Raw genomic sequence first — 57,671 nt, forward strand, 5'->3', positions numbered from 1 at the left:
TATTGAATATTAGTCACCATTTTCACCTGACGATTTCTCAATGAGTTTCTATGCACCCATCCAGTGGTTTTGCCAAGCTTCGCTCCCATTTTACCTTCTGAACGCTGAAGCATGATTATCTCTCTTGGAGCATCAATTTTAATAGGTTTACCTTCTACTCCTCCCCTTTTTTCAAAATCCATATCAACTCCCCATTCCTTGAAAAAGGCTTGTAAGTCATCATGATCTTCTTCCTCAGGATGAGTGAGATATTCCGCCACATCAAAACCAATTCCTCCAGCACCTATTATGGCTACTTTTTTACCCACTGGTTTATGAGCTTTTAATACGTCAATATAGGAAAGCACCTTATCATTATCTTGCCCAGAGATTTTCGGATCACGTGGATTAACTCCTGTCGCTACTACAACCTCATCAAAATCTTTTAATTCTTCAGCAGATACTTTTTTATCTAACTGTAATTTTACTCCAGTTAATTCAATTTGCTTTTTAAAATACCTCAAAGTTTCATAAAATTCTTCCTTTCCCGGTATTTGTTTAGCCATATTAAACTGACCGCCAATTTCATTAGATGCGTCAAATAAAGTCACTTGATGACCTCTTCTGGCCGCTTCTGTGCTAAATGCGAGTCCAGCTGGACCAGCTCCTACCACAGCAATATTTTTGGCTTGTTTCAATGGTTGTGCAACTAGTTCCGTTTCATGACATGCTCTTGGATTTACAAGGCAACTGCTTGTGATGTTCTTGAACACATGATCGAGACAAGCTTGATTACAAGCAATGCAAGTATTGATTTCATCTTCCCTGCCCTGCTCCGATTTATTGATGATTTCAGGATCTGCCAAGAAAGGTCGCGCCATAGAAACCATATCTGCCTGACCTGATGATAATATCTCCTCAGCAGTTTCAGGCATATTGATTCTATTGGTTGTAATTAAAGGAATGTTAACTTCCTTTTTCATTCTTTCCGTCACCCAAGTGAAAGCTGCTCTTGGCACGCTCGTTACAATTGTTGGGACTCTAGCTTCATGCCATCCAATTCCAGTATTGATAATTGTAACTCCAGCCTTTTCTAATTCCTTAGCTAATTGAACCACTTCTTCCCAAGTGCTTCCATTAGGAATTAAATCAAGCATAGATAAACGGAAAATAATGATAAATTCTTTCCCAACTGCTTCTCTAATTGCTTTGGCTATCTCAATCGGGAATTTTATTCTGTTTTCATAGCTCCCGCCCCATTCGTCTGTTCTTTTATTGGTATGCTTAACGATAAATTGATTAATCAAATAGCCTTCAGACCCCATAATTTCCACTCCATCATAACCTGCTTCTTTAGCTAGCTGAGCCGATTTTGCATAATCTTTAATTGTTAATTTAATTCTCCGACCAGACATCTTCCAAGGTTTAAAGGGATTGATAGGAGCTTTTATCGCTGAAGGTGCTAAACTAAATGGGTGATAGCCATATCTGCCTGCATGTAAAATCTGCATACATATTTTGCCGCCCGCTTCGTGTACTGCATCTGTGATGATCCTATGCTTTTTTGCATGGCTTCTTTTGGTCATTTGAATTGAAAAAGGTTTTAACCAACCTTGCCAGTTGGGAGAAACTCCACCTGTCACAATTAATCCAGCTCCACCTTTAGCTCTTTCAGCATAAAAAGCAGCCATTTTCTCAAAGCCATTTTTAGCTTCTTCTAAGCCAGTATGCATAGAGCCCATTAAAACTCTGTTTTTCAATTGGGTAAAACCTAAGTCTAAAGGTTCAAATAAGTGTGGATAAGATGAATGTGCCATAATTAAATTTAGTATGCATGCAGAACAAATAGCAATTTATATAATCTTTTTTAAAAGCCTTAAAATATCGTGATTTTATCTGTAATTTCACCACCAAATTAAAAGAATATGCAAGTAATCACCAATCATAAGGTTATCAGAAATAATTTTGAAAAGGCAGTAGAAAAAGTCAAAGAAGCTGATTTAGTTATGATTCCTGCTGGTTTCAATAATCATATTATTTGGAATATAGGTCATGCGGTTGTCACACAGAATGTATTGCTATATGGAATGTCAGGTTTGGATTTTACACTTCCTACTGATTTTATAAAACGATATAAAAAAGGGAGCTTTCCATCTGAGATAGAAAATCCTAAAACTGAATTGGATAATATATTTGAATTAGGCAAAATTGCTAATGAGCAATTGGGTTATGATATAAGAGAAATGAGATTTGGTGATTATCAAAAATATGAGACCAGTTTTGGCATAACTTTAAATAGCTTTAATGATGCTTTACAGTTTAACAATATACATGAAGCAGTGCATTTAGGGTATGTGATGGCTATTAAGAGGGCTCTGGGCTACTGAGTTTAACCACAAAGGTCACGGTGGTTTCACAAAGTTGCACCAAGAAAATTTTTAATCATAATTCCTCCCATTTCTTTACAACATCATAAAAAGTCTCGCCATTGGCAATGCTGATGGGTGAGGCAATATTGTTATGATATAACTGACCAGTGCCCAAGCCTTGTGGCATTTTTACTTTTAAATAAGATGCTAATTGACAAATAGCATTTAAGCCGATATTAGATTCTAGCATACTAGTCATCCACCAGCCAATCTTCAATGATTCAGCAACCTTTATCCATTCCAAAGTAGATTGGATGCCCCCTATTAAACTAGGTTTTAGAATAATATATTGCGGTTGAGTTTGCTTTAATAGCTTTATTTTATCCTCATAAGCATTTACTCCTATCAGCTCTTCATCTAAGGCAATGGGCAATGGGGTTGCAGCGCATAGTTTTGCCATTTCTTTTACCTGACCTGCTTTTATAGGCTGTTCTATGGAATGTAAATCCATTTCTGCCAATTGAGTTAGTTTACTTATAGCCTCATCAGGTAAAAAAGCCCCGTTTGCATCCACTCTTAAGGTGATTTCATTTTTGCTGTATTTAGCACGAATGGATTTTAAAAGTTTTAATTCGGTTTCAAAATCAATAGCACCTATTTTCATTTTAATGCAGTCAAAACCTGCTTCCAATTTTTCCCGAATCTGCTTTTTCATAAAATCCTCACTTCCCATCCATATTAATCCATTGATCGGAATTCTTTCTTTTCCTTGGTAAAAAGGGGTATCAAAAATTAGTTTCTTACCGCCATGCAAAGCATCCAATAAAGCAGTCTCTACTGCAAATCGAATCGATGGAAAGCCTTCAGTTGAAACATCTTGAGCCATTTCAAATACTTCATCCATTGATTTTGGAATTTGCATGCCAATCAATTGCTCGCAAACCTTTTCTAATTCAGTTTCCATTTGATCTAAAGGCTCTATGCTCAGACCTTTTAATGGTCCTGCCTCTCCTATTCCTATTAATTTATTTTCTGAAAATAGCTTCAAGTACCAGCTGTCTTTTTCCTTTAAAGTACCGCGAGAAGTACCTGCCTCAAATTTGAATTGGAGCGTATGGCGTTGAATGGAAGCAGATGTTATTTGCATATTGAATGAATATTTATGCTAATTTATAAAGCTTTTCTCTGTCATTTTAACTGAATTTGAAAAATATGCCCACTATCTTTGTGCTGAAATCTAATGGTTAAAATGAATTTATTAGAAAAAGCGTCTCAAATCGACTTAAATAAATATCAATACGAACTTCCTGAAGAAAGAATTGCAAAATTCCCTCTAGAAAAAAGAGATCATTCTCAATTATTGGTTTATCAGAAGGGAAATATTCAGCATCAGCATTTTTATGATATAAAGTCACATTTGCCTGAAAATAGCAGCCTTATATTCAACAATACTAAAGTTATCCCTGCCCGAATTCATTTTCAAAAGCAAAGTGGGGCCAAAATTGAAATCTTTTTGCTTTCCCCACTTGAACCAACTCCAGAAGTGGCTCAAGCCATGTTGGCAAAGAAAAAATGCATTTGGCATTGCATGGTAGGCAATCGTAAAAGATGGAAAATCCAAGACCAGCTAGAAAGATTTTTTGAAACGGAATACGGGAAAATTCAAGTAACGGCTACTTATGCCGATTACGAACAAAACCATATTCAATTTGAATGGGATAATGACGCAGTTCCTTTTGTGGAGATAGTGGAACTGATGGGAACTACTCCTCTTCCTCCCTACTTAAATCGCACAGCAACGGACGAAGATAAGCCTCGATATCAAACCGTTTACTCTAAAAATGAAGGTGCTGTGGCTGCTCCTACTGCTGGCTTGCATTTTACGGATACGATATTAAAAGACATTCAGAAATCACATTCTATTCACGAACTAACTTTGCATGTTGGGGCAGGAACTTTTCAGCCCATAAAAGCGGAAAATGTATTGGAGCATGATATGCATTGCGAACAAATCCAAATAGATAAATCTACAATAGAATTTTTAGCTCAAAGTGAAAATCCAATTACTGCTGTGGGTACAACATCTATCAGAAGTCTGGAAAGTGCTTATTGGTTTGGGGTACAATTGATTAATAAGGAAGCCAGAACATTTCATATCACAAAGCTTTACCCTTATGAGAAGGGCTTTGATGAGCTACCGAGGAGGAAAGAAAGTTTTCAGGCTATATTGAATTACATGAAAGCAGAAAATGTGGAAAGCCTACATGGCGATACTGAGATTTTTATTTTCCCAGGCTACGAATTCCAGGTCGTGAATGGATTAATCACGAATTTTCATCAGCCAGAATCAACTTTGATATTACTGATTGCGGCATTTATTGGTGAAAAATGGCAAAAAGTTTACGATGAAGCCTTAAAAAACGACTATAGATTTCTCTCTTATGGAGATTCTTCCTTATTATTACCTTAAATCATTATATTCGATTTATGGAATCATTTGAAACAGGAATAAAAGACTTTTGGGCAAAATTAAACGAATTGCTCAATGTGGTAATCTTTGATATTAAAGGCAGCGATTTTACATTGCTTACCCTTTTATTCATCATCATATCCAGCATTTTACTGGTCTTTTTATCTAAAAGGCTTAGTAAACTGTTAGTAAAACGAGTATTAAACAGATATATAAAGGACACAGGGGTTTCAGATTCAATCGGTACTATTTTCCGCTATTCTATAATTGTAATAGGTTTTATCACCATCTTCCAATCTGCTGGATTTGATTTAAGCACTTTAGGACTATTAGCTGGAGCATTGGGTGTGGGTATTGGATTTGGTTTGCAGAACGTCACTAATAACTTTATTTCAGGAATAATCATTCTTTTTGAACGCCCAATTAAAGTTGGAGATAGAATTGAAGTTGGGGATATTAATGGTGATGTTTATTCAATTTCAATGAGGTCAACTACTGTCATCACCAATGATAACATTTCAGTGATTGTTCCTAATTCAGAATTTATCAATAGTCAAGTGATTAATTGGAGCCATAATGATCGAAGAGTTCGATTCAAGTTTCCATTAGGCGTTTCTTATAATGAAGATCCTGAAAGAGTACGGAATTTAGTATTGGAAGTACTACATGAGCACCCAGGTGTTTTGGATGAGCCTAAGCCGGATTTATGGTTTGAAGGTTATGGAGATTCATCATTAGATTTCAATTTGGCAGTATGGACTTCCGATTATATACAGAGACCAGGTGTATTTAAAAGTGAATTGTACTATGCTATTTTCAAAAAATTTGGGGAACACAATATCGAAATCCCTTTCCCACAACGAGATTTGCATTTGAAATCTGGCTGGAAAGAAAAAATGGAAAGTTAAAATATGAAATTAAAAACTATAGTTTTTCGAGTTTCATATTTTAACTTTCATATTTCAGATAATATAGTATCAGTATGGGTTAATTTAAGCATATTAATACCTTGATAAAGTCCTCATTATTGATAACTGAAATTTGAGTAACATAAATAAGAATATAATACCAATAGCTCACCATGGATAAATATTTCATCATAGATTTTGACAGTACGCTTACCAGAGTAGAAGCAATGGATTTATTGGCGTCCATTTCCCTTCAAGGCTTACCCCAAAAAGCTGCTGCAGAAGCACGAATAAAAGAATTAACCGATTTGGGAATGAATGGTGAGATTTCGTTCCGTGATTCCCTAAAGGAAAGGTTATTGTTATTGGAGGCAAATGAGTCTCACATCCCTCCTTTGATTGAATTATTGACAAAGCAAGTTTCTACCTCCTTTCAACGAAATAAAGAGTTTTTCCAAAAGTATGCAGATTCAATTTTTGTGATTTCTAACGGCTTTAAGGAATACATTACACCTATAGTGACCGAATTGGGAGTTAAAGAAGAGCACATCTATGCAAATGAATTGCTTTTTGATGATAATGGCAAAGTGGTTGGATTTAGTGAGGACAATCCCCTTTCCAAAGATGGTGGTAAAGCCGAAGTCATCCGTAAATTGGATTTAGATGGAGATATTTATGTGATTGGTGATGGTCATAATGATTATGAAATAAAAGCGGCTGGTTTAGCTAATAAATTTTATGCCTTTACAGAAAATGTAAGTCGAGAAAAAGTAATGGAGAAAGCCGACCATATTGCTCCATCATTAGAAGAAGTACTATTTGAAAATAAAATTATGTCAGCATTTTCTTATCCAAAAAATAGAATTAAAGTTTTGCTATTGGAAAACGTACATCCAATAGGTGTAGATCTTCTTGAGAAAGAAGGTTTTACAGTAGAAGAGTATCCAGCGGGATTAGATGAAGCTGAACTGGCTGAGAAAATCAAAGGTGTTTCTATTTTAGGAATCAGATCTAAAACTCAAGTCACGGCTAAAGTGCTAGAAAATGCCGATCGCTTAATGGCTATTGGCGCTTTTTGTATTGGTACCAATCAAATCGATTTGGATGCTGCTCAAGAAAAAGGAGTTGCTGTGTTCAATGCGCCTTTTAGCAATACACGATCCGTAGTAGAACTAGCTATTGGTGAAATTATCATGTTGACACGTAATATCTTCGATAAGGCAGTACTAATGCATAAAGGCAAATGGGATAAATCAGCATCAGGAAGTAAAGAAATCAGAGGTAAAAAGCTTGGCATCATTGGTTATGGAAATATTGGTGCTCAGCTTTCTGTAGTAGCAGAAAGCATTGGCTTAGATGTATATTATTACGATTTAGAAGAAAAGCTAGCCTTAGGAAATGCTACTAAACTAGACAGCCTGAAAGAACTTTTGCAAACCGCAGATATCATCAGCTTACATGTAGACGGCAGACCCGAAAATAAAAATGTAATTGGTGAGGCTGAATTTAAATTGATGAAAGAAGGCGTAATCTTTATCAATTTAAGTCGTGGTCATGTGGTGGATATCCCGGCACTAAAATCAAATATTGAATCAGGTAAAATTAAAGGCTGCGCAGTTGATGTTTTTCCTCAAGAACCGAAAAGCAACAAAGATCCATTTGAATCTGAATTAAAAGGATTGCCTAATACTATTCTATCTCCTCATATTGGAGGTAGCACTGAAGAAGCCCAGGAAAATATTGGTAATTTCGTACCGAACCGAATTATGGAATATATCAATACTGGTACTACTACAAACAGTGTAAATTTTCCAAATTTAACCTTACCTAGGTTACAAAATGCTCATAGATTAATCCATATCCATAAAAATGTTCCAGGTATAATTGCTAAAATAAATCAGTTGTTTGCCAAACATGAAATTAATATTGCTGGTCAATACTTAAAAACGAATGAAAAAATCGGCTATGTGATTACGGATATTGATAAAGCCTATTCAAAGGATTTAATCAAAGAATTAAGGGCAATTGAGCATACTATTAAGTTTAGGGTATTGTATTAATTCCTATAATGCTACAAAATATAGAGGAGCGTCAAGCAGCATCAAAAGTGAGGGTAATTACAGTACCTTGATCCTCTTTTGATTCAATGGTTAAAACTCCATTATTTAATGTTATAAATTCCTGGCATAGCATCAAGCCTAGCCCGGTGCCCTTCTCACCATCAGTGCCCTTCATACTATGTTTGCTCTCTAATTTAAAAACATTTTCTTTGATTTCATCAGGCATACCTATACCGTTATCCGCAACAGTTATTATAACCTTATTATTTTCTTGTTGCCCTGAAATCTTAATCATCCCATGAGCTCGGGTAAATTTCACAGCATTGTTAAGTAAATTCCTGATTATAAATTCCAGTTGATTGGGATCCACTATAATTTTAAGATCCGATTCAAATGAGGAAAGCATTTCAATCTGCTTTTTAGCCGCAATATCCTTAAAAAGTGTGACAATATCTGCTAAATTATTTCCAACATCAACTAGCGATTGATCAACTGCCACATCACCCATTTGTAGTCTGGCCCAACTAATCAAATTATCCGCCATTTTGATGGTGCTTTTTAATGAATTACTTGTCATTTGCGCCATTTCCCTTATTTCCTTCTTTTCTAGGCGGTCTATATGACTTAGCATTAAATCAGAGAGCGCCTTCATATTGTTGAGAGGAGCTTTAATATCATGCGCAACTATTCCAAAAAATTTATCTTTTGTAAAATTAAGGCTCTCCAGCCTTAATTTTTGACTTTCTATTGTCTTTTGTTGTTTTGCAAGTATTTTATTCTTTCGAATATTAAGTAATAGCGTCCAAATCAGAATCAGAATTATAACAGAAATCAAAATAATACTAATGTAAGCTAGTTGCAACTTACTCTCCTTCAATAAATTAGACTCTTCTAATTGATCCCTCTCCTTCTGGAGATTATGTGCTGCCTCCACAGAGCTAATCAGTTTATATCTATCCTCTGCCTGCTTTGCTCTCTTCTTTTGAAGCAATTCCTGATATTTTTTCCCGTATGATTTGGCTGAGTCTAGCTGCCCTGTATCCACATAGTAGCTTGTTAATTTTAGCAAGATATCCGCTAACTCTTCAGAAAGTAAGCTAACACCGCTAAATTCAATAGCCTTAAGCAAATAATTCAGCATGGCTTCATAATTTTGATTGCTCTCCTCAACATTAGCCAAGTTAATCAAAGCCCCTACAGTAGCCAACTTTTGAGAATTTTCTCCTAACTGCTCAGAAATAGTTAAAACTTTATAAAAATACTCTTTAGCCAACTGTTCATTGCCTAATTCTACCTGTAATCTACCCAACACATTATAGCATGAGGACAGTACAGATCTATTCTTGACTCTCTTATTGATTTCTACTGATTCAAATGCCAGTTTTTCACATTCCTCATATTTCCCAAAAACTAAATAAGTTTCACTTAGATTATGAGTGGCAATTCCTATTCTAGCTTGATTACCTAAATTTCGGAAAATTTCCAGAGACTTCTTATGATAAAATATCTGCTGCTCAATAAGTCCTAATCTACTATAGTAATGTCCCATTGAAGTATAAACATTGCCTATTCCTAAAGAGTCTCCATTATCTTCAAAAATATCAAGTGCAGATAAAAAAAACTCCATGCCTTGATAGTAATTGTCGTTTTGAGCATAGACGCTGCCTAATATCCTGTAAGCATTAGCTACCCCTGTTAAGTCATTCATTTTATTTGATAGCTCAAGTGCCATCTCAGCGTTTTCAATAGACTTAATGGGGTTTACAAATGAATATTCTCGTGCTAAAATATTATGTATTTTAATTCTGTTTGAATTACTAAGTTGATTATTAAGGAGAGAATCCTCCATTTTCGAAATATTTTGCGACAGCAAATTTGTGCTTGCTGTAAGGAGAAGCAGACATATAAAGTTTATAAAAACATATTTCGATTTCACTTTAGACATCAAAATTATTTATATATTAAAGTCTAAGATCAGAATCAATTCACTCTACTTAAAGATACTAAATTAGGATTATATGATCTTAAATGAAGTAATATTAACAAAATCAGATTGTTTTAAAAATAAAACATACAAAAGAAACCATGAAAAAGCTTATCGGAATCATTAATTTACTATCTGTATTCGCAATCATTTACTGGAATTATTATGTAAGCACATCAGCTATAAATGGTAACAAGATGGGGCAATTAAGTAATGAAATCAATAGCCTGTTTACTCCTTCCGGATATGCCTTCTCTATTTGGAGTATCATTTACCTGGGACTATTCATCAATGCCATCTGGTATTTAATCCAGGCCTTCAAAGGCAAATATCAGGAAACTTTAGAACAGCAAGGCATTTGGTTAGCAGTAGCCAATATCGCTTCAGGCTTTTGGTTGTGGGCTTGGCTAAACGAAAGTTTTTTAGTTTCAGTTATTTTTATGTTAATCATTTTAAGAGCTCTAATGGCAGCGGTGATCAGGCTGAAAATGGAAAAATGGGATGCACCTAAGGAAATCATAGGCTTCGTGTGGTGGCCCATAAGTCTATATAGTGGATGGATCACAGTTGCAACTGTCACAAATATTGCTGCATTCTTAAAAACAGAAAATTTTAACTTATTCTTTTCTGAAGAAGTTTGGACGATTATCATGATCTTAATTACTACAGCGCTGTTTCTATATTTTCTTTATACTCGTTATATGAGAGAATTCAACGCAGTAGCGGTTTGGGCTCTGATTGCTATTGCGGTTCGGCACTGGGATAGTTTTCAATCGATAACTTATACAGCTATATTTTGCGCAGTTTTGATCGTGGTTTTATCGCTTATTCAAGGTTTTAATTACAGGAAGACTAATCCGTTTGTGCCTAGTTTCTTGAAGTGAAAGATCTTATTATTTTTATCGGGTTTATAGTAATTCAATCTTATCAATGATCAAGCGGAAGCTTTCTTTCTTCTTATTGCCAATCAAAAAAGTGACTTGTCCAATTGATTTTCCGGAGAAATTTGGCATGTCCAGTTTTCTACCTCTAAAGGAAGGGTAAAAATCATGCAGTGGGATTTCAATTTGCTCCCATTCCCCAGAGGTAGAAAACTGTTGGATGTACGAATAATAATCACGCTGGCTAGCTTTTATCCTAAATTGGTAATCTTTACCATCACCTTTCAACTTAATTACTACTTTTGTATAGCCTTCAACACTCAGCTTTGCAAAGTCATGGCGCACGGATGAAAAGCCTCCATTGTTTTCTGTCGTTACATATCCTTCAAACACTCCATGACCATCTTCGGACAATTGAAAGCTTCCGTCTGATCTCCCTCCCATGACTGTGTCATCTACTACCTGCCAACTTTCTAGGTTCTTGTCCTTTTCAAAATCAAATATCGTTTTGCTGTTCATAAAAAGTAGGATTAGACTTAAAGTTACTATTCTGATCATATTAAAAAAGGCTTTACAATTGGAATTGAACGGACCTAAGAATATCGATCAAGTTCATTCTCTTCCAGTAAAACCCATACCCCTTCATTTTGTTTGATGTTGCTATAATTGCTGGAAAAAGACAACTCCTCTTTTGGCAAAAGCCCAAATCAACCATTAATCTATTTGGGAATCCTTAGTCTTCTGATCCCTCAGACCGTTAATCGGGTAAAATAAAAAGACTCTCCACCACCATGCAGACCTTAGGACATACAGGGTTTTTAAAATTGGTCATCACACTAAAAACCTTCAGAAAAAATTTTATTAAAGTCTCATTACTTCCTCTCTGCATTTGTACCCAGAGATGCTTTCTCGTTTACCTGGGAATTTTATTTCTTGATTTAGATCAATGAATAAAAAAGAAATACTTGCTTTCTTTGTTGTGGTATTCTTAACTATATATCAGGATGAAAGATTTAATGAAAAGTGCTTAAATAGCTGCTCAATTCAGAAAAAGCTTTACAAGAGATAAGCAAGTAGTTATTTGCAAAGTATTTTGCTCAAATGCTTGATTAGAATAAAAGCTACATCCTGAGCAAAACAAACTTGCATTACAAATAGATCAGAATGGTCATGATTATATATAAGATTACAATGATTAATTTAATACAAAAAAATAAATTAAAATGAAAAGTACACAATTGATTTTAGGCCTAATAACCTTACTCTTTTTGCTTGGATGCCAACCACAAGAAAAAAACAAATTATTTCAGATACTTCAAATGAAACCTCAGTAATGCTTCTTGGAGTATACCACTTTAACAATCCAGGACAAGATACCTACAATACGAAAATTGACGATTATTATTCTGACAGGCGACAAGAAGAAATAAAAGAAGTAGTTGGTCTTCTGAGGGAATATAATCCAACAAAAATTTTTGTAGAACTAACTCCAAAAAGTCAATCAAAAATTGATAGCTTGTACCAGCTTCATCTTAACGACAGAATTAATTTACATGAAATTAAGGGTGGAGTAAATGAAGTCTATCAAATTGGCTTTAGGCTTGGCAAACAATCAGGAGGGATCCCAATAACAGCCGTAGACCACGCTGGTCCTTGGTTAGGAGATTATGTAGATTTTATTGCAGACACATTAGCGCTTGACTATTATCAAGAAAAAAAATCGGAAGAGCTAAAATTTAACAAAGAAAAGCAAAAAAGGTTGGTCTCAAATACTGTTAAGGAAAATCTAATCTATATTAACGAAGATCGACAAATCATTGGTAATCATGACTATTACAATAATATAGCTATTCGAGTTAAGGATAGCGCAAACATTATGTTTTCTTATCAAGAATCTGAACAAGAAATTGAGGGTCTTCCTTACCTAATGCGATCTTATGATTTTAATAATATTGGAGTAGAGTTAGTTGCAGAATGGTACAAAAGAAATCTATTTATTTACAGAAACATTATTGAAAATAGTCAGCAGAATGACAGGATTGTTGTAATCATTGGTAGCGGTCATGTTTTCTACTTGAATCAACTACTAGCTAATAACCCTAAATTTGATCTTACAAATCCTAATGAATTATTGATTAATGCCAAAAACGAAGATTAGTTTCTGATGAATTATAAAGAATAAACCCTAAATTAGAGCTTATATGGCCAATTTAATATTATTCTTACATACATGAAAAGTAAACTAAATACACAGCAATTATTTTTAGAATTTATATCCGTAGTTTTTGCCGTAATTCTCGCTCTTGTTTTAAATGGCTGGCGTGAATCTTCTGCATTGAATGACAACCTTTTGAGTGTTGAAAAATCTATTCTTAAAGAGGTTGAAAGAAATGATGCACTATTAAAAAAGTCATATTCATACCGCAAGGATCTTCTACAAAAACTATATTCAAATCAAAATTTACTCCTGGCTGTTTCCATTTCCGACTTTGATTTCGACATAAATGACAATTCTAAACTTGAACACTTCTTTACTACTGCTTTAATCTTTGGCCAAAAAGAATATCGCGATGTTAAAGTAATGCAAGAGGGATCTGCTCGTGTTATTATTCTAGATAATAGTGTTTTTGACCTCATTCTAGAGGATGATACCCTAAAAGTTTTAGGTGTAGGAAACATAGACCTAAAAATACCTGATTTAAATAATCGGTCTTGGGATCTTGCTCAAGCTACTGGAACTATAGTGAAAATGGAGATTTCTTTGGTGGAAAAATTAGGTATAGTTAACGCACTTATTGAGACCTACGTAAAAACAAGTGAAAGTGCAGTAGAAATGGTATATGATGGAAAGCAAAAAGGACTATTATCTGTTTTGGAGGATTTGAACAATCTCGAAGCAAAAATTATTAAAGCAAACTCGTCATTAATTGAGGAATTGAAATAGCATAGGCTCAAATAAGCTTTCATAATACCATTAGCTCTGAAAAAGCACAATAAAGTAGTTTACTGTTGTAAAGAATTTTTGGGTTTTGGCTAGGATATGGGATTAAAATCTGCCACACTAAATACTGTGTACTACAGCTGATACGCCTACAACCCTTCCACTGGATACCTACTTTATATAATGAAGAAACAAACTATTCCTAGGGAATTGGCTAGGCCATTTCTACACTGATGAGAATAGCAATTTTCTCACTACTATACACCTGAAGGTCCAAGCTTAATGTCAGAATCCATCCAGGATGCCCAGACTGTTTTATGTTTTCAAAATCTCCATTTTCTTGGCTCCTATTCACCAGATTCGGTAAAAACGTATAAAAATAGTCCAAGGCTGTTTCAACTAATAACTCAATGCTTTTACTGAAATGTATATCCGCATAGTATCCTAATTGAATATAGTTACCTTTCTTGGAAAGGTAAATTTAGTAAATACCGTAGTTAATAAAGTATTGTTCCATTTAGCTTTCTTTGTACCATAGATTTAAAAGAACATAAAGCATTTATCCTAAAATTAGGTAAAATATTGAAAGGGTTTTCTAAAACTATTTGTTGTTTTTGAAAACCCTATCCTATTAGAATTCTGGCTGCAGGAGAATATTGCTTTTAAAATGAATAATAGAACAAGCATGCTTGAATTTTCCCCATAATGGCAGCAAAGTCATTTTAACAAGTTTTATTTTACATTGAAGTAAATCAATAAAGGCATTTTGTTCTTAAGCGAGAAAGCATCTCTGGTGACATATTAAGATAAGAAGCAATGATGTAATGTGGAATCCGATTGAATAGTTCTCCGTTTTTTTCGCTAAATTCTTTATATCTTCCTTCAGCTGTTTTAGTTAGTAAACTTAATTCTCTTTGGTGTTTAAGAATAATAAAATTTTGTTGTTGAAGGTTTATGAATTGCCCTAAACTTTCAGAGACTTTGCAAAGCTCTTTTAAAACCTTTTTATCCCAACAATATAACTTAGTATTGGTTAAGGCTTGACAATATATATAAGATATTTCATTGGTAAAGTGGCTTACCACAGAACCATAAAAAAAGTCACTTTCCTTAGAAATCTGAATCACTTGGTCTGTCCCCTTCTCATCCTTTACAAAGTGTTTCACTACACCATCCTTAACATAAAAAGCACAATTACAGATCTCGCCTTCTTGCAAAATGAATTCATTTCTTTTAAGCAGTACTATTCTGGCATGTCCAAAAATCGACTCCAACATATCGTGTTTCCTTGGAATAGCAATTGTTGATCTTTCCATAACAACCTATCTCAGTAGTTTAAAAGCCTGTTTTTATAGCGAATTAACCAAATGTAGATAGAATACTATTAGCAGTAAATTTCAAAGTGAGGATGTAGTAAAAAGTAATTATTTGTTACCTATATTTCCAAATTCTGTATTGATACTGAAATGTAACATAATTCAGAGATCAGGAGATAACACATGAGGATATCAAGAACCGAGTCTATAGTGGCTTCAATACTTATCTTATATTCATCTGCCCCAATCTCTAAAGAAATTAAAGATTATGATACCTAATTAATCCAACCTGTTGATTTCTGGGTTTTCAGTATTATTAACATTAGTATTAAGATCACTTGCTTGACCATATGTAAGGTTATTTGAAAACGAAATTATTAAGATAAAAATGGATAGGCTTCTCGTAATAATGTCAAATTTTGAAGACAGTTTATGTGAAATTACCGGTCTTACAAATTATATTCTGATAAGTATTAATAATAGTTTCTTTCAATTACATCTGGTAAACATCTCAAGTCCTACTCATCAAGTGTGTTTGGGTGTCAAAAGTCATACTTAAGGTTTATATTTGGCAACAGGCCTAAATACGTTTGCTCCTCAATGATCTGCTTTTCCCTATTATATACTTCTCTGTAAAAATTCAGTCTATTCGTTAAGTTTTGAATATCCAAGGAAATGGTCATGGTAGATTGCGAGAAATTCTTTTGATAATAAAGAGATGCATCCATCCTAAAATAATCTGGTGTTTTACTGGCATAGGCTAATTGATAATTGTAAACCGTTTCCCCAGCTATTTTCGAAGCCTCTAAATCAATGGGGATTTCTCTAAATCCTCCCCTGTATACCCACCTAAAACTCGTTCCAATTGTTTTAGAATTTGAGAGCATAAACTCCTTACCAAAAGTAAATGTGTTAATGAAATTAGCATTAAATCTTGTGTTTCGCCATTGATCATCAATACCTCGATAGGTGCTTTGGAATAATGAACCCGTTAGTTTCAAGTAAAACCCATCAGTAAAATTCCTATTCAAATCTAAGTCTACACCGTAATTCTTGCCTTTACCATCACTCGCAAGATTTAATGGTTGATAGCCAAGATTATTGTTTAATAATGCAATGCCGGGTTGAGAGGTATCAACAGCTAAATCATATAAATATTGATAATATAGTTCAGCATTGAGGCTCCAACCTTCCATAAAAAAGTATTGGTACGCACCAATAATATGAAGTGCTTTACTAAGCTGAAGCGCACTCTTATTGACTTGTTTTTGGTAATAGGGATCAAGCAAGCTGCTATGTAAGCCTATTCCTAAATTAATATATTGCCGAGCATTTAGGCTGTATCTAAAAGAAAGCCTTGGCTCAATTAATATTTCATTTTGTAAAAAATTATTAGAAAGATGAACTCCCGCATTTTGAATCAGTTTGCTACTCCAATTATGCCTAATTTGAACATAGGATTGGAGAAATTGATTTTTAGACTGTGCACTCATCAAAGTATTCAAATCCCCCACCCCATCATCATATTTCGTGTGATTAATATCTGACTGATTAAAACTATAAATATTACCGATTGTAAGCCGATTTTTAGAGTTGAGTTTAAGGTTCAAAGCAATCTTATGCCTTAATTCAGTTTTATCTACGTCTAAATTCTCAACAGAGAAACTTTCCAATTGTGTATTGACCGTATCTTCTAAAAAGTTGGAATTAGATTGATTTACAACAATAGAGTTTGCAATGTAAAAGTTACTGTTAACACTTTTCTCGTGCTTTAAGCCTACAATTCTTGTAATGTACCGTTCCTTTTCTTGTAAATAATCTGATCTATCTTCCCAGAGTGTAGTATCACTAACAGCTTTATCACCAGCCTCACTTGCACCAATAATTCCAAAAACACTTACGTTACCTTTGTTCTTGGTAGGAAAATATAGTTTGAAATTAAGATCTTGAAATTCGGGTGCAATGGAGTTTTCCCCTCCAATTTTGAAGCCTGCATTATGCAGCAGCGTAACGGTAGAATATCGATAATTTACCAAATATGAGGCCTTGCTTGATTTTAGAATAGGACCTTCTGTACTGAATTGCAAGCCCAAAATACCTACCTGGATGGAGTGTTCATAATCATCTGAATTACCTTTCCTAAAATATAAATCAAAAACTCCAGAAGTAGCATTACCAATATCTGCAGAAAATGCACCTGCATAAAAATCGGACTGGTTCAAAACTGCATTACTTATCATACTTACTCCTCCACCAGCTGCACCGGGTCCATTTGGAAAATGATTTGGACTCATAATCTCAATTCCCTCCAGCCTCCATAGAATGCCAGAAGGAGTATTTCCTCTGACACTTATTTCATTTCCTTCATCGTCACTACTCACTACACCAGCATAAGATTGGGCTACCCTAGCCGGATCATTGAAACTCCCAGGGGTTCTTTGCGCTTCTTCTATTCCTATACTTTGAACACTGACGAGAACAGTCTCTTTCGGAGATTCCCCAGCATTTCCCCCAGCTTTCACTACTACTTCATCCATTTGCAGCTGAGCTTCTTCCATGGCTACTTCAATAAAAAGGTCTTTTCCACTGGTTAGTTCATAAGGAACAAGTGTAGGTTTAAACCCAATACTACTAACTTCTATAAACCCTTTTCCAACTGGAAGATTATCAAAGATGAAAAATCCATTTACATCAGAAATTGCTCCTACATCAGCAGCTGCATCTTTAATATGTAGATGTGCGCCCACTACTGGCACCTTGGTAAACTCGTCCATTACAACCCCTTTTAATGTGCCAGCCGTTTGAGCAGCTAGATTTTTTGATAGGAAGAAAAAGATAAGAATAACAAAAGATTTCAATACATATTTCATAAAATACAATCCTCCAAATTTATTGCACTATAAAAGTAAGAAGGGGTTCATAATCGAACCCCTATCAAAGTAAAAACAGGTAAAAATTAATTATAAATTACTTATTACTGATACAATTGAAATCTTACCGCAATATTCTGTAAATAATTTCCTGCCTAAAACCACCTATTAATCCCAAAATAATTTGGATATTATCCACTTCATTCTGCCTTTGTATTTCCAGTTACATTTTCACTATTAGCTGCTAAACGGACACACCCAAAATTAGAATATGAAAAACACCTCCTTGATTAAACTAGTAAATCACCAGATGATTTTGATTTAGCACCTCAAGCAGACTAATTTTTGTAGTCTTAGATGATAATATTTCCAGTCCTTGCCAGTTTGTTATAGACTTGCAATTCAACATGTATGATCTAGTAATTGGTGGATGACAACCTTTTTCCATTGGATATTTTTAAACTTTGCTACTGTATATTCATAGCCTAACTTAGTTAAATTTCTCCTCGATGTACTTATTGGAAAATGGCAGCTTCTGTAAATTGCTTGATCAATGAACCGATATCAAATATCGTATTTTCACTTACACTAATGGATTGATCACTTTTCCTCCCCCTCTGGGAAAAATTACAATCTCTTTAGAACGAATAGATACAACTCTCATAAAGTCTTTAAAACCATGCTACAATTTAAAGATTGCACAGAAGTCATGTGCAATTTTGGTATTGAGGATGAATCATATAAGAATCCACTTAAAAATAGTTTTAAAGATTTGTTTTGGTCAAATTTCCAGCTTTGCAATAAATTATAAAAAGGCGATTTATAAGCTAGTAGAAAAAAGGTGTAAATGATATATAATTCGTTGAGAACTTATTTCGGCCATTTTAAATTCAGAGATCAATAAAGCATAAAGTAATCGTAAAATATAATTATGGTTTTCCACTAAGTACTATTTCATTGTTCAGCAATTGGACCTAATGAACAAATTTGTAGTATGATAAAAATAAGATTAACCTCCCTGATAGCACTGGTTTCCATAGCACTAATCCATGTTAATCCACGAATTGGCCAAGCATATGAAATATTACAACCGACAAAAGGTAATATGGACGATAGTAACTTGATAAAGGCTATTAAATCCAATAACCAAATAGCAGCACTGAGATTAATTGAAAAAGGAATTAACATTGATCAACCTTCAACATCAGGCTTGCGTGGAACACCTCTCATGTATGCTGTGTCAGTAAACAACCCAACTATAGTAAAAGCATTGCTTGCTAAAGGTGCTGAGGTCAACGCTGTAGATATAACTGGAGATCCTGCCATCAGCTGGGCTGCCTTTTCAGGCAATTCAAAACTTATATCCATTTTACTTCATGCTGGTGCTAATCCCTATATAAGGAGTAAGCATGGAACTTCCCTAGATGTTGTGTATAGGTTATGGCATTCCGACTCAGTGGCAAAGGTGTTCAGGAATTATTTACTCGCTAAGGAACAAGAGAAGGAATCAGAGCTAATTCAATGTGTTCGAAATAATGAATTGAATAAAATAGAAAATGAAACTATATTAAATACTGATTTAGAAGATATTTTAGGAATGCCTGTTCTGCATATTGCAGTTGAAAATCATCATAACGAAATAGTTAAAATTTTACTTGAGAAAGGTGCTAATGTTAACAGCACGAATAGAGCAGGACAAACTTCATTAGCCTGGGCAGCGAGATTTGGAAACAAGGAAGCAGTGAAACTGCTACTTGAAAATGGCGCTAATCCAAATTTAGCCGATACTACCTATCAACTACATCCTCTCATTGGAGCAGCAATTCAAGAGGATAGCGAAATTGTTGATCTTTTGGTTGAATCTGGTGCTAAAGTAAACCATGCAGATGTAATAAACGAATGTGCTCCAATTCATTGGGCGATTATGTACGGGGAATTTGATAATGTTAGATTTTTTTTAAAACATGGTGCAGACCTTCAAATGACGGTATTAGATGATCAATATACAGCATTAACCTTAGCTCAGGCAACGCAAAATAGTAGCATCATTAAGCTTATAAATGAATTTAGTATCAAAAAACAATTAATGGGGGCTTGGGATATTTCAAGAATCGACTATGTTTATTCTGATACTACCGTTTCTATACCCTATGAATATTCTGGTGGTTTTATTTTTACAGAAAATAGGTATGTAACTATGTATAATCCTTTTGGAACCAAAAGAAAAGCAGCTGATAATATTGGGCAATTATCGGAAAAAGAAATGATTTATGGCTTTAAAACTATTGCATTTAATAGCGGCACCTATCAACTCACAAACGATACACTTATCACTCACTCTTTAATAGCGAAGGTTCAGGGGTTTGAAGGCGGAAAACAACATTTTAAATTTAACAATACAGAGAAAGAGACTAGTCTTGTCATGTATGATGAGACCTACCCTAATGAAACAAAACCACCTTGGAGTGGAAAATTGAAAATAATTTATTTCCTCAAGCCAACTCAATAAATTATCTTTAAGAGATATATGACAGCATTAAGGTTCTTATTATTGGCCTACGGTTTTTTATCTCTTTTTATTTCAGGAGGTTTGTTTTTCCAAAATGGAAAAGTAGGACATAAATCATTGTCTTTTTTTGTGCTTCTTATTTCGTTAGATATTTTTGTTTTTATTTACGGTACTAGCAGTATATTAGAAACTTACCCATATTTTGCAGGGCTATTTTATTTTCATATTGGTTTTTTATTTGGACCTGTTCTATACTTTCATTTAATTATTTTCATTAATAAAGGTTACCTATTTAAATGGAAACATATTTGGCATTTAGTACCTAGCATTATCCTTTTGGTGCATATGTTTGACATCTATTTAATGGCTCCTACGGAAAGACTTGAGTACCACGCTACGCATTTCCTAGGTAGAATTATGAATTTAAATTATGCTCGAACACTTGTTCAACTATTTTATGGTATTCTAATTTCAACATATTTGTATAGTAAAAAAGATAAATTAGAAGGGATAGAGAAAGTATATGGGATCGGGATAGGTATTATTTATTTTTTAGGAGTTCTCGTCATCTCTTGGTTTGTATTATTTGCTGAGGACTGGCGACAATTTATATATTACCACCTATTTTCTTATTCGCTAATATTTCTCATCGGCTACTTTTTAGTATTCAGGCAAGATTTTCTACAAGAGATTAGCAAAAAATACCTTAGCTCTTCATTAGTTGAAGAAGATATGATGGTTATTCTAACAAAGATTAATGGAGCACTTAAACAACGAAAAATATATTTAAGAAATGATCTAAATCTTAAAATTTTCGCTGATACCATAGATGAAAAAACACATAATATTTCTCAAACATTATCTGAATTAGTGGGCAAAAGTTTTAATGAAGTTCTCAATGAATACAGAATAGCTCACGCAAAAAAGCTATTGAAAAGCTCTGACTTTGCACATTTCAAAATAGAAGCAATTGCATTGGAATCTGGCTTTAACAATAAAGTAACCTTCAATAAAGCTTTTAAAAAATTTGAAGGGCAAACACCTTCTGAATTCAAGAAAAAAATTGTTGCGTAAATAAGGAAGAAAAAAGCTACCAAATCAATGGTAGCCACCCATTCCCGCCATAATTTACATGGTGGTTTGACTGGTAGAGTTGAAAAGAAACTGCCTTCTTAACTTGGCTGCCTCAATTTTCTAGCATACGCCAATTAAGATAAATAAAGCTGGGGCACTTCATTTTATAATGCGCTGCTTCTCATTCCCAAATTATCGATAACTTATGCCATGCAAATCATACAAATCCTTTTGTTTGCTAACAAGTTCATCATTTACAACCATTCGGTACATGCTGCCCATCGATTGAATGCGGTCTACTGTTTGCATAGCACCCGTTATATTCCCCTGCAGCAGTTGACAAGTAAGAATATTGAGCACAGGGTAGGCTTTCACTCTCTTATTGTCCTTATGTTCTTCATAAACCTCCTCAAAAATCCCAATAGCCTCATCCAACTTAGCACTTGCGGCTTCATTGGCATAAACGTCTTCATTGCTCATCATGGAAATAGCTTCACCGGCAATCTCGCAACCTTCCTCTAATCGACTAAAATCAGTTTTTCTGTGTTTCATGGAGTTTAGCACTATGGTTTCCTCGCTTGTGTAAGGGAAATAAACATCTGATTTTGATTTCAGATGATCGCCTACACCAGTAAAGAACAGATTATTGGCATAACTAACTATGGTATCTTTACTTGCATAGTGCACATTTTCTGATTGCATATCAGATTCAAATACAAAAAAGCCATTATCATCCAGGCCATTCTTAAAATCATAGGTTTCATTTCGATCAGGAAACCTTCTATAATGCCATTCAATAGTTACCGGCATTTTAAATTTTACCATCCAGCCATATTTTGTGTAATCACTATTCTTTTTTTCATCCAGCTGTCTATCGGAATACTTACCAAATTTCACAGTCACCAGTATTTCATTTTGCTGCTTAGCAAAGGTTTCATCCCAATTATGGTTCATTTCCTTTCGCTTCATATCGGGTATAGTCAAAGATTCCAAAAGCATACTACGCACGCTTTCTTTCACCTCATCGGACCAGTCGTCCTCAAAATTGACACGAACTGAATAAGATAGTCCTTCAAATGATTCATCAAGTTTTACTGCAGGTAGATTAAATTTTTCATAGGTGTAAATTTTCTCCACAAGGATCTGTGCTTGAATATGACCTATGAATAATGTTGAAAGAATTGCTAGAAAAAGGTATTTTATCTTCATGGTTACAAATTTTTATGTCGAATTGGAAGATACTATAAATATCATCCACTGAGTAAAAATGTTTACGAACGACCGATCTAATTCACGAACGACAGTTCTAAGCTGAAAGCACTCCAAAAATCACTCCCGACAAAGCCAATACTGATCTCAAACAATCTGTGGCCGAGCTAAATTGGTGTACCACTATTTGTTTTCGAAAAATGAGGTAAGAAATAAAGGGTCTAAAAACAACTCTAGAAGATTGTTGTGATTTAATCAGCTATTGTAACCTATAAATTTGAACTTTCCGAAGCAAGGCGGAGAAATGAAAGTCCGGCAGGAAGCATCCTGATGCATCCAAGAAGCGTAGAAATTCACGCAGGACGGCCCAATAATCACTTAGGAAAGGGGTGAAATTCTTTGGAAAGCCCAATATTGCAAAAGGGAAAGGCGCAATAAGCCACAAAAAAACCTCTCAAAAATCAATTTGAGAGGCTTTTCAAGATAAATTAGTACACCCGAAGGGAGTCGAACCCCCAACCCTCGGAGCCGAAATCCGATACTCTATCCAGTTGAGCTACGGGTGCATTTCTAATTAAAAATTAAATGAATTACGAATTACGAATTGCTATGATCTAATTCGTAATTCGTAATTGTCCAATTGGTAATTAATTAAGCCAGTGCTTCTTTCACTCTTAATGCTGCATCTTTCAATACGATAGCAGAAGTAACTTTCAAGCCTGAATCTTCTATGATTTTTGCACCTTCTTCAGCATTTGTTCCTTGTAAACGAACGATGATTGGCACTTTTATATCTCCTATGTTTTTGTAAGCTTCAACCACACCTTTAGCCACTCTATCGCAACGAACGATACCACCAAAGATATTGATTAAGATGGCTTCAACTTTTGGGTCTTTTAAGATAATTCTGAAACCAGCTTCTACTGTTTCCGCATTAGCACTACCCCCAACATCCAAGAAGTTGGCTGGGTCACCACCTGATAATTTGATAATATCCATAGTAGCCATTGCTAATCCAGCACCATTTACCATACAGCCCACATTACCATCCAATTTCACATAGTTTAAGCCTGATTCAGCTGCTTCCACTTCGGCAGGATCTTCCTCAGATTTATCTCGCATATCGGCTAAATCCTTGTGACGATATAAAGCAGAATCATCTAAATTCACTTTAGCATCCACTGCTAAAATTTTATTGTCAGATGTTTTCAACACTGGGTTGATTTCAAACATTGAAGAATCCGTAGCATCATAAGCGGTGTATAATGAATGGATAAATTTCACCATGTTTTTGAAAGCATCGCCTTCTAAACCTAATTTGAAAGCTACTTTTCTGGCTTGAAATCCTTGTAGGCCTACACGAGGGTCAATCCACTCTTTAATAATTTTATCTGGAGTATTTTCTGCAACATCTTCAATATCAACACCCCCTTCAGTAGAAGCCATGATTACATTGCATCCTTTGGCTCTATCCAATAAGATTCCAACATAATATTCTTTTGGCTCATGTTCGCCTGGATAATATACATCCTGAGCTACTAATAATTTGCTAACCAATTTACCTTCTTCACCAGTTTGATGCGTCACTAAAGTACCTCCTAAAATAGCTTTAGATTTTGGCGCTACATCTTCTAAGCTTTTCGCTAAAACTACTCCATTTGAGTCTGTTTCCTTCACTTTCCCTTTTCCTCTTCCTCCTGCATGGATTTGCGCTTTAAGCACATACCACTCAGTTCCAGTCTCTTTATTGAGCTTTTTAGCAGCTTCTGTAGCTTCTTCTGGTGTATCGGCAACGATTCCTTTTTGAATGGTTACTCCGTACTTTTCAAGTATTCCTTTGGCTTGATATTCGTGTATGTTCATTCTTGGATAATTTTTGTGCGAATGTACGGCATTTAATATTATTATTCAACCTGTAAGGCTAATTACGAATTACAAATTTGAAAATTAGAAATTATAAGCATTCTAATAATGTTCATTTAAGTAATAAGGACAAAATTCTAGTTTCTAGTTTCTAGTATCTAGTTTCTCTTTATCTTTGAGCCATGAGTATATTGAGAGCACAGAATATTCAAAAGCATTATGGTGATCTAAAGGTTTTAGATGGCATTGATTTTCAGTTAGATGAAGCTAAAATCAGTGCAATTGTAGGGCCTAGTGGGGCTGGAAAAAGCACCCTATTACATATATTAGGTACATTAGATCAAGCCGATAGCGGTGAACTCTATTTCAAGGATAAAGATATCAGCCAATTAAAAGGAAGTCGACTTTCCAATTTTAGAAACAGTGCGATTGGTTTTATCTTCCAGTTTCATAACTTATTACCTGAATTCACTGCCGAGGAAAACATTTTAATTCCTGCTTATATATCCAAAAAAGACGAAAAACCATCTTTGGAAAGAGTGAAAGAATTAATGAAGATTTTGGGAATAGAGCAAAGGTCTCACCACAAACCAGGCCAGCTCAGCGGTGGGGAACAACAAAGAGTAGCCGTAGCCAGAGCCTTAATGAATAATCCTTCTATCGTTTTTGCAGATGAGCCAAGCGGTAATTTAGATTCCAAAAATGCCGAAGAACTCCATTCATTATTCCTGAAATTAAGAGATGAATTAGGTCAAGCTTTCGTGATAGTAACCCATAATAAAGAACTAGCTGCCATTTCTGATGAAAGACATGAGATGAAGGATGGGAAATTGGGTAGATTGGATTAAGTTGGCAAGTTTACAGGTTTACATGTTGGCAAGTTAAATTGATTCTCAAGTCATAAATCTCAATTCGTAATGTGTCTAGGTATTTCCCCTAGTTGAAATTTCCGTTTTCTGCTGATTTATAGGATGATGATGAAGCTCATCTTTGTTGTATCATTCATCAAAGTGAAATCATCATGAAACAATTATTCATCATTCCAGCTGTTTTAGCAATTCTGTTAAGCTTTAATATTGAATCAAAAGGACAAGACGTCTATTTTTCACAATTCTATGCTAATCCTATTTATTTAAACAGCGCATTAGCAGGTTCTGAAGGAAATCCAAGATTAACATTGGCACATAGGCAACAATGGAGCAATCTCCAAGCTTACAATGCTTCCTACTTTTCATTTGACACTCCGCTTGGTAAACAATCGGGTTTAGCCATTCATGCTCTAAATGATCAGCAAATGGATGGAGTCATCAATAATAATGCTATTGGTACTACTTTATCTCACCGAATTGAATTAAATAATAGAGCAGTAATTGGCGGAGGAATTTCTTTAAACTATTTTCAGAAATCATTTGACTGGAGCAAATTAACGTTTGAAGATCAAATGAGAGCAGGAAGTAGTAACCGCTACCCTACTTCGGAAAGATTTGGTCAATCTAGAACCAATATGGTAGATGTTGGGGTTGGTTTTGTTTATGCAGCTGAAAACTTGGTTGCTGGATTAAATATTTCACACATCAATACGCCTAAGGAAAGGTTCAATCCAGATTCAGATGCCATATTACCTAGAAGATATACTGCGCATATTGCTTACCAATTTCAAAAATATACTTATAGCAAACAAGCCTATTCAATTACACCATCCATTGTATATGAAAATCAAGCCGGCAATGATTATTTAAATATTGGAGGATATTGGAATAATAACTTTCTGACTTTAGGTACTTGGTACAGAGTAAAGCAGGCCATGGTTTTTACAATTGGACTTTCCTACCAACAATTCAATTTAGGCTATAGCTACGATCACAGTTTACAAAGCACACAAATTAATTATGGTGCCACAAATGAATTTACTTTATCCTATAGATTTCAATGGAAAGGAAAAGACCCAAGTAAAAACTACAAGGGAAAATGTCCTGATTTATATAAAAACTTAAGATAAAGCAATATGTACTAGAATTAGCATAAGGATCATTTATGAAATCCTTCTATACGTATCGATAAAATCCTAATAGGCACTATTTAAAAATATTTGGGGAGTGATGACCCCAAATGATGGATGATGATGAATTGGGCGGATTGCAAATGCAATCTGCCCTTTCTCTTTAAAGTTTAATAAAAACAAAAAGCTACCAACCCGCTTAACATTTTGCCCAGCCATTTTCAGCTTGAATTTAAAAAGCTTAATTTCGCTTTCGGAAAATTTATGGAAATGATTAAAACAGCATACGTAGTAGATATAGCCAGAACTCCAGTTGGAAAATTTGCAGGAACATTAAGTAGCGTAAGACCTGATGATTTGGCTGCACATATTATTAAAAGTTTATTAGAAAGACAGCCTAATTTTGATAAATCACTTTTAGAAGATGTGATTTTTGGTGCTGCCAACCAAGCTGGTGAAGACAACAGAAATGTCGCCAGAATGGCTGGATTAATGGCAGGATTACCGATTAAGGTTGGTGGAATTACCGTTAATAGATTATGTGCCTCAGGTTTGCAATCCATTATGGATGCGAGCCGATCCACTATGCTAGGTGATGGAGAAGCCTTCATAGCTGGTGGAGTAGAAAGCATGACTAGAGCTCCTTTTGTGATGGCAAAAGCAGAAACTGCATACTCCAGAAAGCCAGAAGTTTACGATACCACTATTGGTTGGAGATTTATAAACCCCAAATTATCAGAAATACACTACCCATTCGCAATGGGAGAAACTGCTGAGAATGTAGCTGAAAAATGGAAAATAAGCAGAGAAGCACAAGATGAATTTGCTCATAACTCTCAACTGAAATATGATGCCGCACATAAAGCAGGCAAATTCAGTAGTGAATTGGTTTCTGTTTCAATCCCTCAAAGAAAAGCAGATGATATCATTTTTGATAAAGATGAGCATCCAAGACTTTCTTCAATTGAAAAATTAGGTTCTCTTAAACCTGCCTTTAGAAAAGACGGATCTGTAACAGCTGGAAATGCCAGTGGAGTAAATGACGGATCAGCAGCAAGCTTAATAGTAGATGAAGAAACCTTAAAGAAATTTAATTTGAAGCCGATGGCTCGCGTTGTCAGCATGGCTATAGCTGGAGTAAGTCCTGATACTATGGGAATTGGGCCTGTACCAGCAAGTTTAAAAGCATTGAAAAGAGCTGGTTTGAAAGTATCGGATTTAGATTTAATTGAGTTGAATGAAGCCTTTGCTTCTCAATCGATTGCCTGTGTTCAGGATCTTGATTTAAATCCTGAAATCATCAATGTAAATGGTGGTTCTATCGCAATTGGTCATCCATTGGGAGCAAGTGGGACAAGAATATCCGCCACTCTTTTACATGAAATGCAAAAAAGAGAAAATGTGAAATATGGTTTGGCTACCATGTGTGTTGGAGTTGGGCAAGGTGCTGCAATCATTTATGAGAAAATATAATTAATATGGATTTAGAGAAGGCAAAACGATTTGCAGCATTTATATACTACTTACCAGCAATAATAATTATTATGGGCAGATTGCCCATACCAGAGATTGCATTTATTGCATTACCTATACCCTATTACGCTGTTTTCTATTATCTATATACTAAAACTGAAAAATCAGAGCGAAATAGAATAGAATTTGCAAGATTAGTTTTAGTAACAATTGCTCACATAGTATTATATTATTTGATGTTTCATGGTTAGTATTTTTCCAATTATTAACTTTAAATTTAATTTCCCTTAAGACAATAAAATCAAAGCAAGATGAAGCAGTATCATGAATTAATGAAGCATATTTTAGATAAAGGTGTACAAAAAGGCGACAGAACAGGAACAGGAACAATTAGTGTATTCGGTTATCAAATGCGATTTGACCTATCCGAAGGATTTCCAGTTGTGACCACTAAAAAACTGCATTTACGATCTATCATTCATGAATTGCTTTGGTTTTTGAAAGGGGAAACCAATATCAAGTATTTAAAAGAGAACGGTGTTTCCATTTGGGATGAATGGGCAGATGAAAATGGTGAATTAGGTCCAGTATATGGCTCCCAATGGAGAAACTGGCCAACTCCTGATGGACAACATATTGATCAAATTAGCCAAATAATTGATCAAATAAAAAACACACCAAATTCTAGAAGAATAATGGTAAGTGCTTGGAATGTAGCAGATGTCCCTAATATGGCTTTACCACCTTGTCACGCCCTTTTTCAATTCTATGTTGCAGATGGGAAATTAAGTTGCCAACTTTATCAGCGTTCCGCAGATGTGTTTTTAGGAGTTCCCTTTAATATTGCATCTTATGCTTTACTAACCATGATGGTGGCGCAAGTTTGTGACTTAGAGCCAGGTGATTTTATCCATACTTTAGGAGATGCTCATCTTTATTCTAATCATTTAGAACAAACTGAATTACAGCTATCACGAGAGCCCTACCCACTACCAAAAATGAAAATCAATCCAAATGTTAAAAACATTTTTGATTTCAAATTTGAAGATTTTGAATTGGTTGATTATCAATATCACCCTCACATAAAGGCACCCGTTGCTGTTTAAATTTTATAGAATTGAAAAAGATTAGTCTTGCAATTTTCTTGTTGTTCTTATTCCAATCAGGTTATACTCAACACTATGATTGGTTTTTAAATGGTCAAGTCATTAAAGGTTTTATCTTAAAACACAATGAGCATGTTGGTCACTTAGCAAATTCGCATCCTACAGGTATTGAATTAAGTTGGCAGCAAAAACTTAACGGGAAAAGAGAATGGGAAAGCCTATACAATAAGCCATTAATAAGTTATGGTCTATCCTATTATGATTTAAAGAATCCTAAATTAGGACATTTGATTATAGGTTCTGCAGCAATGGACTTACCACTGAAAAGAAGTGAGACTACAGCTTTGTATTTTAGAATTGGAACTGGATTAGTTTACAGTACAAATCCTTACGATAGGGAAACCAATAATCAGAACAATATGGTTACCAGTACCATTTCCTATCTATTACAAACTCGTCTGACTTATGAAATTAACCTAAGTGAAAAAATAAGGCTAACGCCAAATCTAAATATCACACATGCTAGTAATGGCGCACAGAGGGCACCCAATAGAGGAGTTAATATAATTACGGCTAATATGGGAGTGTCTTATAAAATCAAAAACCAAGAAGAAAAGGAATTTCGAGATATTACGCCTTTAGATAAAACTCCTTATCAAGTATATTTGCTCGTGAGTGGCGGTAGAAATACTAAAACTTTACAAATAAGAGAACCTCTACCCTTCTTTAACTTGCTTTTATTTGGTCAGAAATATGTTAATCCAAAAAGCGATTGGGGAGTTGGAATAGAATATTTCCATAGTACTTCCATAAAAAAGCAGATAAAAACCGACTGGTTTAGAATAGTTGATGAAGAAGAAATTACAGATTTCAAAAGATTAGGATTATTAATTGGACACGAACTGAAATTTGGCAAACTAGGATTTATTACTCACTTGGGCGTATATATTTACAATCCGAGTAAATCAAATATGCCCGTATATCAGCGCTTTGGATTACGCTATCAATTTCATAAGAATATAATGGCACAAGTTGCTTTAAAAACACATGCTGCTACAGCAGAACAAGCAGAATTAGGAATTGGATGGAGATTTTAAAAAGTAAAATAAGATATATCTTATTGATACTGGTATTACCAGTTTTGCAGGCTTGTGATTCTGAAGAAGCCTTCGATTGCTTTAAAAAATCTGGAGAACTAACCACTATTAAAATTGCTGATTTTCCGCATTTCGCTGAGTTATTAATCCATGATGATATAGAACTGGAAATAGTCGAAACTGATGAGGAATATTTTGAACTGACTTATGGGGAAAACCTAATCCCAAAAATTGTTATGGAGCATGAGAATGATTCCTTAAGTTTCTTTAACCAAAATTTTTGTGATTGGACGAGAGATTTTGAAAAACCCAAATTAAAATGGTTTACTAATAAAAGCTCAATTAATATTCTTTGCCTTAGCAATGGAAAAATCACTTCTGCAGACACCATAAAAAATGATATTGTTATCCGAAATGAAAGTTCCACTAACGAAGTGGATTTAAAAATAAACAATAATAAAACTGCCTTACTAAGTAATTCCTCAACCTATTTTATTATTTCAGGTAAAACCAAAGGATTACGAATTGCAGCCTATTTTAATGATGGGAAATATGATTGTGGAGATTTATTAGCCAACAGAGCAAATGTATTACATAGAGGGTACAATGACATCATTGTAAATGTGAAAGATAGCCTGGTTGGTAGTATTGAAAATGCTGGAAGAATACTTTATAAAGGTAACCCTGGGGTTAAAGTAGAAGTTAGTAATGGAGGAGAGTTAATTCATTTAGACCAAGAGTAATTATGGATATTACAAAACCTACCCTATTACTAGATGAAAAGAAATGTAAGAAAAACATTGAAAAAATGATTAGTCGAGCTAATCAGTTCAACTGCAGTTTACGCCCACATTTCAAAACCCATCAGTCCATAGTAGTTGCGAACTGGTTTCGAGAATTAGGAATAACTCAATGTGCAGTTTCTTCATTAGAAATGGCTAAATACTTCTTTAATGCAGGTTGGACAGATATTACGGTTGCATTTCCTTTGAATATTTTAGAACACACCTCTGTCAACGACCTAGCCGGAAAGATAAAATTAAATTTATGCGTTGAATCTCTAGAGACAGTTAAAGTTCTAAATGATTTTTTGGAGCACCCTGTTGGTGTATTCTTAAAAATAGATGCAGGTTATCATAGAACTGGCCTTGATGCTGAAAACTTTGCAGAAATTGAAGCAATCCTTAAAGCTTTAGAAAGTAATCACCTTATCACTATAAAGGGGTTTTTACAGCACGCAGGACATACCTACCAGGCAAAAGGCAAACAAGAGATCGATGAAATTCATGCTTACACATCGAAGCAGATGATAAATTTGAAAGAGCATTTCAATCAGCAATATCCTGATCTCATGATTTCAAATGGAGATACTCCCACTTGCAGTGTATCCGATGATTTTGAACACTTAGACGAAATGCGTCCGGGTAATTTTGTGTTTTACGATATAATGCAAGCAGAAATTGGCTCTTGTCAGTATGAAGATGTAGCGGTAGCCATGACTTGTCCTGTAGTTGCAAAACATGCTGATAGGAATGAAGTGATTGTCTATGGAGGCGCAGTTCATTTCTCCAAAGACAGAATTGAAAAAGACGGCAAAAACATTTATGGATTAATAGCCGATAAAAAAGAAAATGGATGGGGGAATCCCATCGCAGGATGGTTTGTTAAAAAATTATCTCAGGAACACGGTACTATCCATGTTCCTGATGAAGCCTTTGATCAAATTAAGATTGGTGATTTGTTATACATTCTTCCAATTCATTCCTGCCTCACTGCCAATTTAATGAGTAAGTATTATACATTAGACGGCCATGAAATTGAGATGTTTAGGTATCCAAGTTGACTGGTTTAAAAGTTGGCATGTTGACAAGTTGGGTTTCTTGATTGACTTTAATTGTTAATTATCAAAGAAATGATACTTAAAACTTACTACTTAATACTAAAATCTCACTACCCAATACTCAGTACCCACTACCGTTCATTCATATAATCTAGAGTCAAATTAATAAAAGCTTTTACTCCAGTGAGCATTCCACTTTCATCTATGTAAAAATCAGGTGTATGATGTCCTCCTAAAGCTTGTCCTTCCACTTCTGTTTCAGGTTTTCCACCTATGAAGAAATACAAGCCAGGGATTTCGTTCTGGAAATAAGAAAAATCTTCCGCTCCAGTAATAGCTTTCATCACATGCAGCTTATCTTCTCCTACTGTTTTTTGTAAAGATGAAACCATTTTATTGGTCAAATCAATATCATTATAGGTAAGAGGAGCATTTTCAACTATTTCTACATCTGCAGTGGCTCCTGCTATTTCCGCAATATTGGTTGCCGTTAGTTTAATTTTTTCATGGATCAGTTCCCTCATTCCTTCATCCAAAGTTCTAATAGTTCCTTCCAACATTGCTGATTCCGGAATGATATTAAAGCGGTTACCTGCTTCCATAATTCCAACTGTAACAACTGCGGCTTCTTTAGTAAGTTCTGAATTTCTAGAAACAATGTATTGCAAACTGTTAATGATTTGAGCTGAGACGGCTATAGGATCAACACTAGCCCAAGGAGTAGAGCCATGTGCTTGTTTACCCTTGATGTTGATGGTAAACCTATCTGATGCCGCCATAATGCCTTCTGTCTTGTATTTGATATGTCCGACTGTGGTTCCAGCATTAATATGTAAACCAAAAATGGCTTCTACATCAGGATTTTTAAGTACTCCCTCTTCAACCATCATTTTAGCTCCTCCTCGTTCACCAGCTGGAACTCCTTCTTCAGCAGGCTGGAAAATAAACTTGATGGTTCCCGGAATATCTGCTTTCATTTCACTGAAAACTTCGGCAACTCCCATCATAATAGCTATGTGCGTATCATGACCACAAGCATGCATCACTCCTGTCTCCTGGCCATTATATTCAGTCACCACTTCAGATTTAAAAGGCAAATCATTTCGCTCTGTAACTGGTAGAGCATCAATATCTGCTCTTAAACCCACAACTGGACCTGGCTTTCCACCTTTCAAAATAGCAACTACTCCAGTATGAGCAACTCCAGTTTGCACATCCAAACCTAAACTTTTCAAATGCTCAGCAATCTTCTCTCCCGTCTTATATTCTCTATTGGATAACTCTGGATTTTCATGAAAATGCCTTCTCCATTCAATTACCTTCTCTTCAATATCTTCTGCTTTTTCCAACGCAATTTTGTGTAAATCCTGTGAGAAGGAAAGTGATGGAATAATAAATAAGGCAATTAAAAGAGGATATAGCTTTTTCATATAGTTTAAATTTTAATCAGACTTAAATATATTGAAATAATTTAAAGAATTTGAGGAAATTGTTGTCAACTGCAAATACCTACCATTAAGCACTGAACCCATTGCAATGAAGCTTCTTTGTGTTGGTGCGAGCTTCCCAGCTCGTACCCTGCATTTACTTATAGCACGAGCCAAGAAGCTCGCTAGCATTTTACTTCATCCTCTTTTAAAAGCTAATTTTGATTCAGTAGAATCCTTTGCATCAAAAGAGTATCCATCCAAGTCAAAGCCTTTCAAATCCTCAATTTTCTCGATTTGATTTTTGACTATGTAGCGAGCCATTAAACCTCTTGCCTTTTTGGCAAAAAAGGAAACTATTTTATATTTCCCATTATTGAAATCCTTAAATTCAATATCAACAATTTGAAAGTTCTTCTTTAATTCTTTTTTGTTGACCGACTTAAAATATTCATTTGAAGCCAGATTGATCAATACTTTATCGCCCTGAGATTTAATATCTTTTTTCAATTGCTCGGTAATTTTATCCCCCCAAAACTCATACAGATTATTCCCTTTGTCCGTTTCCAGCCGGGTGCCCATTTCCAAGCGGTAAGGCTGTATTAAATCCAATGGTCTCAGCAAACCATACAATCCTGATAAAACCCTAATATGTTGTTGGGCATAATCATGTTCTTCCTGAGTGAAATCCTCTGCGTCTAAACCCTGATAAACATCGCCTTGAAAAGCTAAAAGAGCCTGTTTTGCATACTTTGGAGTACGCTTTTTGAAATTATTATAACGCTCAACATTCAATTGTGCCAATTTATCACTGATGCTCATCAGCTCTTGAACCTCTTCTTCTGATTTGGTTTTAAGTACTTCAATTAGCTGATTAGTTTCTTCATTAAAACGGGTTTTTGTACTTCTTATATCAAATGTTTTCTCAAATTCCAGACTTTTAGCTGGCGACAATATTGCAATCATAGTTTTTCCTTATTTTGAAATATAAACTTAGCACTAATTAAAATGTTACATTTATTAGAATCTAGAACCTAGAGTCTAGAATCTCGACTAACTTCGAGCTTCAAATACCCCCTTTGGGGGATAGGGGGCCATATTTTTCTTTCATCTCCTCTGGAATTCGCTTCGGCTTCTTACTATTAGCATCCAATAAACACCAAAAGGTGCGAGCTTCAGCTTTTGTTTGATTGGTATCAGGATTAAAAATTCTGGTCATCCTTTCAGATTTAACACCTTCCATTGAATTCACCCAGGTTTCTGCCACTATCTTTTCTTCAGGTCTAATCTCCTTTTTGTAATCAATCTCATGCCTTAAAGCTACCCATAGATTAATTTTATCATCCTCTTTTCCAGAAATATGTTTCCAATGCGCTTCAGCAACATCCTGAACCCATTGCAAATATACAACATTGTTTATATGTCCCATCGCATCAAAATCAGAAGCTTTGGGTTCTATTTTGACTTGAAATTTATTCACTTGAAAATAATTGAACTATTCGCTTTAAGATTTCGATCCTCCCTATTTTGCTCACCAAAAACAATATCTTTTGGATTAATATTTAAAGTTTGTGATTTGGATGATAAATTATGGATTACATGCAGTTTTTCTTCTCCCAAAACCCGAGTAAACGCCAATAGACTAGCATTTTGATTATCAAATTGCTCTATCCCACCTTTCGTCAGAATCTCATTATGATTTCGTAATTGAATCCACCTTTTGTAATGATTATATAGGGAACTTGAATTTTCTTTTTGCTGACTTAGAGGCTGAACATTTTTATCTGTTGTGAATTCCGGATCGATCCAGCTCGTTCTTAAACTATCACGTTCAGCATCTGACCATAAAAAGGATTCCCTAATATTCGGGTCAGGTTTTTTCCCCAACATCCCAATTTCTTCACCATAATAGATGTAAGGCGTTCCAGGAAGAGTTAACATGATAGATGCAGCCATTTTAGCTTTCTTTAAATCTCCCTTGAAATTACTCATTACCCTGTTTTGATCATGATTACTGAGAAAAATAGCATCTTGATAATCATCAGTAGCCGATTTAAAAACTTCTCTTTGTTTAATCAAACGGCTAATCAAATCCTCATTTTCTAGATTCACCCATTTTGGTCCTTCAATAGTTGCCGCAACATTTTTGCCTTGAATAACAGATTGCTGAATGCTACCCGCTAAATCGAAATTGAATAAAGCTGGTAATCCTTTCGCAAATTCTTTTACTATTTCTGATGAAGCCCAAACCTCTCCTACCAAATAAACATCCGGCTTAATTTTCCGCATTTCATCTCTGTATTCTTGCCAAAACTCATAAGAATCTTTTAATCTATCATCTGGAAAGATATGCTTGGCAGCATCTAATCGAAATCCATCCACACCTATATCTTCCAACCAATATTTACCGATATCATATATTTCTTGTCTCACCTTTGGATTATCGAAATTCAAATCCGGCATTCCACCCCAAAAGAATCCGTAATAATGTTCTTCCTCCTTTTTATTATCCACAGCATGCCATTGGGTGATATTATCAGAATCCTGCGTGACTTCCTTTTTTGCAATTTGATCGGCTATGCTATCACGATCAGCCCACACATAATAATCTCTGTATGGATTGTCTTTACCTTTTTTAGCTTCTTCAAACCATGGATGATCAGCTGCAGTATGATTGATGATCATATCAATAACCACTTTAATATTTCTTTTATGCGCCTCTGCAAGAAAGGTTTTAAAATCTTCCATTGTTCCATAATCAGGATGAATGGCTTTATAATCGGTAACGTCATATTTATGATAGCTAGGAGAAGGCATAATCGGCATTAACCAAACAGCTGAAACGCCTAACTCTTCCAGATAATCCAGCTTTTGAGTAGCTCCTTTGAAATCTCCTACTCCATCACCATTTCCATCTACCCATGATTGTATGAAAATTTCATAAGCCACCCCATCAGGGAAATTGGCAATTGATTTACTCTCATTTTCTTTCATTTCTTGAGGATTACAGGCATTTAAGATTAGTAAAAAGGCAAGGTAAAGTAATACATGGAAATGATTCATAAGATGTATTTAGAATAATGTTTTTTTTCATTTGGTGTAAAAATAACAAAAACTGCATACAATAAAACATTGGTCTAAATTCATGTGGAAATTAAGAAAATTATTACCTAAATTACACGTGTACTTATAAAATTAAAAACACGTAAAAGTAGATTTACGTTATATAAATACTGCTTTAAACGAAGAAAGAATGAATACTAAATTAACCTTAACAATTGAGCAAGAGATTATTAATAAAGCAAAGAAATTTGCAAAAGAGAATAATCGCAGCTTATCCGATATTATAGAAAATTATTTAAAGGTAATAACTGCTGAAAAAAAGATTAAGAACACTAGAAAAGACAATCCTATTGTAAAATCACTTAGAGGCTCTTTCAAACTTCCAAAAGAGGAAATCGATTATAAAAAAGAATTAAAAGAGAGTCTAGCAAAAAAGCACTTATAAATGGATAAAGTACTTATTGACACAGATGTGATTTTAGATTTCTTTTTTGATCGAAAGCCTTTCTCTGAGTTTGCTAGTGAGATATTTAATTTATGTGAAGAAAAGAAGATTAAGGGATATACTACCCCAGTTATTATTTGCAATGTTTATTATTTATTAAGTAAATATTCTAAACATGAAATAATAATTAAAAAAATTAGAGAGCTATTAAATATTATTGACGTCCTAAAAATGGACAAAACTATTGTAATTGAGGCTTTGAATTCAAATTTTAAGGACTTTGAAGATGCATTACAAAATTTCTCAGCCATTCAAAATGGAGAAATTAAAGCAATACTTACTAGAAATATTAAAGATTATAAGAATAGTGACCTAGCTGTTTTTACTCCAGAAGTCTATTTAAAAACTCAAGGAAATTAAAACAAAAAAGCACAAGCTGTACGCCTGTGCTTTTTTATCAATTTATTCAGAAATTTTAAACCTTAAAAATTATGCTAATTTATTGATACAATTCAATTCTTTAAAAGCTTGCTTCAATCTTATGATCATGCTTTCCTCTCCTTTTCTTAACCAAGCTCTTGGGTCATAGAATTTCTTATTTGGTGCATCTGGATTATCAGGAGTTCCGATTTGTTGCTGCAATCTGTCTTCGTTATCGTTGTAATAATTTCTTACCCCATTCCAGAAGGACCATTGCATATCGGTATCAATATTCATTTTTACTGCACCGTAACCAATTGCCTCTTCAATTTTTTCTGGCTCAGATCCAGAACCACCGTGGAATACAAATAAAACAGGCTTATCTCCAGTATTATGTTTCTTTTGGATATGGTCTTGAGAATTCTTCAAAATATCAGGACGTAATTCTACATTACCTGGCTTATAAACACCATGTACATTACCGAATGATGCCGCAATGGTGAAATTATCACTTACTTCTTTCAGTTGCTCATAAGCATAAGCTACTTCTTCCGGCTGAGTATATAATCTACTGCTGTCCACACCAGTATTATCTACACCATCTTCTTCACCACCTGTAATACCTAATTCGATCTCAAGGTGCATGCCCATTTCAGCCATAGGCTTCAAATATTTCTTGCAAATTTCGATATTTTCTTCCAAAGGCTCTTCAGAAAGATCAATCATATGGGAGCTAAACAATGGCTTTCCATGAGTTTTATAGAATTCTTTACCAGCTTCCAATAATCCATCGATCCACGGCAATAATTTCTTAGCGCAGTGGTCAGTATGCAAAATAACTGGTACACCATATTCTTTTGACATGAAATGTACATGGTGAGCCCCGGCTACTGCTCCTGCAATTGCTGCTTTTTGACCATCATTAGACAAACCTTTTCCAGCATTGAATGCTGCACCTCCATTTGAAAATTGAATGAAAACTGGAGAATTTACATCTCTTGCCGTTTCAAGCACTGCGTTGATGGAATTGTTTCCAATTACATTTACAGCAGGCATTGCATATTTATTGTCTTTTGCGTGATGAAGTAAATTCATCATCTCTTCTCCGGATAATACTCCTGGTTTAGCCATGTTTTTATGTTTTAGTGAGTTAATTTTCTTTGAGAACCCAAAAATGCCAATAATGGTAGAAATATAAAAGCTTGTAGTAAAGTAATTGGGGGTAGAAGTTAAATAATTACCAATACCAGGTAATCCAGTACTAGAAAAAATCTTGAAATTGTTCTTTGCTCTGCCCTATGAAATATTAATTTATGAGTACCAAAATGTAAAATACTCTAGAATAATAATGATAGAAATACTTAAAAAAATTACTACAGCATTCTTGAAATATTTTTTTATAGATTTATCATGATAAGAAAAAATAGATTGATCCACTATAAAAACAATTCCAAAAAATATCATCACTGGAGTAAGAAGAATAGTGTTTATATATTCATTTTGAATATTAGCAATTGTCAATCTTATAAAAAGGTACAGGGCAATATACATACCAGTGACATGAAGTTTCTCAGATATGGTTTTCATTAATCAAAAGTAATCAATTTAAATTTTCGTAGTGGCACTTAAAACAAAAAAACAGGGAGCAAAGCCCCCTGTGTTTTCGTTTTATGGTTGTATATGAAGAAGAAAATTTTTACTTAATACCCATCGTTCTGATCCAATTCAGGATTAGCTGCTAAATCAGTAGCTGGAATAGGGAATATTTCTAAATGATCGCTAATTGAAGCCCCATCAATGTTATTTCCTTTCCATGGCCAAGTATATTCACCGCCTGTATAAAGTCCAAAGCGAATTAAATCGGCCCTTCTATGGCCTTCCCAATAGAGCTCTCTGGCCCTTTCATTCAAAATAAAATCTAGCGTAAGATTACTAGCTGTGATATTTCCTGAAGCATCACCATAAGCTCTTTCTCTTAATTCGTTAATATAACCTAAGGCAGTTGCTTCACTTCCTCCTCCACCTCTTAAAACGGCTTCTGCATACATTAAATAGGCATCGGCTAAGCGGAACAACGGATAGTCAGCATCAGAAAATTCAGTATTACTACCTTGCTCACCTTCTGTAGTTAGATTTGTATATTTTGGAACGGCATAGCCTTCAGTAAATACTGTCAAATCTGCAATATCTAAAGTTTGTCCATCTGTGAAAAATATTGCTCTACTATCAATATCACCTGTTTCATCAGGGAATAACTCAACCAAATTTCTGGTTGTTCTCAATCCTGCCCAGGCACCACTGGTTCCGTAATCTGATGAAGTCATATTTCCACCTATAGAACCATTCGTTAAGAAAGTAGTACTTCCATAACTTTGGGTCTGAATTCCATCAGATGGTAGTGTAAAAATTAGTTCATTGCTTGTGTGATTGTCTGCTCTAAAATTCAATTGATAGTCATCTTCAATAGAATATGGGCCATTCAAAACCTTCTCCAATGCAGCTACTGCTTCTGAGTAATAATCATTTCCAGTGTAAACCTCAGCATTCAGATACAACTTTGCTTGCAGCATCCATACTGCTGCTTTATCAACCCTGCCATATTGATTTTGCTGTGGATCTGGCAATTCGCTTTCGATTGCTTCTAATTCTTCGGCTATGAAATCAAAAACCTCCTCAGGTGAATCTTGCACTGGAAAATCAGTGGTGATTATAGTTACAAGAGGGATATTCCGAAAGAGATCTAACGCATGCCAGTAGGCCATAGCCCTTAAGAATCTTACCTCATTTCTATAATTCTGTGCTAGTGCCATTTCTTGGTCATCATAACCATAATCAGATAATAAATCACTAGTACTTTGCTCTAAGAAATCATTACTGTAGGATATGATCAAGAACAATCTGTAATACAATACTTTAACGAACTGGTTATCAGATGACCAAGTATGAGTATTCAAATCTTGGATACCAGCATCTTGCCAGGCAATTACTGCCTCATCAGTTGTAAGTTCCTGCGCCTTCCAATATGCTCTTATATAGGAAGTGAAACCTTCATCATTTACTAATGCCAAATCCGCATCGCCTGCTGGTCCTTGTTGACCGGTAAGACTATATGCCGCATAAATTTTGGCCATATAGCGCTCTAAGTTTTTAACATCCTGAAAAGCAATATTACCAGTTTCTCCAAACTCGGGTCTTAAATCCAAATCTGTACAGGACAGAGTGAAACCCGCTAGAATTATATATATAAATTTCTTCATTTTCTTTAATTTAAAATTTTGCGTTTATACCGAAAATAAATGCTGTTGATGGAGGATAGATATTATTATCTATTTGTACCTCAGGATCTAAACCACTATAGCCTGAAATTGGTAACATGTTTTGAACAGTACCATATAATCTCAACCTAAAATCATCGAATTGATTAAAATTATAACCTATTGAAAGGTTATCCAATTTAATAAAACTGCTGTTTTCTATATAGTAATTTGATAGTAATTGACGGTTTTGAAAACCTGTTTCTATTACTGATTCATGAAGGTTATTCAAGATTTGTGCTTCTGTTAACCTACCAGACCAACCATTGGCTGAAGCAGTATTGTTGTAAGTTTGCCCCCCTAATTTAGCTCTTAATGTGAAGCTTAAATCAAAATTACCATAACGCATATTTGAACTTAAATTGGTGAAAATCGGATGAATGGCTACTCCTTGTGTCTGCAAGTCATTTTCATTTATTTGACCATCCTCATTTATGTCTTCATAAATACTGTTAGTTCCACCGGTTAGAGGCTTTCCTGCATCATCGTAAAGATGATTGTACGAATAGAATGTAGAAATTGGTTGTCCGACTTGCAAAACTTGAATAGTTCTTCCAATATCACCAGTAATGCCACCTACTTGAATCCCAGGACTATTTTCATCAATCTCATTGTCCAGCTTGACGATTCTATTCTGATTATAGGTGAAATTATAATTTAAATCCCAACCAAATTGTTCATTGTCTACTGCAATATAATTCAATGCTAATTCAATTCCCTTATTATTCATTGCACCAATATTAGTAATTACTCTATCACCAACATTAGTACCTGCCGGCACAGGAACATTATACAATAGCTGATCTGTGGTTTTGTCGTATAAATCTAAGGAACCTGACAATCTTCCTTTCATAAATGAGAAATCAATCCCAATATTAGTTGATATCAATCTTTCCCACTGGATGTTTGGATCAACTGCAGTGGGTCTTAATAATTGAATATATTCGTCACCAAATTGATAAGTTGCACTTGCATCACTTAAGAAATAGAATTTATCATATCTATAATCTCCAATATTCTGATTTCCTGTTTGACCCCATCCTACTCTCAATTTCAAGTCGTTAAAGACACCTGTCAGTCCTTGGAAAAAATCCTCTTCAATAATTCTCCAGCCAAATGCTGCCGATGGGAAAAAGCCATATTTATTCCCAAAACCAAATTTGGTGGATCCGTCTAAACGACCGGTTACTGTTAATAGATATTTGCTATCATAAGAATAATTAACTCTACCAAAATAAGATTGCAATTGATTGGTAATAGGAAACGCTCTATATAAATCAATAAATTCTCTTGGTATTACAGTAGGATCATTAAAGCTTTTGCTATCATCTGTTAAATTAATCCCTTCGTAACCTGTAGTTTCACTAAATACCTCTTGAAATTCATAACCACCTAAAATATCTAAGTCACTTTCACCAAATGATTTATTGTAGTTAAGCGTAGTAAATAAAGTAGTGGTATAAGCATTATTAGTAGACCTTTGCATATAGCCGTCTCTATTATCATTTCTCAAGCTGAATGGTTCAAAGACTTTGTTTTGTCCGTTTCTTAAATCATAAGAACCTGTTGCACTTAAAGTTAAGCCATCAACACCGGGAATCTTCAAATCGAAATTAATCGAATTAAAAGACCTCCTGTTTTCTCCAATACTTTGGGTCTGTTCTATGGTAGAGACAGGATTAATAGGATCTATAGATGATTCATTCCATTCGAAGTAGCCACCAAACTCTTCTGCTTCAGGGTCATAAACAGGCCTTGTTGGATCAAAAGAAACCGCAGTACCTACCACATTCGGCTTATATTCATCATTTGTTAAAGCATTTTTGGTATTGAAAGTAATATCTAAATGATCATTTAAAACAGTGGTTTTTAATCTCATACTTAAACGAGTCACTTGATTTCGATCTCCTTTAATTACCTCTTGGTTATCCATATGATTAACTGAAACCAAATAATTAATTTTATCTGTAGCACCAGAAAAAGACAAATTGTGATTTTGACTTAAAGTGCTCCTAGTTACTTCATTAAACCAATCCGTATCATTATTCCCTAAGCGGCTTTCATTTTGAGGGCTAAACTGGCGAACGGCATTTCTAAAATTTTGAGTACTCAAAAAATCAGGTTCTCTCAATATTTCAGAAAAAACAAAAGAACCATCGTAAGTCACTGTATTTTGACCTTTTTTACCTGATTTAGTTGTATATAAAATCACCCCGGCAGCACCCCTTGATCCATAAATGGCCGTAGCTGATGCATCTTTTAAAACAGTAACACTTTCTATATCAGCTGGGTTAATGAAGTTATTAGCATTTCTTGTTCCTGAACTTCCGTCATTATTGATAGGAACTCCATCAACCACAATTAAAGGTTGTGACTGTGCATTGATAGAACCAATCCCTCTGATAGTAATCCCAGCTCCTCCAGCTCTTGTATTCCCTGGAGAAACATCAACACCAGCAATTTTACCGGTAATTAAACGTTCCGGACTAGCTATTTGTCCTCTGTTAAATGACTCTTCTTTAACAGTACTTACCACGCCAGTCACATCTTTTTCTTCTTGCTGACCATATCCAACAACCACTACTTCTCCTAACTGAGAAATATCTTCTTGCATCTGAATATCAATAACAGAGCGAGCTCCTACTTCAATTTCTTGTTTTTTATATCCAATAAAAGAAAAAACTAAAATGTCATCAGCATTTACTTGAAGTTTAAATTCTCCTTCAAGTGATGTGGTAGTTCCTTGAGTAGTGCCTTTAATCTTCACACTAGTTCCTGGTAAGGCTTCTCCTGTCATGGCATCTGTTACAGTTCCGGAAACAGTCCTGTCTTGTGCCTGCAGTTGAAAAACTGCAAAAACCATAAGGAAAACTAACAAAATCCTTCGCAAGGAATTTGCCCTTTCCCCTAAAGGAACTCCACTCTTCGAGTTTGTATATTTCTGATTCATATGTTGTTATATTTATAATTTAGAACTTTATAATTTTCTGTTGCCTTTGTTTATTGTGATTCAGATAATTGACAAAATAAATCCCTGACTCTAAAGTTGATAAATCAATTGTATATCGATTATTCGATTTATTTACTCTAGCAGGAATTGATTTTCCACTTAAATCAGTAATGAAAAGATTTTTAATAGGCTGCTCAACTTCAATGAATAATTGATCTTGAACCGGGTTTGGGAATACTTTAGTGTTGTCAATAAAATGAGAACGTTCATTGGCTAGTACAATTTCTTCTTGTTCAGCATCATCAATATAGTTTTCAATTGGCTCGCTAGTTAAAATCCTAAACTCTCCAGGAATTAAATTGAAGTCTACTTCGCTCCCTATTTCAATTTCTTTTCCTGTTAGGTAGTCATGCCATGTGCCAGACTGCAATATTTGCTGTTCGAATGATTGAGTAGCTTTGCTAAAATTACCCATCATCACAATTTTTACATTATTATTATTATTATTATATCTCGCCCACTTCAAATCACCACTTCCAGACCACTGAAAATTATCCTTATTCAAATAATTAGTTCGAGTCTTTAATTTGATAAGGCTTTGATAGACTTGGAATAATTTATTTCGCTCAGGATTCTCTAAATATTCCCAACGAGTTGGCTTTACACCTAATCTGTCATTATTCAGTTCTTCATCATATCCAAACTCACCAAATTGCCAAAGCATTTTTGGACCAGGAACCATGAAAAATAAAGCAGCATTCAATTTCAATCTTTGCATCTGTTGAGCTAAGGTCTCACTTGAACTGTTTTTCAAATCCCAAGCTACCCGCTCTTCGTCATGGCTTTCCATATATCCCACTAGATGAGGCACATTCCAACCTTTAACCTGATAGCTCAATCCTCCAACATTAGCACTATTACCTTTTGCCAAATTCCTAAAATTATGATTTTCATTTCCCCATAGCATCATGCCATATTCTGCTAATTCCTTTTCTTCTGAATTTTCAGCAAAATGCTCTAAAATCACATAAGAATCAGGATCGACAGACCACTGAACATCTGCCATTCTTTTAAGTAATTGAATTCTATTGGCATCATATTGACCCCAAGCTCCAACATTTCCTAGTGTATTTTTCTGAGTAAACCCTTTCGATAAGTCATATCGATAGCCATCCACATGGTATTCTTCTAACCAATATGCCACTACCCTATCCACATAATCTTGCGTATATTGACTTTCATGATTCATATCATAACCCACATTAAAATCGTGGCGAGCACTGGTATTGAACCAAGGATTTTCAGAAGTTGGATTTCCATAATCTCCTTGATTATATAATCTAGCTAATGAATTTCTACCAAATTGATGGTTTAAAGCAATGTCCAAAATAATTGCTATGCCTCTATTATGAGCCTCATTTACCAATGTTTTGAAATCATATTCAGTCCCATAGTATTTATCTAAAGCTAACATAGCATAAGGATTATAGCCCCAGCTTAAATTGCCTTCGAATTCCATCACAGGCATAAATTCAATGGCATTGATTCCTAGGTCTTCTAAATAATCAAGCTTTTCAGTTACGGCATCATAAGTTCTTAAATCTGTAAAATCCCTTACTAATAATTCATAAATCACTAAATCTTCATTAGCTGGTTTTTCAAAATTATCATCAGTCCAAGGAAAAAGGGGTTTACTGGTTTGTATGTAACCCACAGCATGAGATGTTTTCCCAGAAGGATATGACATCAAATCAGGGTATCTATTATCATTGATGATTTCAGGATCATCATATTCAGAGCCAATTTTTTCAGTATATGGATCGGCTATCGCTATTTCACCATCCACCAAATATTGAAATTGATATTCTTGTCCGGGAACTAAATCTGAAACTTCAATCCAAAATTGATCTCCATCCTTTTTCATTAAATATTGGTCAGAAAGGCTCCAATCATTAAAAGTGCCAATTACAAATACATTTTCTTTGTTAGGGGCGGTTAATACCAGATGAACTGAAGTGTCATCTTCACCATAATTAATTCCATTTTGCAGGCCAGTTGGGAGAGGTTCATTGGAGACAGTAGGGTTCACTATATAGGAATAATTAAAAGTTTCCGAATCGGTTCCATTACTGGCAACTATATTCAAATCATGAGAAAGCCCGTCATCTATCACAGTATGTTGATAAGAAAACTCAGTAATTCCAGATTCTTCAGACTCCAAATTCCCATCTACAAAAAATTGATATTGGGCAGCTTCAGAAGAAGATAATTCTACATTAATGATGTCATTGGTTTCATAAAAACCATAATTTCCAGATGGGGAAGCAATATTTACTGAAAATCCTTGGCTAACTTCTGTTACAAAATCTTGGGTTTGACCATCAGACCAATCATTGCCTTTTAACAGCATCCCAATTTCAGTAATGTCTTCAGCATTTTGGTTGAAAAATGTCGTTGGGGTTAAAGAAATACGGAAAAGAGTTTCTCCATTTTCGGTTAGTTTTTCAAATTTTGCAGGTTCCGTTGCTTCAGGATCAGAATCTGCTGGATTGATATTGGATGGTGCATCCGTTGTGCTATTATTAGGTAACCACATCCACAAATAAGCATCATCGAGCGATGATAAGCTAGTTCCGGTTACATTATAGGTAATGGTAATTTCCTCATCCGCAGCAAAGAACTCGGGCTCGATGGTTGGACTTTGTGCATTGACAAACTGTAAAAATGCACTTAAAAGAAGGGTTAATATGAGAAAGAATTTATTCATAAATAGTATTTGAAATAAAAAGAATGAGATGTTTCCATCTCATTCTTTTTAGATTAGAAATGATTATTCAACAGTAGCTGAATAACTTGATCCATCAAAAGTTAAAGTGAAAGTATAATTTCCAGCATCAATTGATAAATCAGAACCATCAGGTGACAATTCTGAAAGGCTACCACCAAGATTATAATCCCAAGCACTACCTGCTCTTAGTTTGTAAGCACCGCCAGCAAAATCACCAGAGTAAGTGTAAGTTGTTACACCATTTTCATCAAATCCTTGAGCTACCAGTGGAGTCTCATCATCCCAATTTCCTGAAGGGCTTCCCTCTCCTATTAAAGACCAACCCGGCTGCTTGGTAGTCACTTGCCATGTTTCTCCTTCATCTTCTGTCCATAGCATGAAATAGTATGCACCAGCTGCAGGAGCTTCGATATCTGACCCTCCAACTGATAGTGTTGTGGTCTCACCTACAGTAACAACTCCACCTAAATTAAAGGCCCAATCGTCATTAGTTCTAAATTTGAATCTTCTTCCTTGATCGTCAATGCTATTTTCAGCAAAATAAACAACCCCGTGCCAAGTTGGATGACCATTTACCTCCTTAAATACCATATCTCTATCACTATCAAAAGCATTGGCATTTGTACTTCCTAGAATTCCAAAGTTATATTCTGCTGGGTCAAAAGTTATTTCTTCAGCCTCACCAGTTTTAGTAAATTCAACAAAGGCTCCACCATCATTTTGTAACTCTACATTTATAGTATAGATACCATCTTCTTTAGCAAATGGTATATCATCACCTCCAGCTACAAGAGCATCTGCAGTACCTCCATAATTTGTAAAAGCCACGTATCCATTTTCTGCTTCGTTATTTCTAATAATTTTCCATGCATTATTGATTCGAAGTTTATACATATCGCCTTGTCTTATTTCAACACCACCAGTTTCGAAAACAAAACCATCTTCAGGGTTTGAAGAAACTACATCCAATTCAACATCAGACCAACCAGAAGGTGCACCAATAAATGAAACTTTTTTTACTTCCATTACAATCAGCTCAGTAGTTGTTTCATCATAAGAAATTTTGAAAAACCCATCATTTGCAATATTCACCGCTTCTCCTTCACTTTCTAATAAACCTATTTGATAACTATCAAAAGGCTCTTCATCAGCATTAACTAAATCCTCTACAGCAACTTTTGAAAGCGCCCCTCCTAAAGTAGAAGAAACTTCTTTACTTTCCACTTTCTGTATTTGGTAATCACCTGCTTCTAAAAAAACATAGTTACCAAAAAAACCTTCTCTATCAGTTGGCACATTTCCTTCACCTTCTACTTTTTCTGGCAATAAAGCCTTTTCTGCTACAGGATCTTCTCCATCCACTACAAAGTAGTAACCATCGGCTACGTTAAGGCCTTCTGTAACATCAATAGTAGGCTCGTCTTCTTCACATGAGACCATAAACATAGCTGCGGTAAGCAACAATGCCAGGCTCCATAATTTTGTTAAGTTTTTCATAATTTAATTGTTTAAAGTTTACTTAATGTTTAAGTCATTTAGTCGCTTTATTTTCGTTGCGCAACTAAAATTTCCATATTCCAAGTTTAGCGCAACAATTAGCCATATGATAGCCAAAAGCATATTTTTTTACCGCAATCGGTTGCGCAATCGTTTGCAGGTATTGATATTTTTACTGATGTTTGCAGGAGATATGTATTCGTGTGCGAATTGTGCAAATTCGGTTACTATTGAAAAGGAGAATCCTTACATTTAAATGGTCGGTGTGCCACCGACCATGGCTGTCCTTGTTTTCCGTGGTCGGTGGCACACCGACCACCAAGAGGAAACCAAAATCAACTATCTATGAAAAAAGCTAATATTACCATCAAAGACATAGCAAAGGAATTAGGAGTCTCTCCTTCTACCGTCTCACGTGCATTGAAAGACCATCCTGATATTAGTTCTAATACAAAAAAACAAATCAATGATTTAGCTCAAAAGCTTAATTATCAACCCAATACAGTAGCATTAAGTCTTCGGCAAAGCAAAACCAACACCTTGGGCGTTATCATACCAGAAATTGCTCACTTCTTCTTTTCTGCTGTAATTAGTGGGATAGAAGATATTGCGCATGATGCAGGATATCATGTCATCATCACTCAATCAAATGAATCTTTCGAAAGAGAGGTTATGAATACCAAAGCACTCTTCAATTCTCGTGTAGATGGCATTCTGATGTCTGTTTCAAGAGAAACTGAGAATTACGATCATCTGCAAAGTTTGCTGGATTATGATATTCCCTTAGTGTTTTTTGACCGAATAATTGATTCGCTCAATGCTTGTAAAGTAATTGTAAATGATGAACAAGGTGCTTATGAAGCCACAACACACCTCATTGAGCAAGGTTGCTACAGAATTGCTCATTTGGCCGGCCCACAAAATTTAGCAATCAGTAAAAACAGGTTGAATGGATATAAAGCTGCCTTGGCCGATAATCGATATATGATTGACGACAACCTCATTAAAGTCTGTGGACTAGGTACTTTTGAAGAAGCAGAATCCATTACCAATGAAATTTTAGATTATCGCTTTCCGCCTGACGCAATATTTGCCAATAATGATGTGGCGGCATATGGTGCCATGATGGCCATCAGAAAGAAAAAATTAAGAATCCCTGAGGATATTGCCATTGTAGGCTTTAGTAATTGGCGATTTTCAAGTTTAATCCAGCCTGCTTTATCATCTGTTACACAGCCCGGCTTTAAAATGGGACAAGAAGCAACTCGTTTATTAATGAAGCAAATCAACAAAGCTGATGATGAAGAAAGCATAACGGAAACCATCTCCTTGAAAACCAATTTGGTGGTGAGGGAGTCTTCTAAAAAGATCTAAACAGATTAGCAAGCAATTCTTTAAATACTTGAGATAGAATGTGCCAGTATACTGCTGGCTGCCTTTGGCTTGTGGAAACTACTGCCTGCTCAGGCATTTTTCACTTCAAACAGCTTTAATACCGGGCAATAGAAACAAGTAGAAATTAGAACCTATCCAAAGTATTTAGTTACTAACAAAAATTTAAATTAGAAACTAAAAAATTTCATTGCGAAAACTTTGCGGCTCTGTGAGAATATCTAAGAGTCTTTGACGCCTATCCAGATAATCACAAATCGTAAACCTGCAACACTCCCACGCATTTTTGGTTTTCAACTACCAATAGCGTATTGATTTTACACTCCATCATCATTTCTTCCGCCTTTTTCAACTTCATCTCTTTATCAATGGAAATAGGTGATTTTGTCATGATGTCTTTGGCTTTAAGACTTAAGAATGATTCTTTTTGAGCATTCATGCCTCTTCTCAAATCACCATCAGTAATAACACCAACTAATTCTCCATTTTCTTCAATTATGGCAAGGCCTAATCTGCCATTTGAAATGCTATGAATTACCACATCCATATCACTGTGAGAATCAATTACAGGCAAATCTGATGAACGCATTACATCTTTCACGGTCATTAACAACCTTCTTCCCAATGACCCACCGGGGTGGAAAAGTGCAAAATGTTCGGGTTTAAAATCACGCTCTTTCATTAAAGCAACTGCTAATGCATCTCCCATAACCAAAGTAGCCGTGGTTGAGGAAGTAGGCGCCAAATCTAGTGGGCAAGCCTCTTGCTCTACATGTACATTTAAATGAAAATGAGTATTTTTAGCCAATGTGGATTCAGGATTTCCACTTACACCAATAATCTTATTGCCATTACGCAGGAAAAAAGGTATGATTTTTAATAATTCGTCCGTTTCTCCCGAATTTGATATCGCCATTACAATATCATCTTCTTGAATTAAACCTAAGTCACCATGATAGGCCTCTCCCGGATGAAGGAAATAGCTTGGTGTGCCTGTACTTGAAAAGGTAGCCGCAATCTTTTTTCCTATTATACCAGATTTACCCATGCCCGTCACAATAAGCTTGCCTTTACTTTCCATAATGGCATGAACTGCTTGTTCAAAGTCTGGCGTAAGTATGCTCTCTAAATCTTTAATAGATTTAGCTTCAATAGCAATGGTTTCTTTGGCTGATTCTAAAATCCGGCTCATTAAACTAGTTTTTTAATTAAATCTCTTAAATCTTTTAAATACAATTGGTTAGGCCCGTCACTCCACGCTTCTTCAGGATTCGGATGTGTTTCTAAGAAATAACCATTTGCTCCAAAGGCTTTTGCTGCCAAGGCCATTCCCGGTACAAATTCTCTATTTCCTCCAGTTTTCCCTCCTGCTCCACCAGGACGCTGAACTGAATGAGTGCAGTCCATTACAACAGGAAACCCGAGCTGCAACATATCTGGAATATTTCTGAAATCCACAACCAAGTTATTATAACCGTACATATTTCCACGTTCAGTTAACATCACTTGCTTGTTGCCTGCTTGAACCACTTTTTGGCTTGGGTAAAGCATGTCTTCACCCGATAAAAATTGTGCTTTCTTGATATTTACAATCTTTCCAGTTTCTGCAGCAGCTAATAATAAATCCGTTTGACGGCACAAAAAGGCAGGGATCTGCATGATATCCACCACTTCTTCCAATAATTTAGGTTGGTAAGATTCATGCACATCTGTTGTCACTGGAAGGTTATAAGTGGTTTTAATTTCTTTTAACCATTCTTTTCCTTCTTCCAAACCAGGCCCACGCTTAGCTGATGCCGAAGTGCGATTAGCTTTATCAAAAGAGGATTTAAAGATTATTTCCACCCCTAATTCATCCTTAATACTGACCAATTCTTTAGCTACTTTATGAAGTAAATCCATACTTTCCATCACGCATGGCCCAACAATGAAAAAAGGTTTATCTGAAGTTAATTTTTGATATAATTCTTGCGACATCTATTTGATAATAAAACGGTAAAGCCCTAAAAATAATTGTAAATGCAAAGTTGCTATTTTAAATTTCAAAATAGAAATAAATGATTTGCTTTTATTGCTTATCGCTCCTTTAGTTAAATACGAAACTAAAGATTAGACAATAATTCAAAGCTTATTCCATATTCCACTGTTTTCATGGTTGTTGGCAAACTGTCTTCAGGATATTAATCAAGTCCTCGAAGTCTAGTAAACTGAACTTTAAAAGAGACAACAGTATACTTTTAATAATAGAGAATAGTGCCCATACATGTAGTTTTCTGCTGATTTAAATCTTTGAAAACTGTCACCTACAGGCTTTATAGGGGTATTGCTTCAGAGATCTAAAGGTGTTAGCAGGAAATCTTGCTCCTTAATAATAAAATCTAAACAAAGTTCTTTTCAAACTATTTTATATCTTTAAAAAGCCACATTAATAAATTATTAAATACAAAAAGTTAAATTGCAAACGTAACCGCAAACGATTGCGCTAATTTTATAAAGAAATGAATATTGTTCAGTTTTAATATTCGATAGATTAGCAATTCTTAAATAGAATTACAGATGATAAGTTCACAAACCATAAATAAATCAAACCTTAACCTACACTGCGGGAAGATTGAAGCCTATAAACGCAATGCATACGGCATTTCGGGTAAAACAGAAAATGCATTTTTTCGAATATCAGTGGTTCAAAAAGGTATTTTTAAGATACACCTAAGCCTTACAGAAGAATTTGATGAGCATTCTTACGCTGTAATTTCCAAGCCTGTCGGGATTGATTTTTCTATTTTGGATGCAAATGGCCATTTAGAGCTTAAAACCGAAGCTTTAACGTTAGAGATTAAAAAAGATCCATTTACTACAATTTTTAAGGATCATGACGGGAATATTATTAATGAGGATGATCATGCCTTGGGAACTTCTTGGTTGGGCGAACAAGTAACCACATATAAAAAACTTCAAGAAGGTGAAAGATTTATTGGTTTAGGAGAAAAAACCGGCCCATTGGATAGAAAAGGAACCGGTTACCAAAACTGGAATACTGATCATTTTGGATATCCGCCTGATAGTGATCCATTATATTGTACTACTCCTTTTTATATTGGAATTCACCAAGGTCTTTCATATGGAATATATTTAGACAATTCTCATAAAACGCATTTCAATTTTGGAGCCTCCAATAGACGGTTTTCTAGTTTTTCTGCCGATCAAGGTGATATGGCCTATTATTTCATTCATGAAGAGAGCATTGAAGAAATCATCAGTTCCTATACCGACCTAACCGGAAGAATGGAACTCCCTCCTATTTGGAGTTTGGGCTATCAGCAATGTCGATACAGTTACAAACCTGATAAGGAAGTCTTAAGTATAGCCAAATTTTTCAGGGAAAAAGAAATTCCAGCTGATGTAATTGTATTGGACATCCATCATATGGAGCAATACAAAATCTTCACATGGGATGGCAAAGATTTCCCTAATCCCAAGCAAATGATTGACAAGCTGGAAGAAATGGGCTTCAAAGTGGTCGTAATCTGTGACCCAGGTATTAAAATAGAAGAAGGATATGATGCCTATGATTCTGGCACAAAAGAAGACGTTTTTATCAAATATCCTGATGGTGAATATTATGAAGGAGAGGTTTGGCCAGGATGGTGTCATTTCCCTGATTTTACCAAGCCTACAGTAAGAACTTGGTGGCAAGATAAATTGAAAGCCTATACTGATTTAGGAATTCTTGGACTATGGAATGACATGAACGAAATCGCTACTTGGGGGCAATATTTACCTGATTTAATGGAATTTGATTACGAAGGAGATAAAGCCTCAACCCGAAAAGCCCGTAACGTTTACGGAATGCAAATGGCGAGAAGCACTTACGAAGGTGCAAAGCAAAATTCTCCTAATAAAAGAGTTTTTAACTTAACTAGAGCAGGGTTCTCAGGAATTCAACGTTATGCAGCCGTCTGGACAGGTGATAACGTTGCTGATGATGAGCACATGTTATTAGGAGTTCGACTAGTCAATAGCTTAGGTTTGGCAGGCGTAGCATTTTCAGGATATGACATTGGTGGTTTTGCAGGAGATGCAGATAGTCAACTCTTTGCCAGATGGATTTCAATAGGCGCATTTGCTCCTTTTTTCAGGGGGCACAGCATGATTAATAGTCGGGATTCAGAACCATGGGCTTATGGTGAAGAAGTGGAGGAAATCTCGAGAAACTACATCAATCTTCGCTACAAAATGATGCCTTATATCTATTCTGCATTTTATAAAGCGCACGAAAAAGGAATCCCAGTTGCTAGAAGTTTGGCAATTTACCATCCACACGATGAGAAAATCTATCATTCTTTATATGAAAACCAATATTTCTTTGGGCCTGACATTATGGTTGCTCCTGTTGCAAGTAAAGTAAATTTAGCTAAGGTCTATTTTCCTGAGGGTGAATGGTATGATTTATTTGACGATACTTTTTATAGAGGAAATCAAGAAGTAATAGTAGAATGCCCAATTGAAAGACTACCCGTTTTTGTGAGAGCTTCGGCAATAATCCCCATGCAAGACAAATTGGAAAACTTAAGCCAAAATCAGAATGATTGCCTTCATTTACATATCTACGGTGGACAAGAAGAAAATAGATATGAATATTATGAAGATGATGGAGAATCATTTAATCATGTGAGTGGAGAGTTCTACAAAAGAACTATTGAGTTTATCCCTGAAAAGAGGCAATTGCTATTACACGCTAAAGAAGGGGACTATAATTCTCAATATCAAAAAATTCAATTGTTCTTTCACGGATTTGAAGGTAAAATAAACGGTAAAATCCAGGTGAATCAACAAACTATTCCATTGGAAAAGGCAGATTTCAATTTCGTTGACCAGATTTCCAATTTCGATCCTTTACCTGAGAATGAGAGAATCAATCTAAAAGTACATGATTTGCCAAATGCAATTTTCAATATGGATGATGATAAGATTGAAATCAAATGGTAATGATAGAGAATTTCAAACTCATTAAATCGTCAATATTCTTTAGTAAAAATCATATGAACAAATATTTCTTAAGCATTTTAATAATAGCGCTAGCTTTCAATTACTCTTGTAATCCCAAGCAAGAAAAAGATCAGCAGAAAAAGATATTGTTATATCCTGAAAAAGCTAAGGATATGAATATCTATGAAGTCAATATTAGGCAATACACACCTGAAGGAACTATCAAAGCCTTTATTCCGCATATTGATCGATTAAAGAATATGGGAGTAGATATATTATGGATAATGCCAGTTCAGCCCATTGGCGAAAAGAACAGAAAAGAACCTTTGGGCAGCTACTACTCCATTAAGGATTACACTGCTATAAATCCAAATTTTGGCACATTAGAAGATTTTAACAAACTAGTCAAAACAGCTCATGAAAATGAGATGATCGTACTATTGGATTGGGTAGCCAACCATACTGCTTATGACCATCCTTGGGCAGAAGAACACCCAGAATTTTACAATTTAGATTCTTTAGGTCAGCTTCAATCTCCAGTTGCAGACTGGACTGATGTTGCTGATCTCAATTATGAAAACAAAGATTTACACCAAGCCATGATTAATGAAATGAAATGGTGGATAACTGAAGCTGATATTGACGGCTTCAGGTGTGACATGGCAGGCATGGTGCCCAATAATTTTTGGGACAAAGCGATTGACAGCCTAGAAGCTACAAAAGATGTCTTTATGCTAGCTGAGTGGGAAGAGCCTAAAATACATGATGCAGGATTTGATATGTCATATGGATGGGAATTACACCATATGTTAAATGACATAGCAAATGGTAAAGCAAATGCTGATTCTGTAGTGGCTTATCTAAAAAAAGATGCTGAAAAATATGATTCAACAGCTTTTAGAATGTACTTCACAACGAATCATGATGAAAACAGCTGGGCTGGAACTGTATTTGAAAGAATGGGGGATGCTTACCAGGCACTTGCAGTTTTAACTGCTACTATTCCTGGAATGCCTTTGATTTATAGCGGACAAGAGGCAGGATTAGACAAAAGATTGCCATTTTTTAATAAAGACAGTATTGATTGGTCAAATCTTGAATATGAGGACTTTTACAGTCAATTATTAATGCTTAAGAAAAATAATCCAGCCTTGTGGAATGGAGCTTATGGTGGAAATTTCACTGAAATAAACAAGGAGCAAAACTCTTCAGAAATTTTAGCTTTTAGCAGAAAAAAGGATAATAATGAGGTATTAGTTATATTAAATCTATCTGATAGCATTCAATCATTTAAAATTGATAAACGTTTTACAGGCATTACTTATCAAAAAGCCAGTAACTCTGCAATGACCGTTACCTTTGACGATCAACAACAACCACTTGCATTCGACCCTTGGTCTTATATGATTTTAACTAAAAATAGCTTGAACACTAAATAATGGACAATATATCAATAGCCTCCAAGAAGCCAAAATTAAAGTTTTGGGAAATTTGGAACATGAGTTTTGGTTTTTTAGGTATTCAGTTTGGCTTTGCCTTACAAAATGCAAATGTCAGTAGAATATTTGATACCCTCGGGGCAGAAAAAGAAAGCTTACCCATTCTATGGTTAGCAGCACCGGTTACTGGTCTGGTAGTTCAGCCCATTATTGGTTATTATTCAGATAGAACATGGATTCCCAAATGGGGAAGACGAAGACCATTCTTTGCAGTTGGTGCAATATTAGCGACCATCGCTTTGTTCATTATGCCCAATTCACCTAGTTTATGGATAGCAGCTGGAATGTTATGGATAATGGATGGCTCAATCAATGTGAGCATGGAGCCCTTTAGAGCTTTTGTAGGTGACATGTTACCAAATGAACAGAGATCAAAAGGCTTTGCTATGCAAGCTTTTTTTATTGGTATTGGTGCAGTAATAGCTTCTGTTTTGCCTTACGTTCTTACCAATTGGTTAGGATTTAGTAATGAAGCTCCGGATGGCCAGATTCCTGATTCAGTAAAATGGTCATTTTATATCGGGGGAGTTGCCTTTTTCTCGGCTGTGATGTGGACCGTATTCAACACTAAAGAGTATCCACCAGATGATATAGAGAAACTTAAGCTTGAAAATAGTGAAAGAGGAATCTTTACAGGATTAGCCGAATCATTTATAGGGATATTCAAAATGCCCAAAACTATGGTGCAATTGGCATTTGTACAATTTTTCTCTTGGTTCGCTTTATTTGCTATGTGGATTTACACAACACCGGCAGTAACCGAGCATGTATACGGAACCTTAGATACTAAATCAGCACTTTATAATGAAGGAGCTAATTGGGTAGGGATTATGTTTGGAGTTTATAATGGGGTGGCAGCATTAGCAGCCTTTTTATTACCTCAATTAGCTAAATACTTTGGCAGAAAAGGAACTCACATGCTTGCTTTATTTTGTGGAGCTGCTGGTTTGATTTCAGTATTTTATGTAAATAACCCTGATTTGCTTGTAATCAGTATGATAGGAGTAGGCATTGCTTGGGCAAGTATTCTATCGTTACCCTATGCTATGCTGAGTAGTGCACTACCTTCTGATAAAATGGGCTACTACATGGGAGTATTCAATTTCTTTATTGTTATCCCTCAAATTGTGGCGGCAGGAATATTAGGATTTATATTAAAATATTTTTTTAATAACGATACTATTTATGCTTTGGTCATTGGTGGAATATCCATGATTCTAGCAGGGCTTTTAAGTTTATGGGTTAGGGATAAGGATGAAGAAAAAATAAGTAAATTTTAGCATATAGAGGCAGTTCAAATACATTGCAACCAAAATATTTGATATCAACCGAAATACAATTTGGGTCTAGAACTTTATATTTCTAATTACTTCAATATCCATTTTATTTTTAGTACAATTGTTCTTTTAAAAAAGTCATTGAACTTTTTTATGACTATTATAACTTAATAGTTGTCAGGTTGATATTAAATTGTATAAAATGAAAAAACTTTTACCCCTTACACTATTACTAACTTTAATATTGATCACCTTCAATATTAAAGCACAAAAATCTAGTTCTTGGGTTTCCATTTCGGTCGATAACACAGAACGAATGATCCCTGTAAAAAAACAAAAGGATTTCAAGCTAAAAGTAGATGAAATAAAATCATATCTAAAACAATCAGGTCAACAATCGAAATTGTCAATCCCCTACCCTAATGGAAACTTTAAAAGTTTCAATTTAAAAGAAAGACAAATAATGGAACCGGCATTAGCTGCCAAATTCCCTAATATTAAAGTTTATGTAGGTAGAAATCCTGAGACAGGTGATAATGTTAGGATATCCATCGGTAAAGATGGGTTTCATGCCATGGTATTTTCGAAAGAAGGTACGTTCTTTATTGACCCAGTTTCAAAATCAGACAATTTGAAACATCAAGTTTATTACAAAAAAGACT

General features: G+C 35.0%; 43 protein-coding genes and 1 tRNA gene (2 of these 44 only partly in view). 24 read left to right on the top strand and 20 right to left on the bottom strand.

Annotation, left to right across the window (positions count from 1 at the left end):
* A protein-coding gene (locus FTRAC_RS03500; protein ID WP_013452850.1) for an NADPH-dependent 2,4-dienoyl-CoA reductase crosses the window boundary here: on the bottom strand, positions 1-1,796 show its 5' portion. The gene continues 229 nt to the left of window position 1, outside the view; the window shows 1,796 of its 2,025 coding nt (coding positions 1-1,796); it begins with the start codon at positions 1,794-1,796; the stop codon falls past the left edge of the window.
* Positions 1,797-1,904: 108 nt separating this feature from the next.
* Here FTRAC_RS03500 and FTRAC_RS03505 point away from each other — a divergent pair, with 108 nt between their 5' ends.
* Entirely contained in the window at positions 1,905-2,366 is a 462-nt protein-coding gene (locus FTRAC_RS03505; protein WP_013452851.1) for a DinB family protein, read from the top strand.
* A gap of 55 nt (positions 2,367-2,421) precedes the next feature.
* On the opposite strand, the gene FTRAC_RS03510 is transcribed toward FTRAC_RS03505, so the two are convergent.
* A complete protein-coding gene (locus tag FTRAC_RS03510) occupies positions 2,422-3,495 on the bottom strand; it encodes an o-succinylbenzoate synthase (protein WP_013452852.1) in 1,074 nt (357 codons plus the stop codon).
* 102 nt (positions 3,496-3,597) lie between these two features.
* Between FTRAC_RS03510 and FTRAC_RS03515 the strand changes: the two genes are divergently transcribed.
* From FTRAC_RS03515 to serA, 3 genes are all read left to right on the top strand, one after another.
* Complete coding sequence (locus FTRAC_RS03515; protein ID WP_013452853.1) at positions 3,598-4,818, top strand: S-adenosylmethionine:tRNA ribosyltransferase-isomerase; 1,221 nt, start codon at positions 3,598-3,600, stop codon at positions 4,816-4,818.
* A 17-nt stretch (positions 4,819-4,835) separates the two neighbouring features.
* Positions 4,836-5,726, top strand: coding sequence for a mechanosensitive ion channel family protein (locus FTRAC_RS03520; RefSeq protein WP_013452854.1), 891 nt, complete (start codon positions 4,836-4,838; stop codon positions 5,724-5,726).
* A gap of 173 nt (positions 5,727-5,899) precedes the next feature.
* Positions 5,900-7,786, top strand: a complete 1,887-nt coding sequence (serA, locus tag FTRAC_RS03525) for a phosphoglycerate dehydrogenase (protein WP_013452855.1) — start codon at positions 5,900-5,902, stop codon at positions 7,784-7,786.
* A 31-nt stretch (positions 7,787-7,817) separates the two neighbouring features.
* Here the strand turns inward: serA and FTRAC_RS03530 are convergent, their stop codons facing one another.
* Positions 7,818-9,635: a tetratricopeptide repeat-containing sensor histidine kinase gene (locus FTRAC_RS03530; protein WP_041649482.1), complete on the bottom strand. Its 1,818-nt coding sequence runs from the start codon at positions 9,633-9,635 to the stop codon at positions 7,818-7,820.
* Positions 9,636-9,871: 236 nt separating this feature from the next.
* Here FTRAC_RS03530 and FTRAC_RS03535 point away from each other — a divergent pair, with 236 nt between their 5' ends.
* Entirely contained in the window at positions 9,872-10,654 is a 783-nt protein-coding gene (locus tag FTRAC_RS03535) for a hypothetical protein (protein ID WP_013452857.1), read from the top strand.
* Between the two features lie 24 nt (positions 10,655-10,678).
* On the opposite strand, the gene FTRAC_RS03540 is transcribed toward FTRAC_RS03535, so the two are convergent.
* A complete protein-coding gene (locus FTRAC_RS03540; RefSeq protein ID WP_245546018.1) occupies positions 10,679-11,209 on the bottom strand; it encodes a CIA30 family protein in 531 nt (176 codons plus the stop codon).
* A gap of 718 nt (positions 11,210-11,927) precedes the next feature.
* Between FTRAC_RS03540 and FTRAC_RS03545 the strand changes: the two genes are divergently transcribed.
* Positions 11,928-12,809 carry a DUF5694 domain-containing protein gene (locus FTRAC_RS03545; RefSeq protein WP_013452859.1) on the top strand — a complete coding sequence of 294 codons (882 nt, stop codon included), beginning with the start codon at positions 11,928-11,930 and terminating at the stop codon, positions 12,807-12,809.
* A 72-nt stretch (positions 12,810-12,881) separates the two neighbouring features.
* Positions 12,882-13,595, top strand: coding sequence for a hypothetical protein (locus tag FTRAC_RS03550; protein ID WP_013452860.1), 714 nt, complete (start codon positions 12,882-12,884; stop codon positions 13,593-13,595).
* A 749-nt stretch (positions 13,596-14,344) separates the two neighbouring features.
* Here the strand turns inward: FTRAC_RS03550 and FTRAC_RS03555 are convergent.
* Together FTRAC_RS03555 and FTRAC_RS03560 are read right to left on the bottom strand one after the other, a co-directional pair.
* Positions 14,345-14,908 (bottom strand): Crp/Fnr family transcriptional regulator, encoded by a 564-nt coding sequence (locus FTRAC_RS03555; protein WP_013452861.1) that lies wholly within the window; start codon positions 14,906-14,908, stop codon positions 14,345-14,347.
* A 542-nt stretch (positions 14,909-15,450) separates the two neighbouring features.
* Positions 15,451-17,778: a TonB-dependent receptor gene (locus FTRAC_RS03560; RefSeq protein ID WP_013452862.1), complete on the bottom strand. Its 2,328-nt coding sequence runs from the start codon at positions 17,776-17,778 to the stop codon at positions 15,451-15,453.
* 994 nt (positions 17,779-18,772) lie between these two features.
* Here FTRAC_RS03560 and FTRAC_RS03565 point away from each other — a divergent pair.
* On the top strand, positions 18,773-20,287 hold the full coding sequence (locus FTRAC_RS03565; RefSeq protein WP_013452863.1) for an ankyrin repeat domain-containing protein: 1,515 nt from the start codon (positions 18,773-18,775) through the stop codon (positions 20,285-20,287).
* 18 nt (positions 20,288-20,305) lie between these two features.
* The gene (locus FTRAC_RS03570) at positions 20,306-21,361 is read left to right on the top strand and encodes an AraC family transcriptional regulator (protein ID WP_013452864.1); all 1,056 of its coding nucleotides are present in this window, start codon (positions 20,306-20,308) and stop codon (positions 21,359-21,361) included.
* 192 nt (positions 21,362-21,553) lie between these two features.
* Here FTRAC_RS03570 and FTRAC_RS03575 read toward each other — a convergent pair whose 3' ends face one another.
* From FTRAC_RS03575 to sucC, 3 genes are all read right to left on the bottom strand, one after another.
* Complete coding sequence (locus FTRAC_RS03575) at positions 21,554-22,570, bottom strand: tetratricopeptide repeat protein (protein ID WP_013452865.1); 1,017 nt, start codon at positions 22,568-22,570, stop codon at positions 21,554-21,556.
* Positions 22,571-23,062: 492 nt separating this feature from the next.
* Positions 23,063-23,136: transfer RNA gene (locus FTRAC_RS03580), tRNA-Arg, on the bottom strand.
* Between the two features lie 85 nt (positions 23,137-23,221).
* Positions 23,222-24,433, bottom strand: a complete 1,212-nt coding sequence (sucC, locus tag FTRAC_RS03585) for an ADP-forming succinate--CoA ligase subunit beta (RefSeq protein WP_013452866.1) — start codon at positions 24,431-24,433, stop codon at positions 23,222-23,224.
* Positions 24,434-24,615: 182 nt separating this feature from the next.
* Here sucC and FTRAC_RS03590 point away from each other — a divergent pair, with 182 nt between their 5' ends.
* From FTRAC_RS03590 to FTRAC_RS03625, 8 genes are all read left to right on the top strand, one after another.
* Positions 24,616-25,281, top strand: coding sequence for an ABC transporter ATP-binding protein (locus FTRAC_RS03590; RefSeq protein ID WP_013452867.1), 666 nt, complete (start codon positions 24,616-24,618; stop codon positions 25,279-25,281).
* A 173-nt stretch (positions 25,282-25,454) separates the two neighbouring features.
* Entirely contained in the window at positions 25,455-26,432 is a 978-nt protein-coding gene (locus FTRAC_RS03595) for a PorP/SprF family type IX secretion system membrane protein (protein WP_013452868.1), read from the top strand.
* Positions 26,433-26,702: 270 nt separating this feature from the next.
* A complete protein-coding gene (locus tag FTRAC_RS03600; protein ID WP_013452869.1) occupies positions 26,703-27,905 on the top strand; it encodes an acetyl-CoA C-acyltransferase in 1,203 nt (400 codons plus the stop codon).
* Between the two features lie 5 nt (positions 27,906-27,910).
* The gene (locus tag FTRAC_RS03605) at positions 27,911-28,156 is read left to right on the top strand and encodes a hypothetical protein (RefSeq protein WP_013452870.1); all 246 of its coding nucleotides are present in this window, start codon (positions 27,911-27,913) and stop codon (positions 28,154-28,156) included.
* Between the two features lie 60 nt (positions 28,157-28,216).
* The gene (locus FTRAC_RS03610; RefSeq protein ID WP_013452871.1) at positions 28,217-29,011 is read left to right on the top strand and encodes a thymidylate synthase; all 795 of its coding nucleotides are present in this window, start codon (positions 28,217-28,219) and stop codon (positions 29,009-29,011) included.
* Positions 29,012-29,022: 11 nt separating this feature from the next.
* On the top strand, positions 29,023-30,108 hold the full coding sequence (locus FTRAC_RS03615) for an acyloxyacyl hydrolase (protein WP_013452872.1): 1,086 nt from the start codon (positions 29,023-29,025) through the stop codon (positions 30,106-30,108).
* Positions 30,096-30,851: a GIN domain-containing protein gene (locus tag FTRAC_RS03620; RefSeq protein WP_013452873.1), complete on the top strand. Its 756-nt coding sequence runs from the start codon at positions 30,096-30,098 to the stop codon at positions 30,849-30,851. The genes FTRAC_RS03615 and FTRAC_RS03620 overlap by 13 nt, the downstream gene beginning before the upstream one ends.
* A 2-nt stretch (positions 30,852-30,853) precedes the next feature.
* On the top strand, positions 30,854-31,951 hold the full coding sequence (locus FTRAC_RS03625; RefSeq protein WP_013452874.1) for an alanine racemase: 1,098 nt from the start codon (positions 30,854-30,856) through the stop codon (positions 31,949-31,951).
* A 128-nt stretch (positions 31,952-32,079) separates the two neighbouring features.
* On the opposite strand, the gene FTRAC_RS03630 is transcribed toward FTRAC_RS03625, so the two are convergent.
* The 4 genes from FTRAC_RS03630 to FTRAC_RS03645 form a co-directional block, all read right to left on the bottom strand.
* Positions 32,080-33,378, bottom strand: a complete 1,299-nt coding sequence (locus tag FTRAC_RS03630; RefSeq protein ID WP_013452875.1) for an amidohydrolase — start codon at positions 33,376-33,378, stop codon at positions 32,080-32,082.
* A gap of 195 nt (positions 33,379-33,573) precedes the next feature.
* The gene (yaaA, locus tag FTRAC_RS03635) at positions 33,574-34,341 is read right to left on the bottom strand and encodes a peroxide stress protein YaaA (protein ID WP_013452876.1); all 768 of its coding nucleotides are present in this window, start codon (positions 34,339-34,341) and stop codon (positions 33,574-33,576) included.
* A 100-nt stretch (positions 34,342-34,441) separates the two neighbouring features.
* A complete protein-coding gene (locus tag FTRAC_RS03640) occupies positions 34,442-34,855 on the bottom strand; it encodes an acyl-CoA thioesterase (RefSeq protein WP_013452877.1) in 414 nt (137 codons plus the stop codon).
* A complete protein-coding gene (locus FTRAC_RS03645; RefSeq protein WP_013452878.1) occupies positions 34,852-36,438 on the bottom strand; it encodes an alpha-amylase family glycosyl hydrolase in 1,587 nt (528 codons plus the stop codon). Before FTRAC_RS03645 ends, FTRAC_RS03640 begins: the two co-directional genes overlap by 4 nt.
* Positions 36,439-36,628: 190 nt before the next feature.
* On the opposite strand from FTRAC_RS03645, the gene FTRAC_RS03650 reads away from it, so the two are divergent.
* The gene (locus FTRAC_RS03650; RefSeq protein ID WP_013452879.1) at positions 36,629-36,883 is read left to right on the top strand and encodes a DUF6364 family protein; all 255 of its coding nucleotides are present in this window, start codon (positions 36,629-36,631) and stop codon (positions 36,881-36,883) included.
* Complete coding sequence (locus FTRAC_RS03655) at positions 36,884-37,303, top strand: type II toxin-antitoxin system VapC family toxin (protein WP_013452880.1); 420 nt, start codon at positions 36,884-36,886, stop codon at positions 37,301-37,303. It abuts the gene before it with no gap.
* Between the two features lie 69 nt (positions 37,304-37,372).
* On the opposite strand, the gene fbaA is transcribed toward FTRAC_RS03655, so the two are convergent.
* The 5 genes from fbaA to FTRAC_RS03685 form a co-directional block, all read right to left on the bottom strand.
* Complete coding sequence (gene fbaA, locus FTRAC_RS03660; RefSeq protein WP_013452881.1) at positions 37,373-38,434, bottom strand: class II fructose-bisphosphate aldolase; 1,062 nt, start codon at positions 38,432-38,434, stop codon at positions 37,373-37,375.
* 569 nt (positions 38,435-39,003) lie between these two features.
* Positions 39,004-40,560, bottom strand: coding sequence for a RagB/SusD family nutrient uptake outer membrane protein (locus tag FTRAC_RS03670; RefSeq protein WP_013452883.1), 1,557 nt, complete (start codon positions 40,558-40,560; stop codon positions 39,004-39,006).
* A 10-nt stretch (positions 40,561-40,570) separates the two neighbouring features.
* Positions 40,571-43,567 (bottom strand): SusC/RagA family TonB-linked outer membrane protein, encoded by a 2,997-nt coding sequence (locus FTRAC_RS03675; protein ID WP_013452884.1) that lies wholly within the window; start codon positions 43,565-43,567, stop codon positions 40,571-40,573.
* Between the two features lie 19 nt (positions 43,568-43,586).
* On the bottom strand, positions 43,587-46,334 hold the full coding sequence (locus FTRAC_RS03680; RefSeq protein WP_013452885.1) for an alpha-amylase family glycosyl hydrolase: 2,748 nt from the start codon (positions 46,332-46,334) through the stop codon (positions 43,587-43,589).
* A 63-nt stretch (positions 46,335-46,397) separates the two neighbouring features.
* The gene (locus tag FTRAC_RS03685; protein ID WP_013452886.1) at positions 46,398-47,852 is read right to left on the bottom strand and encodes a cadherin repeat domain-containing protein; all 1,455 of its coding nucleotides are present in this window, start codon (positions 47,850-47,852) and stop codon (positions 46,398-46,400) included.
* A 345-nt stretch (positions 47,853-48,197) separates the two neighbouring features.
* Between FTRAC_RS03685 and FTRAC_RS03690 the strand changes: the two genes are divergently transcribed.
* Entirely contained in the window at positions 48,198-49,226 is a 1,029-nt protein-coding gene (locus tag FTRAC_RS03690; protein ID WP_013452887.1) for a LacI family DNA-binding transcriptional regulator, read from the top strand.
* A 268-nt stretch (positions 49,227-49,494) separates the two neighbouring features.
* Here the strand turns inward: FTRAC_RS03690 and FTRAC_RS03695 are convergent, their stop codons facing one another.
* Together FTRAC_RS03695 and kdsA are read right to left on the bottom strand one after the other, a co-directional pair.
* Positions 49,495-50,436: a KpsF/GutQ family sugar-phosphate isomerase gene (locus tag FTRAC_RS03695; protein ID WP_013452888.1), complete on the bottom strand. Its 942-nt coding sequence runs from the start codon at positions 50,434-50,436 to the stop codon at positions 49,495-49,497.
* Positions 50,436-51,221 carry a 3-deoxy-8-phosphooctulonate synthase gene (kdsA, locus tag FTRAC_RS03700; protein WP_013452889.1) on the bottom strand — a complete coding sequence of 262 codons (786 nt, stop codon included), beginning with the start codon at positions 51,219-51,221 and terminating at the stop codon, positions 50,436-50,438. Before kdsA ends, FTRAC_RS03695 begins: the two co-directional genes overlap by 1 nt.
* A gap of 579 nt (positions 51,222-51,800) precedes the next feature.
* Here kdsA and FTRAC_RS03705 point away from each other — a divergent pair.
* From FTRAC_RS03705 to FTRAC_RS19135, 4 genes are all read left to right on the top strand, one after another.
* Entirely contained in the window at positions 51,801-54,233 is a 2,433-nt protein-coding gene (locus tag FTRAC_RS03705; protein ID WP_013452890.1) for a glycoside hydrolase family 31 protein, read from the top strand.
* A gap of 53 nt (positions 54,234-54,286) precedes the next feature.
* The gene (locus FTRAC_RS03710; RefSeq protein ID WP_185094429.1) at positions 54,287-55,672 is read left to right on the top strand and encodes an alpha-amylase family glycosyl hydrolase; all 1,386 of its coding nucleotides are present in this window, start codon (positions 54,287-54,289) and stop codon (positions 55,670-55,672) included.
* Positions 55,672-57,012, top strand: a complete 1,341-nt coding sequence (locus FTRAC_RS03715; RefSeq protein ID WP_013452892.1) for an MFS transporter — start codon at positions 55,672-55,674, stop codon at positions 57,010-57,012. The genes FTRAC_RS03710 and FTRAC_RS03715 overlap by 1 nt, the downstream gene beginning before the upstream one ends.
* 199 nt (positions 57,013-57,211) lie before the next feature.
* Positions 57,212-57,671, top strand: the 5' portion of a protein-coding gene (locus FTRAC_RS19135; protein ID WP_013452893.1) for a reprolysin-like metallopeptidase. It continues 3,317 nt past the right edge of the window; 460 of the gene's 3,777 nt are visible here — the first part of the coding sequence; its start codon is at positions 57,212-57,214; its stop codon lies beyond the right edge, outside the window.

It is taken from the genome of Marivirga tractuosa DSM 4126 (assembly GCF_000183425.1).
Classification (GTDB): Bacteria; Bacteroidota; Bacteroidia; order Cytophagales; family Cyclobacteriaceae; genus Marivirga; species Marivirga tractuosa.

Bases quoted from the DNA above. Each gene is read 5' to 3' on its own strand.
- FTRAC_RS03505 (WP_013452851.1), top strand. From the start codon at position 1,905: ATGCAAGTAATCACCAATCATAAGGTTATCAGAAATAATTTTGAAAAG.
- FTRAC_RS03690 (WP_013452887.1), top strand. From the start codon at position 48,198: ATGAAAAAAGCTAATATTACCATCAAAGACATAGCAAAGGAATTAGGA.
- FTRAC_RS03710 (WP_185094429.1), top strand. From the start codon at position 54,287: ATGAACAAATATTTCTTAAGCATTTTAATAATAGCGCTAGCTTTCAAT.
- fbaA (WP_013452881.1), bottom strand. From the start codon at position 38,434: ATGGCTAAACCAGGAGTATTATCCGGAGAAGAGATGATGAATTTACTT.
- FTRAC_RS03625 (WP_013452874.1), top strand. From the start codon at position 30,854: ATGGATATTACAAAACCTACCCTATTACTAGATGAAAAGAAATGTAAG.
- FTRAC_RS03560 (WP_013452862.1), bottom strand. From the start codon at position 17,778: ATGAAATATGTATTGAAATCTTTTGTTATTCTTATCTTTTTCTTCCTA.
- FTRAC_RS03540 (WP_245546018.1), bottom strand. From the start codon at position 11,209: ATGATCAGAATAGTAACTTTAAGTCTAATCCTACTTTTTATGAACAGC.
- FTRAC_RS03600 (WP_013452869.1), top strand. From the start codon at position 26,703: ATGATTAAAACAGCATACGTAGTAGATATAGCCAGAACTCCAGTTGGA.
- FTRAC_RS03545 (WP_013452859.1), top strand. From the start codon at position 11,928: ATGCCAACCACAAGAAAAAAACAAATTATTTCAGATACTTCAAATGAA.
- FTRAC_RS03515 (WP_013452853.1), top strand. From the start codon at position 3,598: ATGAATTTATTAGAAAAAGCGTCTCAAATCGACTTAAATAAATATCAA.
- kdsA (WP_013452889.1), bottom strand. From the start codon at position 51,221: ATGTCGCAAGAATTATATCAAAAATTAACTTCAGATAAACCTTTTTTC.
- sucC (WP_013452866.1), bottom strand. From the start codon at position 24,433: ATGAACATACACGAATATCAAGCCAAAGGAATACTTGAAAAGTACGGA.
- FTRAC_RS03650 (WP_013452879.1), top strand. From the start codon at position 36,629: ATGAATACTAAATTAACCTTAACAATTGAGCAAGAGATTATTAATAAA.
- FTRAC_RS03705 (WP_013452890.1), top strand. From the start codon at position 51,801: ATGATAAGTTCACAAACCATAAATAAATCAAACCTTAACCTACACTGC.
- FTRAC_RS03575 (WP_013452865.1), bottom strand. From the start codon at position 22,570: ATGAAGATAAAATACCTTTTTCTAGCAATTCTTTCAACATTATTCATA.
- FTRAC_RS03715 (WP_013452892.1), top strand. From the start codon at position 55,672: ATGGACAATATATCAATAGCCTCCAAGAAGCCAAAATTAAAGTTTTGG.
- FTRAC_RS03510 (WP_013452852.1), bottom strand. From the start codon at position 3,495: ATGCAAATAACATCTGCTTCCATTCAACGCCATACGCTCCAATTCAAA.
- FTRAC_RS03535 (WP_013452857.1), top strand. From the start codon at position 9,872: ATGAAAAAGCTTATCGGAATCATTAATTTACTATCTGTATTCGCAATC.
- FTRAC_RS03550 (WP_013452860.1), top strand. From the start codon at position 12,882: ATGAAAAGTAAACTAAATACACAGCAATTATTTTTAGAATTTATATCC.
- FTRAC_RS03670 (WP_013452883.1), bottom strand. From the start codon at position 40,560: ATGAAGAAATTTATATATATAATTCTAGCGGGTTTCACTCTGTCCTGT.
- FTRAC_RS03645 (WP_013452878.1), bottom strand. From the start codon at position 36,438: ATGAATCATTTCCATGTATTACTTTACCTTGCCTTTTTACTAATCTTA.
- FTRAC_RS03610 (WP_013452871.1), top strand. From the start codon at position 28,217: ATGAAGCAGTATCATGAATTAATGAAGCATATTTTAGATAAAGGTGTA.
- FTRAC_RS03555 (WP_013452861.1), bottom strand. From the start codon at position 14,908: ATGGAAAGATCAACAATTGCTATTCCAAGGAAACACGATATGTTGGAG.
- FTRAC_RS03685 (WP_013452886.1), bottom strand. From the start codon at position 47,852: ATGAAAAACTTAACAAAATTATGGAGCCTGGCATTGTTGCTTACCGCA.
- FTRAC_RS03655 (WP_013452880.1), top strand. From the start codon at position 36,884: ATGGATAAAGTACTTATTGACACAGATGTGATTTTAGATTTCTTTTTT.
- FTRAC_RS03565 (WP_013452863.1), top strand. From the start codon at position 18,773: ATGATAAAAATAAGATTAACCTCCCTGATAGCACTGGTTTCCATAGCA.
- FTRAC_RS03595 (WP_013452868.1), top strand. From the start codon at position 25,455: ATGAAACAATTATTCATCATTCCAGCTGTTTTAGCAATTCTGTTAAGC.
- FTRAC_RS03590 (WP_013452867.1), top strand. From the start codon at position 24,616: ATGAGTATATTGAGAGCACAGAATATTCAAAAGCATTATGGTGATCTA.
- FTRAC_RS03570 (WP_013452864.1), top strand. From the start codon at position 20,306: ATGACAGCATTAAGGTTCTTATTATTGGCCTACGGTTTTTTATCTCTT.
- yaaA (WP_013452876.1), bottom strand. From the start codon at position 34,341: ATGATTGCAATATTGTCGCCAGCTAAAAGTCTGGAATTTGAGAAAACA.
- FTRAC_RS03620 (WP_013452873.1), top strand. From the start codon at position 30,096: ATGGAGATTTTAAAAAGTAAAATAAGATATATCTTATTGATACTGGTA.
- FTRAC_RS03530 (WP_041649482.1), bottom strand. From the start codon at position 9,635: ATGGAGGATTCTCTCCTTAATAATCAACTTAGTAATTCAAACAGAATT.
- FTRAC_RS03680 (WP_013452885.1), bottom strand. From the start codon at position 46,334: ATGAATAAATTCTTTCTCATATTAACCCTTCTTTTAAGTGCATTTTTA.
- FTRAC_RS03675 (WP_013452884.1), bottom strand. From the start codon at position 43,567: ATGAATCAGAAATATACAAACTCGAAGAGTGGAGTTCCTTTAGGGGAA.
- FTRAC_RS03520 (WP_013452854.1), top strand. From the start codon at position 4,836: ATGGAATCATTTGAAACAGGAATAAAAGACTTTTGGGCAAAATTAAAC.
- FTRAC_RS03695 (WP_013452888.1), bottom strand. From the start codon at position 50,436: ATGAGCCGGATTTTAGAATCAGCCAAAGAAACCATTGCTATTGAAGCT.
- serA (WP_013452855.1), top strand. From the start codon at position 5,900: ATGGATAAATATTTCATCATAGATTTTGACAGTACGCTTACCAGAGTA.
- FTRAC_RS03630 (WP_013452875.1), bottom strand. From the start codon at position 33,378: ATGAAAAAGCTATATCCTCTTTTAATTGCCTTATTTATTATTCCATCA.
- FTRAC_RS03605 (WP_013452870.1), top strand. From the start codon at position 27,911: ATGGATTTAGAGAAGGCAAAACGATTTGCAGCATTTATATACTACTTA.